52 protein-coding genes and 1 pseudogene (2 of these 53 only partly in view) are annotated in these 56,704 nt (G+C 67.0%); 27 read left to right on the top strand and 26 right to left on the bottom strand.

The window, feature by feature from the left end:
• The 6 genes from FQK05_RS16260 to FQK05_RS16235 form a co-directional block, all read left to right on the top strand.
• Positions 1-206: the 3' end of a cupin domain-containing protein gene (locus FQK05_RS16260; protein ID WP_158968736.1), read on the top strand. 907 nt of this gene lie to the left of the window's left edge; the window shows 206 of its 1,113 coding nt (coding positions 908-1,113); its start codon lies off the left edge, out of view; its stop codon occupies positions 204-206.
• On the top strand, positions 203-604 hold the full coding sequence (locus FQK05_RS16255; protein WP_158968734.1) for a cytidine deaminase: 402 nt from the start codon (positions 203-205) through the stop codon (positions 602-604). Before FQK05_RS16260 ends, FQK05_RS16255 begins: the two co-directional genes overlap by 4 nt.
• A gap of 3 nt (positions 605-607) precedes the next feature.
• The gene (locus FQK05_RS16250) at positions 608-1,915 is read left to right on the top strand and encodes a thymidine phosphorylase (RefSeq protein ID WP_158968732.1); all 1,308 of its coding nucleotides are present in this window, start codon (positions 608-610) and stop codon (positions 1,913-1,915) included.
• Positions 1,915-3,129 (top strand): phosphopentomutase, encoded by a 1,215-nt coding sequence (locus FQK05_RS16245; RefSeq protein WP_158968730.1) that lies wholly within the window; start codon positions 1,915-1,917, stop codon positions 3,127-3,129. Before FQK05_RS16250 ends, FQK05_RS16245 begins: the two co-directional genes overlap by 1 nt.
• Positions 3,130-3,226: 97 nt before the next feature.
• Complete coding sequence (gene upp, locus FQK05_RS16240) at positions 3,227-3,865, top strand: uracil phosphoribosyltransferase (RefSeq protein WP_158968728.1); 639 nt, start codon at positions 3,227-3,229, stop codon at positions 3,863-3,865.
• A 106-nt stretch (positions 3,866-3,971) separates the two neighbouring features.
• A complete protein-coding gene (locus tag FQK05_RS16235; RefSeq protein WP_158968725.1) occupies positions 3,972-5,021 on the top strand; it encodes an SPOR domain-containing protein in 1,050 nt (349 codons plus the stop codon).
• 66 nt (positions 5,022-5,087) lie between these two features.
• Here FQK05_RS16235 and FQK05_RS16230 read toward each other — a convergent pair whose 3' ends face one another.
• Both FQK05_RS16230 and FQK05_RS16225 read right to left on the bottom strand, forming a co-directional pair.
• Positions 5,088-6,122, bottom strand: a complete 1,035-nt coding sequence (locus FQK05_RS16230; protein WP_158968724.1) for a hypothetical protein — start codon at positions 6,120-6,122, stop codon at positions 5,088-5,090.
• 211 nt (positions 6,123-6,333) lie between these two features.
• Positions 6,334-7,959: an AMP-binding protein gene (locus FQK05_RS16225; protein WP_158968722.1), complete on the bottom strand. Its 1,626-nt coding sequence runs from the start codon at positions 7,957-7,959 to the stop codon at positions 6,334-6,336.
• 133 nt (positions 7,960-8,092) lie between these two features.
• Here FQK05_RS16225 and FQK05_RS16220 point away from each other — a divergent pair, with 133 nt between their 5' ends.
• Complete coding sequence (locus FQK05_RS16220; RefSeq protein ID WP_158968720.1) at positions 8,093-8,740, top strand: sulfotransferase family 2 domain-containing protein; 648 nt, start codon at positions 8,093-8,095, stop codon at positions 8,738-8,740.
• Between the two features lie 185 nt (positions 8,741-8,925).
• On the opposite strand, the gene FQK05_RS16215 is transcribed toward FQK05_RS16220, so the two are convergent.
• The 7 genes from FQK05_RS16215 to FQK05_RS16185 form a co-directional block, all read right to left on the bottom strand.
• Positions 8,926-11,124: a 3-hydroxyacyl-CoA dehydrogenase NAD-binding domain-containing protein gene (locus FQK05_RS16215; protein ID WP_158968718.1), complete on the bottom strand. Its 2,199-nt coding sequence runs from the start codon at positions 11,122-11,124 to the stop codon at positions 8,926-8,928.
• Positions 11,125-11,196: 72 nt separating this feature from the next.
• The gene (locus FQK05_RS16210) at positions 11,197-11,667 is read right to left on the bottom strand and encodes a cupin domain-containing protein (protein WP_158968716.1); all 471 of its coding nucleotides are present in this window, start codon (positions 11,665-11,667) and stop codon (positions 11,197-11,199) included.
• Entirely contained in the window at positions 11,667-12,878 is a 1,212-nt protein-coding gene (locus tag FQK05_RS16205; protein ID WP_158968714.1) for an acetyl-CoA C-acetyltransferase, read from the bottom strand. The genes FQK05_RS16210 and FQK05_RS16205 overlap by 1 nt, the downstream gene beginning before the upstream one ends.
• Positions 12,879-12,925: 47 nt before the next feature.
• The gene (locus FQK05_RS16200; protein ID WP_158968712.1) at positions 12,926-13,564 is read right to left on the bottom strand and encodes a glutathione S-transferase family protein; all 639 of its coding nucleotides are present in this window, start codon (positions 13,562-13,564) and stop codon (positions 12,926-12,928) included.
• A 335-nt stretch (positions 13,565-13,899) separates the two neighbouring features.
• Complete coding sequence (locus FQK05_RS16195) at positions 13,900-15,681, bottom strand: acyl-CoA dehydrogenase C-terminal domain-containing protein (protein ID WP_158968710.1); 1,782 nt, start codon at positions 15,679-15,681, stop codon at positions 13,900-13,902.
• 150 nt (positions 15,682-15,831) lie between these two features.
• Positions 15,832-16,242: a MerR family transcriptional regulator gene (locus FQK05_RS16190; protein ID WP_158969243.1), complete on the bottom strand. Its 411-nt coding sequence runs from the start codon at positions 16,240-16,242 to the stop codon at positions 15,832-15,834.
• A gap of 313 nt (positions 16,243-16,555) precedes the next feature.
• Positions 16,556-16,930: a MerR family transcriptional regulator gene (locus tag FQK05_RS16185; RefSeq protein WP_158968708.1), complete on the bottom strand. Its 375-nt coding sequence runs from the start codon at positions 16,928-16,930 to the stop codon at positions 16,556-16,558.
• Positions 16,931-17,131: 201 nt separating this feature from the next.
• On the opposite strand from FQK05_RS16185, the gene FQK05_RS16180 reads away from it, so the two are divergent.
• The 3 genes and pseudogenes from FQK05_RS16180 to FQK05_RS16170 all read left to right on the top strand — a co-directional run bounded on the left by FQK05_RS16180 (position 17,132) and on the right by FQK05_RS16170 (position 19,558).
• Positions 17,132-17,551, top strand: a complete 420-nt coding sequence (locus FQK05_RS16180) for a PaaI family thioesterase (protein WP_158968706.1) — start codon at positions 17,132-17,134, stop codon at positions 17,549-17,551.
• A pseudogene (locus FQK05_RS16175) lies at positions 17,548-18,054 on the top strand (PaaI family thioesterase); the annotation flags it as partial. The gene FQK05_RS16180 and the pseudogene FQK05_RS16175, both read left to right, overlap by 4 nt.
• 85 nt (positions 18,055-18,139) lie before the next feature.
• Positions 18,140-19,558 (top strand): MATE family efflux transporter, encoded by a 1,419-nt coding sequence (locus FQK05_RS16170; protein ID WP_158968702.1) that lies wholly within the window; start codon positions 18,140-18,142, stop codon positions 19,556-19,558.
• A gap of 4 nt (positions 19,559-19,562) precedes the next feature.
• On the opposite strand, the gene FQK05_RS16165 is transcribed toward FQK05_RS16170, so the two are convergent.
• Positions 19,563-20,627 carry a quinone-dependent dihydroorotate dehydrogenase gene (locus tag FQK05_RS16165; protein WP_158968700.1) on the bottom strand — a complete coding sequence of 355 codons (1,065 nt, stop codon included), beginning with the start codon at positions 20,625-20,627 and terminating at the stop codon, positions 19,563-19,565.
• A 1-nt stretch (position 20,628) separates the two neighbouring features.
• A complete protein-coding gene (locus FQK05_RS16160) occupies positions 20,629-20,967 on the bottom strand; it encodes a DUF952 domain-containing protein (RefSeq protein WP_158968698.1) in 339 nt (112 codons plus the stop codon).
• A gap of 127 nt (positions 20,968-21,094) precedes the next feature.
• Here FQK05_RS16160 and FQK05_RS16155 point away from each other — a divergent pair, with 127 nt between their 5' ends.
• From FQK05_RS16155 to selD, 3 genes are all read left to right on the top strand, one after another.
• Positions 21,095-22,651 carry a bifunctional metallophosphatase/5'-nucleotidase gene (locus tag FQK05_RS16155; protein ID WP_199252692.1) on the top strand — a complete coding sequence of 519 codons (1,557 nt, stop codon included), beginning with the start codon at positions 21,095-21,097 and terminating at the stop codon, positions 22,649-22,651.
• Between the two features lie 333 nt (positions 22,652-22,984).
• Positions 22,985-23,650: an SOS response-associated peptidase gene (locus FQK05_RS16150; RefSeq protein WP_158968696.1), complete on the top strand. Its 666-nt coding sequence runs from the start codon at positions 22,985-22,987 to the stop codon at positions 23,648-23,650.
• Positions 23,651-23,716: 66 nt separating this feature from the next.
• On the top strand, positions 23,717-25,885 hold the full coding sequence (gene selD, locus FQK05_RS16145) for a selenide, water dikinase SelD (RefSeq protein ID WP_158968694.1): 2,169 nt from the start codon (positions 23,717-23,719) through the stop codon (positions 25,883-25,885).
• Here the strand turns inward: selD and mnmH are convergent.
• The 3 genes from mnmH to secG all read right to left on the bottom strand — a co-directional run bounded on the left by mnmH (position 25,825) and on the right by secG (position 29,582).
• On the bottom strand, positions 25,825-26,943 hold the full coding sequence (gene mnmH, locus FQK05_RS16140; RefSeq protein WP_158968692.1) for a tRNA 2-selenouridine(34) synthase MnmH: 1,119 nt from the start codon (positions 26,941-26,943) through the stop codon (positions 25,825-25,827). The genes selD and mnmH overlap by 61 nt on opposite strands.
• A 374-nt stretch (positions 26,944-27,317) precedes the next feature.
• Positions 27,318-28,961, bottom strand: coding sequence for a CTP synthase (locus FQK05_RS16135; RefSeq protein ID WP_158968690.1), 1,644 nt, complete (start codon positions 28,959-28,961; stop codon positions 27,318-27,320).
• A 246-nt stretch (positions 28,962-29,207) separates the two neighbouring features.
• The gene (gene secG, locus FQK05_RS16130) at positions 29,208-29,582 is read right to left on the bottom strand and encodes a preprotein translocase subunit SecG (protein WP_158968688.1); all 375 of its coding nucleotides are present in this window, start codon (positions 29,580-29,582) and stop codon (positions 29,208-29,210) included.
• 222 nt (positions 29,583-29,804) lie between these two features.
• Here secG and nthA point away from each other — a divergent pair, with 222 nt between their 5' ends.
• The 6 genes from nthA to FQK05_RS16100 all read left to right on the top strand — a co-directional run bounded on the left by nthA (position 29,805) and on the right by FQK05_RS16100 (position 34,715).
• Positions 29,805-30,452 carry a nitrile hydratase subunit alpha gene (nthA, locus tag FQK05_RS16125; RefSeq protein ID WP_158968686.1) on the top strand — a complete coding sequence of 216 codons (648 nt, stop codon included), beginning with the start codon at positions 29,805-29,807 and terminating at the stop codon, positions 30,450-30,452.
• On the top strand, positions 30,449-31,123 hold the full coding sequence (gene nthB, locus FQK05_RS26165) for a nitrile hydratase subunit beta (RefSeq protein ID WP_158968684.1): 675 nt from the start codon (positions 30,449-30,451) through the stop codon (positions 31,121-31,123). The genes nthA and nthB overlap by 4 nt, the downstream gene beginning before the upstream one ends.
• On the top strand, positions 31,120-31,455 hold the full coding sequence (locus tag FQK05_RS26160) for a nitrile hydratase accessory protein (RefSeq protein WP_158968682.1): 336 nt from the start codon (positions 31,120-31,122) through the stop codon (positions 31,453-31,455). Before nthB ends, FQK05_RS26160 begins: the two co-directional genes overlap by 4 nt.
• Positions 31,456-31,629: 174 nt before the next feature.
• Positions 31,630-32,922, top strand: a complete 1,293-nt coding sequence (locus FQK05_RS16110; RefSeq protein ID WP_158968680.1) for an adenylosuccinate synthase — start codon at positions 31,630-31,632, stop codon at positions 32,920-32,922.
• Positions 32,923-33,020: 98 nt separating this feature from the next.
• The gene (locus FQK05_RS26155; protein ID WP_267902374.1) at positions 33,021-33,230 is read left to right on the top strand and encodes a DUF2842 domain-containing protein; all 210 of its coding nucleotides are present in this window, start codon (positions 33,021-33,023) and stop codon (positions 33,228-33,230) included.
• An 816-nt stretch (positions 33,231-34,046) separates the two neighbouring features.
• The gene (locus FQK05_RS16100) at positions 34,047-34,715 is read left to right on the top strand and encodes a thiamine diphosphokinase (protein WP_233270542.1); all 669 of its coding nucleotides are present in this window, start codon (positions 34,047-34,049) and stop codon (positions 34,713-34,715) included.
• Here the strand turns inward: FQK05_RS16100 and FQK05_RS16095 are convergent.
• The 3 genes from FQK05_RS16095 to FQK05_RS16085 all read right to left on the bottom strand — a co-directional run bounded on the left by FQK05_RS16095 (position 34,675) and on the right by FQK05_RS16085 (position 37,835).
• Entirely contained in the window at positions 34,675-35,622 is a 948-nt protein-coding gene (locus FQK05_RS16095; RefSeq protein ID WP_158968674.1) for a DMT family transporter, read from the bottom strand. The genes FQK05_RS16100 and FQK05_RS16095 overlap by 41 nt on opposite strands.
• A 116-nt stretch (positions 35,623-35,738) precedes the next feature.
• Entirely contained in the window at positions 35,739-37,112 is a 1,374-nt protein-coding gene (locus tag FQK05_RS16090) for an L-serine ammonia-lyase (protein WP_158968672.1), read from the bottom strand.
• 3 nt (positions 37,113-37,115) lie between these two features.
• Positions 37,116-37,835, bottom strand: coding sequence for a glutathione S-transferase family protein (locus FQK05_RS16085; protein WP_158969239.1), 720 nt, complete (start codon positions 37,833-37,835; stop codon positions 37,116-37,118).
• A 153-nt stretch (positions 37,836-37,988) separates the two neighbouring features.
• Between FQK05_RS16085 and rpiA the strand changes: the two genes are divergently transcribed.
• The 6 genes from rpiA (at position 37,989) to FQK05_RS16055 (ending at position 44,366) form a co-directional block, all read left to right on the top strand.
• Positions 37,989-38,768, top strand: a complete 780-nt coding sequence (rpiA, locus tag FQK05_RS16080; RefSeq protein ID WP_158968670.1) for a ribose-5-phosphate isomerase RpiA — start codon at positions 37,989-37,991, stop codon at positions 38,766-38,768.
• Between the two features lie 253 nt (positions 38,769-39,021).
• Positions 39,022-40,017 (top strand): BMP family lipoprotein, encoded by a 996-nt coding sequence (locus FQK05_RS16075; RefSeq protein ID WP_158968668.1) that lies wholly within the window; start codon positions 39,022-39,024, stop codon positions 40,015-40,017.
• 89 nt (positions 40,018-40,106) lie between these two features.
• Positions 40,107-41,669: an ABC transporter ATP-binding protein gene (locus FQK05_RS16070; protein ID WP_158968666.1), complete on the top strand. Its 1,563-nt coding sequence runs from the start codon at positions 40,107-40,109 to the stop codon at positions 41,667-41,669.
• Between the two features lie 2 nt (positions 41,670-41,671).
• Positions 41,672-42,766 carry an ABC transporter permease gene (locus FQK05_RS16065; RefSeq protein ID WP_158968664.1) on the top strand — a complete coding sequence of 365 codons (1,095 nt, stop codon included), beginning with the start codon at positions 41,672-41,674 and terminating at the stop codon, positions 42,764-42,766.
• 1 nt (position 42,767) lies between these two features.
• Positions 42,768-43,397, top strand: a complete 630-nt coding sequence (locus FQK05_RS16060) for a LysE family translocator (RefSeq protein WP_158968662.1) — start codon at positions 42,768-42,770, stop codon at positions 43,395-43,397.
• A gap of 3 nt (positions 43,398-43,400) precedes the next feature.
• Positions 43,401-44,366 carry an ABC transporter permease gene (locus FQK05_RS16055; protein ID WP_158968660.1) on the top strand — a complete coding sequence of 322 codons (966 nt, stop codon included), beginning with the start codon at positions 43,401-43,403 and terminating at the stop codon, positions 44,364-44,366.
• Positions 44,367-44,551: 185 nt separating this feature from the next.
• On the opposite strand, the gene FQK05_RS16050 is transcribed toward FQK05_RS16055, so the two are convergent.
• The 6 genes from FQK05_RS16050 to trpS form a co-directional block, all read right to left on the bottom strand.
• A complete protein-coding gene (locus FQK05_RS16050) occupies positions 44,552-44,962 on the bottom strand; it encodes a GNAT family N-acetyltransferase (protein WP_233270541.1) in 411 nt (136 codons plus the stop codon).
• Positions 44,959-45,672, bottom strand: a complete 714-nt coding sequence (gene tsaB / locus FQK05_RS16045; protein ID WP_158968656.1) for a tRNA (adenosine(37)-N6)-threonylcarbamoyltransferase complex dimerization subunit type 1 TsaB — start codon at positions 45,670-45,672, stop codon at positions 44,959-44,961. Before tsaB ends, FQK05_RS16050 begins: the two co-directional genes overlap by 4 nt.
• Positions 45,665-46,231: a NifU family protein gene (locus FQK05_RS16040; RefSeq protein WP_158968654.1), complete on the bottom strand. Its 567-nt coding sequence runs from the start codon at positions 46,229-46,231 to the stop codon at positions 45,665-45,667. The genes tsaB and FQK05_RS16040 overlap by 8 nt, the downstream gene beginning before the upstream one ends.
• A gap of 217 nt (positions 46,232-46,448) precedes the next feature.
• Complete coding sequence (locus tag FQK05_RS16035; protein WP_158968652.1) at positions 46,449-46,904, bottom strand: universal stress protein; 456 nt, start codon at positions 46,902-46,904, stop codon at positions 46,449-46,451.
• Positions 46,905-47,056: 152 nt separating this feature from the next.
• Positions 47,057-47,920, bottom strand: coding sequence for a branched-chain amino acid aminotransferase (locus tag FQK05_RS16030; RefSeq protein ID WP_158968650.1), 864 nt, complete (start codon positions 47,918-47,920; stop codon positions 47,057-47,059).
• Positions 47,921-48,168: 248 nt separating this feature from the next.
• Entirely contained in the window at positions 48,169-49,248 is a 1,080-nt protein-coding gene (trpS, locus tag FQK05_RS16025; RefSeq protein ID WP_158968648.1) for a tryptophan--tRNA ligase, read from the bottom strand.
• Between the two features lie 148 nt (positions 49,249-49,396).
• Here trpS and FQK05_RS16020 point away from each other — a divergent pair, with 148 nt between their 5' ends.
• Positions 49,397-50,092 carry a rhomboid family intramembrane serine protease gene (locus FQK05_RS16020; RefSeq protein ID WP_158968646.1) on the top strand — a complete coding sequence of 232 codons (696 nt, stop codon included), beginning with the start codon at positions 49,397-49,399 and terminating at the stop codon, positions 50,090-50,092.
• Positions 50,093-50,249: 157 nt separating this feature from the next.
• On the opposite strand, the gene murJ is transcribed toward FQK05_RS16020, so the two are convergent.
• The 3 genes from murJ to FQK05_RS16005 form a co-directional block, all read right to left on the bottom strand.
• Complete coding sequence (gene murJ, locus FQK05_RS16015; RefSeq protein WP_158968644.1) at positions 50,250-51,845, bottom strand: murein biosynthesis integral membrane protein MurJ; 1,596 nt, start codon at positions 51,843-51,845, stop codon at positions 50,250-50,252.
• 40 nt (positions 51,846-51,885) lie between these two features.
• Positions 51,886-54,696, bottom strand: a complete 2,811-nt coding sequence (locus tag FQK05_RS16010; RefSeq protein ID WP_158969237.1) for a [protein-PII] uridylyltransferase — start codon at positions 54,694-54,696, stop codon at positions 51,886-51,888.
• Between the two features lie 88 nt (positions 54,697-54,784).
• Positions 54,785-55,975 carry a penicillin-binding protein activator gene (locus FQK05_RS16005; protein ID WP_158968642.1) on the bottom strand — a complete coding sequence of 397 codons (1,191 nt, stop codon included), beginning with the start codon at positions 55,973-55,975 and terminating at the stop codon, positions 54,785-54,787.
• Between the two features lie 75 nt (positions 55,976-56,050).
• Here FQK05_RS16005 and rsmI point away from each other — a divergent pair, with 75 nt between their 5' ends.
• Positions 56,051-56,704, top strand: partial view of a 16S rRNA (cytidine(1402)-2'-O)-methyltransferase gene (rsmI, locus tag FQK05_RS16000; protein WP_158968640.1) — the 5' portion only. It continues 216 nt past the right edge of the window; the window shows 654 of its 870 coding nt (coding positions 1-654); the start codon lies at positions 56,051-56,053; its stop codon lies beyond the right edge, outside the window.

The raw sequence follows: 56,704 nt of genomic DNA, 5'->3' as shown, positions 1-56,704 counted from the left end.
TCCTGTTCACCTACGTGATGGAAGGCGGCGTGACGCTCGAGGGCGAGGGGCGCGATCCCTTCCGGCTGGAAAAGGGCGATGCCTTCGTCATCCCGCCCGCCATGGGCACGCGCCTGTCGGAGCCCACGGCCGATCTTGAACTGCTGGAGGTTTCTCTCCCGGGGACCTTCGCCACCGAAACCGTCCCAGAACCGGAGCTTGCATGACCGACCTCTCCATGCGCGACGCCGCCCTGGCGGTCTATGAAAACGCCTATGCGCCCTATTCCAGGTTCAAGGTCGGGGCCGCGATCCGGACAGAGGACGGGACAGTCTTTCAGGGCTGCAACGTGGAAAACGTGGCCTACCCCGAAGGCACCTGTGCCGAGGCCGGCGCCATCGCCGCCATGGCCGCGGCAGGCGCGCGCAAGATCGTCGAGGTCTATGTCGTGGCCGACGCGCCCCTGCCGGTCCCGCCCTGCGGCGGCTGCCGTCAGAAATTGGCGGAATTTTCCGACGGTGACGTGCCGGTGACCATGTCGACCCTGTCGGGGATGGAGGACAAGACCACCGTCGCGCAACTGCTGCCCGGTGCCTTCGATGCCGGCCACATGGCCAATACCTGACCCATGGATGCCCGCACGATCATCGCCGGCCTGCGCAAGGGAGAGACCCCGCATCGTGGCGCCATGAGCTGGATGGCGAAAAGCCTGGCCGACGGCACCGTCAGCGACGCACAGGCCGGCGCCTTTGCCATGGCCGTCTGCCTGCAGGGCCTGAACGCCGAATTCCGGGCCGAACTCACACTGGCCATGCGCGACACCGGACAGGTCCTGACGTGGAACGTGGACGGGCCGGTGGTGGACAAGCATTCCACCGGCGGTGTGGGCGACTGTGTCTCCTTCGTACTGGCGCCCGCGCTGGCGGCCTGCGGGGCCTATGCGCCGCTGATCTCGGGCCGTGGCCTGGGGCATACCGGCGGGACACTGGACAAGCTGGAAGCGATCCCGGGCGTGCGCACGCAGGTCCCGCCGGAAAAGCTGCAGCAGATCGTGGGGCAGGTGGGATGTGCCATCGTCGGTGCAACGGGCGACATCGCCCCTGCCGACCGGCGGCTTTACGCGATCCGCGACGTTACCTCGACCGTCGACAGCCTGGACCTGATCACCGCGTCCATCCTGTCGAAGAAACTGGCGGCCGCGCCGCAGGCCCTGATCCTCGACGTCAAGGTCGGCTCCGGCGCGCTGATGAAGTCCGAAGCGGAAGCGAAGGCACTGGCCACCGCGCTGGTCGAAACCGCCAATGCCGCCGGTTGCCCCTGCCGGGCCATAATCTCGGACATGAACCAGCCGCTGGCCCCCGTGGCCGGCAACGCGCTGGAGATCGTGGCCGCGATGGAGGTGCTGACAGGCGAAGGGATGGATTCGCCCCTGGCAAGGATTGCGGCCCTTCTGGGCGGGGCGCTTCTGACGCAGACCGGGCTGGCCGACACGGCCGAGGCGGGGCAGACCAAAATCCTGGCCACGCTGTCGGATGGCAGTGCCGCCGAACGCTTCGCCCAGATGATCGGCGCGCTGGGCGGTCCGTCGGATTTCATCGAAAGCTGGCGCCATGGCCTGCCGGAGGCGGACCATATCCGCGAGGTGAAGGCTCCCGCGGATGGCTACATCGCCGCCATCGATGGCGAGGCGCTGGGCCTTGCCGTCGTGGGGCTGGGCGGCGGGCGTCAGGTCGAAACCGACCCGATTGACCCGGCCGTGGGCCTGACCGGCATCGCGCGGCTGGGTACGAAGGTCGAGGCCGGCGCGCCCCTGGCCACGATCCACGCCAGCCGCGACGACGCCGCCGACCGGGCCGCCGCGGCCGTCGGCGCGGCCTTCGTGATTGCCGACAAGCCGGTCGAGGTTCCGCCGCTTGTCCACGCGACGGTCGGTTGATGGGCCGGGCCTTCCTTGTGGTCATGGACTCCGTCGGGATCGGCGGCGCGCCGGACGCAGGGGCCTATTTCAACGGGGACATTCCCGACACCGGTGCCAACACGGTCGGCCACATCGCCGCCGCCTGCGCGACCGGAAGGGCGGAAGAGGGGCGCAGCGGGCCGTTGTGCCTGCCCACGCTGGATGCGCTGGGGCTGGGGGCGGCGGTGCGCGCGGCGTCCGGATTCGACGCGCCGGGTCTGACCGCTGCACCGACCGGCTTTTGGGCCGCGGGGACCGAACACGGGGCAGGGAAGGACACGCCATCCGGCCACTGGGAACTGGCGGGCCTGCCGGTGACCTGGGACTGGCATTTCTTTCCCGAAACCGTGCCAGCCTTCCCGGCCGACCTGTCCGCCGCCGTGGCGCTGGCTGCGGGGACCGAAGGCATCCTTGGCGATTGCCACGCCTCGGGGACCGATATCATCGCGCGGCTGGGGCCTGACCACATGCGGACGGGCTGGCCGATCTGCTATACCTCGGCCGACAGTGTCTTTCAGATCGCAGCGCACGAGGAGACCTTCGGCCTTGAACGCCTGTTGACGCTTTGCGAAGCGGTGGCGCCGCTGTTGCACGACATGAAGGTCGGCCGCGTGATCGCCCGGCCCTTCGTTGGGTCGCCCGGACATGGATTCACCCGCACCGGCAACCGCCGCGACTATGCGCTGACGCCGCCGGGGCCTCTTCTGACAAATGTTGCCCACGACGCGGGCCGCAAGGTTCACGGCATCGGCAAGATTGGCGATATCCTGGCCTGGCAGGGGATCGACGATGTCCGCAAGGGGCCGGACGCCGACCTGATGGGCCATCTGCACGACCTGATCGGCAGGGCCGAAGACGGCAGCCTGACCTTCGCCAACTTCGTCGAGTTCGACAGTCTTCATGGCCACCGCCGCGATGTATCGGGCTATGCGCGCGCGTTGGAATGGTTCGACGCGGGGCTGGCGCCGGCGCTGGGCCGGCTGCGGGACGGGGACCTGCTGATCCTGACCGCGGACCACGGCAACGATCCGACGTGGCCCGGCACCGACCATACCCGCGAACGGGTGCCGGTGCTGGCGGCGGGAATCGGGGCGGGCAGTGCGGGGCTTGTCGACTTCGCCGACGTCGCGGCGACGGTCGCGGCGCATCTAGATCTGCCGCCTGTCGGCCCTGGCCGCAGCTTTTTGCCCTGATTCCGGTCTGCGGCGTCTTGCAGGACAGCCGTCCCTGGCCGAATACTGGGGGCCAGCCAGAACGCCAATGCACAAGAAAAGCCCGGAGACCGCGCCCATGCCCAAACCCGCCCCGGTGACCGTCGTCGAACACCCGCTTGTCCTGCACAAGCTGTCGCTGATGCGGGACAAGCGCACGCCAACCTCGGAATTCCGGCAACTGCTGCGCGAGATCACGCTGCTCCTGGCCTACGAGATCACGCGCGAGCTGCCGATCACCTCGACCCTGGTCGAGACGCCGATGATGGACATGGATGCGCCGACGCTGGCGGGCAAGAAACTGGCGGTCGTGTCGATTCTGCGGGCCGGCAACGGCATGCTGGACGGCGTTCTGGAACTGATCCCGGCGGCCCGGGTGGGCTTCGTGGGCCTCTACCGGGACGAGGAGACGCTGCAGCCGGTCCAGTACTATTTCAAGGTGCCCGACGGGCTGGAAGACCGGCTGGTCATCGTGGTCGACCCGATGCTGGCCACGGGCAATTCCTCGGTCGCGGCAATCGACCTGCTGAAGGAGGCCGGGGCCTCGGACATCCGGTTCCTGTGCCTGCTGGCCGCCCCCGAAGGGGTGGAGCGGATGCAGACCGCGCATCCGGACGTCCAGATCGTGACGGCGGCTGTCGACCAGGGCCTGAACGAGAACGGCTATATCATGCCGGGCCTGGGCGACGCGGGCGACCGCATGTTCGGAACGAAGTAGGGCCGGTTTTCCGGAAACTTGAACGGTTTGGCGGTTCCGCCCGGGGCCGCGACGCTTTACTAGCACCCTGTTTTGGGCATTTTCTGCCAATTTTCGCGAGGGTTTGATGCGTTTCGTCCGGTTTCCTGTTACCTGCCTGGCCATTGTTGCGGCCGGCGTCCTCGCCAGCGCGACCGCGTCGGCGGCGCAATCCTTGCGCAACCTGCCGCCGCCCGCAGAATATCCGCCGAATTCCTATACCGGTAGCCAGTACGTCGACAGCCGCGGCTGCGTCTATATCCGCGCGGGTTTTGCCGGGGCGGTCACCTGGGTGCCGCGGGTGATGCGCAACCGGCAGCAGCTGTGCGGATATCAGCAGACGCAGGTCGCCGGCACGACGCCGACCAAGCCGCTGCCCGACAACGGGCCGCAGATCAATCTGGGATCGCAGACCGCCACTGCACCGGTCGCGGCCCCGCGGTCCGCACCGGTCCCGGCGCCGGTGCCCGCGGTCCGGGCGCCTGCGCCGACGACGACGGTGGCGGCGACCCAACCGGCATCATCATCTTCGCGCCCTGTCCGCGTGGTCGCGGCCCCTGTGTCTGCCCCGGTGCCCGGTCGCGCGTCCAGGGTCATCGTGGAGCGGCCCGGCGCCCCGGCCGAGACGGTTCGTGTCGCGGTGCCGCCGGCGCCGATGGGAGCGGCCTCTGCCCCGATCCTGTCGGGACGGGTGGTCAGTGTCGATGGCCGGCTGTCGGTCAGCCCGAACACCCGCGTCGTGGAACGCCATATCTGGGAAAAGCGTCAGAACACGACCGGCATGACCACGCCCCGCGGCTATGTCCCGGTCTGGGACGATGATCGCCTGAACCCGCACCGTGCCGAACGCACGCTGGTGCCGGCGCAACCATCGAACACGTTCACGACGCCGCGGGGTTTCGTGTCGGTCTGGGACGACGGACGGCTGAACACGCAACGGGGCCCGCGGACCCAGTCCCAGGTCGCGGCGACCGACCAGATCTGGAGCCGGACCGTGCCCCGTACGCTGAAACCCGTAACCGCGGATCCGGTGGTCATCACGGTCCAGACCCGGCCGCAGCCCGGCATACCCCGCGGCGCCCGGGTCAAGCCCTGGAACGACGCGCCCTGGGTGCCGGATGGCGGCAGCAACCGTTAGAGCAGACGTCAGGGTGTTTGGGACAGGGTCCGACGGGACGCGGCCCATGCGACCCGATACCGGGCCTCAGCCCGTGGGGCAGAGGCCCTGCAGCTGCACCCAGTCCTGGTCTTCCAGCACAGGCCGCACCTCTGCCGTGCCGGAGGCCGCGATATCCGGCAGCGGCCTGCCGCTTGCAGCCTCGGCCGCGAGAAAGGGCCCCGGCGGGATCTGGGCCGCGGCGAAGGCTTGCGCCAGCGCCGCTGGATCGGGCGTTTCGGGGGCGGAGGTCAGCAACGTCTCGGCATAGCGGTCGAGCGCGCGGGCGGGCAAGGTGCCCCGGGTCAGAAGAGACAGGACCCCCAGCGGCCCGGCCTTGCGCAGGACCAGGTCCAGCGGATCTTCTTCATTGGCCAGCACGCGTTCGCGCAGGATGTAACCGGCGGCGACGGCAGGGTCTTCGCTGGGGGCCACCAGTTGGCTGTCCAGTGCGACCAGTCCGCCGGGCAGGTGCAGGCTGGGCTGCGGGCTGTCGGTCAGCAGGACGATTTGGCGCGCCCCGGTGCGGGTGGCCAGCAGGGCCAGCGCCTTCGTGCCGTCCCGCGCCGGCGCGCCCGTGTTGCGCAATGTCCCGGCGCAGAGAGGCCCGGTCAGGCGCGCGACCCGGCGCAGCAATTCCTGCCCGACCTCGATCCGGGTCACCGCCGGCACCACGGCCAGCGCATGGCGGCGCAGCCCGACCGGCGCCCAGGCCAGCAGCGTCAGGCCCAGCACGGCGGCGATCCCGGTCACGACGGCGGTGCGGACACGGCCACGGCGGGGACGAGTGCGGTGGATGGCGCTGCGGATGCGGTCCAGTGCATCGATCATCACGCTTTCGCTGCCCTCGAACTCCAGCGTCTCGTCCGGGTCGCCGTCCGGTCCGTAGATGGCTGGCAGCACCCCCGGATTGCGCCGTTCAAGGGCGGCCAGCGACCAGTGCGCCAGCACCCGGTCGCGCATGTCGGTGATGGTCAGCGTCGCCTCGCCCAGGGACACAACGACCTCGCGCCGCTGGGACCTGGGTCCCGCACGCCAGAGACCGGTGGCCTCCAGTCGCTCGTATCGCTTCAGCGCCGTCATGAAGTGTTCGCTGCTCTATTCTTCTTTTCGGCACAAGATAACAGTCGCCGGGACCGGCGGCAATTCGCTGCGTCGGGCCCGACCGTCGGGCAGACGGCCCGACGGACCAGCCGGCCGGATCCTGCAAGGATCCGGCCCCCAGCCCGGCAGGCTCCTGCGGGTTCTGCCGTCCGACCCGGGGGCGCGGCGCGGTGGTCCGTCCGGCAGACCGTCAGAGCGTCGCCGCAACCTTGCGCAGCTCGAACTTCTGGATCTTGCCGGTCGAGGTCTTGGGCAATTCCTGGAAGACCACCGCCTTGGGCGTCTTGAAGCCCGCCAGCGTCTGCCGGGTAAAGGCGATCAGCCCGGCCTCGTCCGCCTCGGCCCCGGCCTTCAGCTCGACGAAGGCACAAGGCACCTCGCCCCATTTCTCGTCCGGCTTCGCCACAACGGCGGCCAGCAGCACGTCCGGGTGCGCCATCAGCACGCCTTCCACCTCGACCGAGGAGATGTTCTCGCCCCCCGAGATGATGATATCCTTGGCCCGGTCGGCGATCTGGATATAGCCGTCGGGATGCTGCACCGCGATATCGCCCGAATGGAAATACCCGCCGGCAAAGGCCTCGGACGTGGCTTCGGGGTTCTTCAGGTACCCCTTCATGACGGCATTGCCGCGGATCATGATTTCGCCCTGGTGGCGGCTGTCCATCGGGACCTGTGCCATCTCGGCATCCATGACGGTGACATGTTCGAACTGGGGCATGGCGACACCCTGGCGTGCCTTGATCTTCGCCCGGTCGTCGCCTTCCAAGTGGGCCCACTGGTGGCCCCACATGCATTCGGTCGCGGGACCGTAGCATTCGGTCAGACCGTAGACCTGGGTCACGTGAAAGCCCATCGGCTCGATCTTGGCAAGCGTCGCCGGGGCAGGGGGCGCGCCGGCGGTGAAGACCTCGACCACGTGGTCGAAGCTGCGGCGTTCCTCCTCCGGCGCGTTGACCAGCATGTTCAGCACGATGGGCGCGCCGCCGAAATGGGTCACGCCCTCGTCCGCGATGGCGTTGAACACGGCCGGGGCCGTGATGTCGCGGCAGCAGACCAGGGTCCCGCCGACCATCGGCATCAGCCAGGTGTGGCACCAGCCGTTGCAGTGGAACAGCGGTACGATGGTCAGATAGGTCGGCCGCAACTGCATCCGCCAGCTGATCACCTGGCCGATGGCGTTCAGATAGGCGCCGCGATGGTGATAGACCACGCCCTTGGGCCGGCCGGTGGTGCCCGAGGTATAGTTCAGCGCGATGGATTCCCATTCGTCCTTGGGCAGGATCCAGTCGAAATCGTGCCGCGCATTGCCGATGACGGTCTCGTAGGCCGGATAGCGCCCGGACGGGAGGAAGCCCGCCTGTTCGTCGGGCACCTCGATCACCAGCGGGCCGTCGCCTTCCATCGCCTCGATCGCGGCCTCGGCCAGGGCCAGGAACTGGGTGTCGACCAGCACCACCTTGGCGCCGCCATGTTCCAGGATATAGGTCACCGTGCCGACATCGAGGCGGGTGTTGATCGTGTTCAGGATCGCGCCTGTGGCGGGCACGGCAAAATGAGCCTCGGCCTGGGCGGGGATGTTGGGCAGGATCGTGGCAACCACATCACCGGGTTCCACGCCCATCGCGGCCAACGCGGACGCGGCCCGGGTGCAGCGGTCATAATATTCGGCATAGGTCTTGCGGTGCGTGCCATAGACCACGGCGGTCTCGGCCGCGAAGACATGCGCGGCCCGCTGCAGACCGGACAGCGGCGTCAGCGGAACATAGTTTGCAGGGTTGCGCTCAAGTCCGGTCTCGTCTGCCAGCCAGCCCATGAGGGATCCTCCATGCCATAAGAAAAAACGGGTCGGCGCGACTATGCGACGGGGCGCGGGCAATGAGAAGTGCATACCATTGCATATCCTGCAGCCGCTGGCGGCCGCATGTCGCAGGGGCTAGGGTCGGGGCATGATCGTCTCGCCCGGCCGCGGCTATGTCTTCGTCCACATCCCGAAAACCGCCGGCACCGCGATGGCGCTGGCGCTGGAGGCACGCGCGATGAAGGACGACATCCTGGTCGGCGACACGCCGAAGGCGCGCCGGCGCAAGCGGCGGCTGAAAGGGCTGGCGACCACGGGCCGCCTGTGGAAGCACAGCCGCCTGTCCGATATCGGCGGCCTGCTGAAACCGGGAGAGCTGGAGCGCCTCTTCGCCTTCACGCTGGTCCGCAATCCCTGGGACCGGACCGTCAGCTATTACCACTGGCTGAAGGGACAGACCTTCACGCACGAGGCCGTGCGGCTGGCACAGCAACTGGATTTCGAAGCCTTCGTCCTGCATCCGCACACGCGCGCCACGCTGGCCGGATCGCCCGCGGTCGCCTACATGCGCCGCATCGACGGGTCAGAACAATGCGCGGCCTACATAAGGATCGAACATCTGGAGGAGGACGCAGCCCCCCTCTGGGCTCATCTGGGCTTCCGCCTGGATCTGCCCCGGGCCAATGCCTCGGACCGGCACGCCGACTACCGGGCCTACTACTCCGACGCAGCCGCGGCCGCCATCGCATCGGCCTGCGCCACCGACATCGCCCGCTTCGGCTACACCTTCGACTGACCGGGCGCGCCTGCCACTTCTTTGGTCTTCAAATACCTCGGGGAACCGGTCCCGCAGGGACCGGTGGGGCAGAGCCCCCGGCAACATCGACACCGGGGGCTCCGCCAGAACGTCAGCGTAGGGCGGGGCTCACCCCGCGGCCACGCCACGTCGTTCGAAAAGGCGGGGTAAAACCCACCCTGCGGTCAGGCCGCGTCCTTCATCCCGAAACGGCCATAGAAGGTCTCGCCCTTCTCCGCCATCTCGCGCAGCAGGGGCGGGCAGGCGAAGCGCTCGCCATAGGCTGCCGTCAGCTCGTCGCAGCGCCTGGCCGCGAAGTCGGCGCCGACGATGTCCAGCCACGAGAACGGGCCGCCCGACCAGGGCGCGAAGCCCCAGCCCAGGATCGCGCCCACGTCGCCTTCGCGGATGTCCATCAGGACGCCTTCTTCCAGCGCGCGGACCGCTTCCAGGACCTGGCTGAACATCAGCCGGTGCTGGACGTCACGCAGTTCGGGCTGGTCCTCGGCTTCGGGGAACCTGTCCTGGATGCCCTTCCAGTAATCCAGCCGTTTGCCCTTTTCGTCGTAGTTGAAGAACCCGGCCTTGGCCTTGCGGCCCAGGCGGCCCAGATCCTCCATCCAGAACAGCAGGTCGTCGACCGGCGACGCCGGATAGGCGTTCCCCATCGCGGCCTTGGTCGCGCGCGCGATCTTGGCGCCCAGCTCGATCGAGGTCTCGTCGGTCAGCTGCAGCGGCCCCACGGGGAAACCCAGCTGCGCCGCCGCGTGGTCGATCAGCTGCGGAGCGACCCCTTCCGTCACCATCCGGGCGCCTTCGTTCACGTAAGGGATGATGCAACGGTTGGCATAGAAGAACCGTTCGTCGTTGACCACGATCGGCGTCTTGCGGATCTGGCGCACGTAATCCAGCGCCTTGGCCACGGCCCGGTCGCCGGTTTCCTTGCCCTTGATGATCTCGACCAGCGCCATGCGTTCGACGGGTGAAAAGAAGTGGATGCCGATGAACTGCTCCGGCCGCACCGACGCCTTGGCCAGGCCCGTGATCGGCAGGGTCGAGGTATTGGAGGCAAAGATGCAGTCCTCCGGAATGATCGCCTCGACCTTCTTCGTCATCTCGGCCTTGACGCCCGGATCCTCGAACACGGCCTCGATGATCAGGTCGCAGCCCTTAAGCGCGTCCAGGTCCGGCGTGGCCGTGATCTTGGACAGAAGCGCCGCCTTCTTCTCTTCGGTGGCCTTGCCGCGCTGGATGCCCTTGTCCATGTAGCTTTCGGCATAGCCCTTGCCGCGGTCGGCCGCTTCCTGGTCGCGGTCGATCAGGATCACGTCGATCCCCGCCTGGGCCGACACCAGCGCGATGCCTGCGCCCATCATGCCTGCGCCCAGCACGCCCAGCGTCTTGACCCGCTGGTCCGCCACGCCGGCGGGACGCACGGCGCCCTTTTCCAGCGCTTCCTTGTTCAGGAAGAGCGAGCGCACCATCGCCCCCGACGACGGGTTCATCAGCACATTGGTGAACCAGCGCGCCTCGATCCGGAGCGCGGTGTCGAAATCGACCAGCGCGCCTTCATAGACGGCCGACAGCAGCGCCTTCGGTGCCGGATAGGCCCCTTGGGTCTGTCCGTGCACCATGGCCGAGGCGCCGACGAAGGTCATGAAACCTGCCGGTTGATAGGGCGCACCGCCGGGCATCTTGTAGCCCTTGGCGTCCCACGGCTTCACCAGGTCCGCATCCTTGGCGGACAGGACCCAGGCCTTGGCATCGGCCATCGGATCGTCCGAAACTTCGTCGATCAGACCGGCCTTCTTGGCCTTGTCGGGCGCCAGCATCTTGGACTGCAGCAGGTATTCCGATGCGCCCATGACCCCGAACTTGCGGATCAGGCGGGTGGTGCCGCCGGCCCCGGGAAAGAGGCCCACCAGGACCTCCGGCAGGCCGATCCGGGCCTTGGGGTTGTTGGCGGCAAAGATCCTGTGGCAGGCCAGCGGCAGTTCGTATCCGATGCCGGCCGCCGTTCCGGGCAGGACGGCCGCAATCGGTTTGCCGCCCTTCTTGGACTTGGGGTCCATGCCGGCCAGTTCGATCTTCCGCAGCACCTTGTGCATGTTCATGATCGCGTCGAACAGGCCCTGGGCCGGGTTGTCGCCGGCCAGTTCCCGGGCGCGGCCCAGCTGGTTCAGGTCCATGCCGCCGGCAAAGCTGCCGTCCTTGCCGGAGGTGATGACGATGCCCTTCACGGCGTCGTCGGCCAGCGCGTCGTCGACACAGGCGCTCAGCTCTTCCAGGCCGTCGAAGCTCATCACGTTCATCGACTTGCCGGGAACGTCCCAGGTGATCACGGCGACGCCATCGTCGCCTTTCTGCATGGTAAAATCGGTCATTTGCTCTCTCCCTTTCATGGGAAACTCAAACTGTAACCGGGTCCGGACAGGCCCCGGCGATAATCTGTGATGTCAGTTCGGATTCTCGAACGGGCTGCCGTCCTTCCGCGCGTAACTGCCTTTGCCGTCGATATTCGCCACCATCATGTCGATGTCGGAGTAATAGACAGTCTCGGTCGGGGTGTTGGTGCCGACGACGAAGAAGCTTGCCGGCGCCTCCGACCGGTTGACCAGGCAATGCCCGTCCTCGACCCCGGCCGGAAAGCCCGCGCAATCGCCCGGACGCATCGGCGTTTCGCCACCGTCCATGATCAGCACCAACTCGCCCGTCAGCACGATCAGGAATTCGTCTTGCTCCATGTGCCAATGGCGCAAGGACGACTGGACCCCGGGTGCCAGCGTGACGATATTGGCGCCGAACTGGGTGATACCAGAGGCTGCACCGACGCCCAGAACTGTCCGGCCCTCAAACCCCTCGGCAAAGCGCGCGGGGTAGGAGGAGCCCGTCCTGGGTTCGATCCGGCTGAGATCGAGTTTGCCCATCAGACGCGCTCGATGATCGTGGCCGCACCCATGCCCGAAGCGACGCAGAGCGTGGCCAGGCCGGTTTCTTTGTCGGTCCGCTCCAGTTCGTCCAGCAGCGTGCCGATGATCATTGCGCCGGTGGCGCCCAGCGGGTGCCCCATTGCGATGGCACCGCCGTTCACGTTGACCCTGTCATGGTCGACATCGAAGGCCTGCATGAAGCGCAGCACGACCGACGAAAACGCCTCGTTCACCTCGAAAAGGTCGATGTCCCCGATGGCCATGCCGCTATCCGCCAGGATCTTCTGGGTGGCGGGGACGGGGCCCGTCAGCATGATCGTGGGATCGGTGCCGATCTTGCAGGTGGCCTTGATCCGCGCGCGGGGCTTCAGCCCATAGGCCTCGCCGAATTCCTTGTTGCCGATCAGCACGGCGGCCGAACCGTCGACGATGCCCGACGAATTGCCGGCATGGTGCACGTGGTTGATCTTTTCCAGGTGCGGGTATTTCAGCAGGGCGACCTTGTCGAAGCCCGGCATCTGCTCGCCCATCATCTGGAAGGACGGGTTGAGCGCTCCCAGGCTCTGCATGTCGGTGCCGGGGCGCATGTATTCGTCACGCGTCAGGATCGGCAGGCCGTTCTGGTCCTTGATGGCGACGACGGATTTCTCGAACCGGTTGTCGTCCCAGGCGGCTTTGGCGCGCCTCTGGCTTTCGACCGCCAGCGCGTCGACCTGGTCGCGGGTGAACCCGTATTCGGTCGCGATGATGTCGGCCGAAATGCCCTGCGGCACGAAATAGGTCTTCATGGCGACCGTGGGATCGACGGCAATGGCCGCCCCGTCCGACCCCATGGCGACACGGCCCATCATCTCGACCCCGCCGGCGATGTACGCCTGGCCCGCGCCGCCCTTGACCTGGTTCGCGGCCAGGTTCACGGCTTCCATGCCGGACGCACAGAAGCGGTTGATCGCCAGACCCGGGATCCGTTCGTCCAGGTCCGAGGCCAGCACGGCGGTCCGTGCCAGGCAGCCGCCCTGTTCCATGACCTGGGTGACATTGCCCCAGATCACGTCCTCGACGGCGTGGCCGTCCAGGTTGTTGCGCTCCTTGATGGCGTTCAGGATCTGTGCCGACAGGCGCAGCGCCGTCACCTCGTGCAGCGCGCCGTCCTTGCGACCCTTGCCCCGCGGCGAGCGGATGGCGTCGTAGATATAGGCATCGGTCATGGAGTCCGTCCTCTCTCTCGTTGTCGCCGCGGGGAACGCGGCGGTCGTCAGGCCCGATCCGACGGATTGCCGGGCATCAGGTCATATGGGTGCTTCCAGCCGGGCAGGGCCGAGATACGGTCCAGCCAGGCGTCGATATTGGGGAAATCCTTGCGGTCGAAAGCGAAGGGTTCGGGGTAGTACAGGTAACAGCAGCAGGACAGGTCGGCCGCGGTAATCCCGTCGCCCACGATCCAGTCGCGCCCCTCCAGGTGTTTTTCCAGGATCGCATAGGCGCCCGCATTGCGCCCCTGCAGGAAACCGATCACGTCCTTCGACCGGTTCGCCTCGGGCAGGAAGTTCATGATGAAACGGGTGGGCCCGATCATGGCAGAAAACTTGTTGTTGTCCCACAGCACCCAGCGCAGGATCTCGCGTTCTTGGGCCTTGTCCCTGCCGCCGAACTTGCCCGTCTTCTCTGCGATGTAATCCAGGATCACGCCGGACTGTGTCAACGTCAGGTCGCCGTCGACCAGCACCGGGCATTCGCCCATCTCGTTGACGGCCTCACGGTACTCGGGCGACCGCGTTTCGCCCTTGAAGAAATCGACATAGACGGGCTCCCATTCAAGCCCGGCCAGGGCCAGCCCTAGGGCCACCTTGTAGGAATGTCCGCTTTCGCCGAAACAGTAGAGCTTGATGGTCATGTACTGGCCTCCTCAGGCGCAAGGATCCGATGTCGGATCGGAGTATTTTCAAAGAGAAGAAACCCCAAAGTGCCTGTCCTGGTAACCCCACATTAACGTTAACGGTGTTTCACTGGCGCCGCGGTACAGGCGGGAGCGCCGATGACCGCAAGAGGAGAAGCCCCGCCGCCCGCGCCAGTGCCGCCTAGCGAGATCGCGCTTCGGCGGCGGGGTGGACGGCCCCGAAAAAGCTTCGCGGCTTCTTCTCTTTCCAAATACCTCCCGCCGGAGGCATCCGCCGGGCCGCGGACGAGGACCGGTCAGGAACATGTCCCGACCGATCGTGCCTGACCATTTCAGAAGTTGGCCGCGTCCAGCGCCATGACTGTGTCGGCACCGGTCTGGATCCGGGCCAGGTGCAGCGCGGTGGCCGGCAACTGGCGCGCCATGTAGTAGCGGCCGGTTGCGATCTTGGTCTCGTAGAACGCGGTGTCGCCGGTGCCGGCATCCAGGGCAGCCTTGGCCGCCTTGGCGATCTGGGCCCACATCAGGCCCAGGCAGACATGGCCGAACATGTGCATGAAGTCATAGGACCCCGACAGCGCGTTGTTCGGGTTGGTCATGCCGTTCTGCATGAAGTACATGCCGGCCGACTGCAGGTCCTTCGACGCCGCCTTCAGCGGGTCCAGGAACGCCTTGTCATAGGACTCGTCGCTGCCGGCATTGTCCTTGATGAAGCTTTTCACCAGGTCGAAGAACGCCATCACGTGCTTGCCTCCGTCCGAGGCCAGCTTGCGGCCCACGAGGTCCAGCGCCTGGATGCCGTTTGCGCCCTCGTAGATCATCGCGATGCGGGCGTCGCGGGTATATTGCGACATGCCCCATTCCTCGATGTAGCCGTGGCCGCCATAGACCTGCTGGGCCTTCACGGTCATGTCGTAGCCCTGGTCGGTCAGGAAGCCCTTGATCACCGGCGTCAGGAGCGAGATCAGTCCGTCCGCGTCCTTGTCGCCCGTGCGCACCGCCTTGTCGATCATCGTGGCACCCCAGAGCACGAAGGCACGCGCGCCCTCGGCAAAGCTCTTTTGGTCCATCAGCGCGCGGCGGACGTCCGGGTGGACGATGATCGGATCGGCCGGGCCGTCCGGGTTCTTGGCGCCGGTCACGTCGCGGCCCTGCAGCCGGTCCTTGGCGTAGTCGACGGCGTTCTGATAGGCGGCATCCGCTTGCGACAGGCCCTGCATGCCGACGCCCAGGCGGGCCTCGTTCATCATGGTGAACATGGCGCGCATGCCCTTGTGGGCCTCGCCCAGAAGCCAGCCGGTCGCGCCGTCATAGTTCATGACGCAGGTGGCATTGCCGTGGATGCCCATCTTCTCTTCGATCTTGCCGCAGCTCACGCCGTTGCGGGCGCCAAGCGAGCCGTCCTCGTTCACGAGGAACTTCGGCACGATGAAGAGAGACACGCCCTTGATGCCTTCGGGGCCGCCGGGAATCTTGGCCAGCACCAGGTGGATGATGTTGTCGGCCAGGTCGTGTTCGCCGGCCGAGATGAAGATCTTCTGGCCGGTGATCTTGTAGGACCCGTCACCCTGCGGCTCGGCCTTGGTACGCATCATGCCCAGATCGGTGCCGCAATGCGGTTCCGTCAGGTTCATGGTGCCGGTCCAGTCGCAGGACACCATCTTGGGCAGGTAGGTCTGCTTCTGTTCGTCCGAGCCATGCGCCAGGATGGCCGAGGCCGCGCCATGGGTCAGACCCTGGTACATGGTGAAGGCCTGGTTGGCGGCCGAGAAATATTCGCCGATGGCAGAGCTGACCACGTGGGGCAGGTTCTGACCGCCGAATTCTTCCGGGAAATCGATGCCGGACCAGCCCCCTTCCTTCATCTGCTCGAAGGCTGCCTTGAACCCTTCGGGCGTTCGGACCACGCCGTTTTCCAGGGTGCAGCCTTCGACATCGCCCACGGTGTTCAGCGGCTGCATCACTTCGGATGCCAGCTTGCCGGCCTCTTCCAGGATGGCGGCGGTGAAATCGGGCTCAAGATCGGCATAGCCGGGAATGTCCGAGGCCGAGATCTTCAGCACATCGTGCAGAAGGAACTGGGTGTCCTTGGTGGGGGCGGTATAGCGGGGCATGCGGTCACTCCTCCGTGACTTGCGGGCGAGTTCCGGCGGGTCAGCACAACCGTGCCGGATTTCAAGACAGAGATTCTGTCGCGCGGGGGCCGGGCCCCGCACTGACGTCATTCAGGGGGCCGTGGGATCACGGCCCGCGTTTCGGTCGGGTCACGAGACGTCCGGGTCCCGGGCGTCGCTGTCGTCGGTCTGGCGGGCGCTGAGCGTCGCGATCATGCGTTCGCCCCATGCCAGTTGTTCCTTCAGGTCGGCAATGGTGCGATTAAGGTCGTCCCGCTGGCGTTCCATGTCCGCCAGCCGTTCCAGGCCGATCCGGTGGGTCCGCGACAGCTGGGTCAGCTGCTGGTCGCCCATGTGATAGAGTTCCAGCAGCTGCCGGATCTCTTCCAGGCGGAAACCAAACCGCTTGCCGCGCAGGATCAGCTTGAGCCGGGCACGGTCGCGGCGGGTGAACAGCCGCTTCTGGCCTTTGCGGATCGGGAACAGCAGTTCCTTCGCTTCATAGAAACGCAGGGTGCGCGGGGTGACCTCGAAGGCATCGCTCATTTCGCGGATGGTCATCAGGTCGCCGGGCGTGTCGTCGTTGCCATCGTCGAAGGACGAACCGTCATGACCAGCGGCCACGCCGGCGGCGTTCCGGCGGTCGTCCCCGTCGTCGGAAAAGAACCCGGGGATGGAGGTCAGCTCGCTCATGGTCCGTTCGGAATCTGCGTTGCCGGTGTTGCCCGCAGCCGATCCGGCGTGGGCGTCTTGGTGTGCATAGTTTCTATCGGTCATCAATTTCGCGAATCTGTTCTTCGTTCTGGCGGCAGTCAAACACAGCTTTGACGTTTACGTAACTTGTACGTTGCGTCAACTTCGGGCATCGTGAAGATCAGCTGTCGGAAAGCGTCCTGGCGATTTCGGCCCGGGTTTCGCCCAGTTCGGCGATGGCCTCGACCAGTTGCTGGCGCTGTTCGTCCAGGGCCACAAGCTGACGGTCGGCCATTTCAAGGAAGGCTTCGGCCTGGGCCTTGTTTCCCTGCTTCTCGTAGATTTCCAGCCACTGCCGGATCTCTTCCAGCTGGAAGCCGAACCTGCGGCCCCGCAGGATCAGCTTCATCCGGACCCGGTCGCGGGCGCCATAAAAGCGCGAGCGGCCCTCGCGGTCGGGGCTCAGAAGCTCGATATATTCGTAATACCGCAGGGTGCGCGGCGTCACGTCGAACTCGGCGCACATTTCCTTGAATGTCAGGCGTGTATCCGACATGTCTGCCCCCTCCGGTCTTCGCGGGGAACCTATGCGCTTGCGGCGGGCTGTGCAACATCGCCGGCGCAAGGGATGCGGGCCGAAGGGCACGGGGCCTTCCCTTCCTGACGGTATGGGGGGCCGGCCTTGCCGCCGTGACATCCGGCTTGCATAAAGCAGGGGACAGGAATGCCCAGGCCGGCCGCGAAGGGACACGGGACCATGGACAAGGACCAGTTCGCCAAGAGCTATATCGACGCCATTGCCCATTGCCGGGACATGAACATGCGGTTCATCGAGATCGGCGAAGGCTGGGCCGAAATGGCCTTGCCCTACGATCCCCGCCTGATCGGCGACCCAAGGACCGGCGTGATCCATGGCGGCGCGCTGACGGCCCTGATGGACAGCTGCTGCGGCGCGGCCGTGCTGTGCCACCCGGCCGGCGGCGGCGGCACGGCGACCATCGGTCTGCGCATCGACCACCTGCGGGGCGCCGCCCCGGGGCAGGAAATCACGGTCAAGGCCACCTGCTATCACGCGACCCGCAGCGTCGCCTTCGTGCGAGCCCTGGCCTATGACGACGACCGCGAGACGCCGTTGGCCACCGCCACCGGCACCTTCACTGTGGAGCCCGCGAAATGAATGCCAAGCGCCCCGAACCCGTTCAGGTGGTCAAGCAGCGCCGGGATGCCGCACTGTCGGCGCTGGTCGAAGGCGTGCCCTATGCCGGTTACCTGGGCATCACCTTCGACCGCCGCGGCGACGAACTGACCGGTGTCCTGCATTTCCGGGACGGGCTGATCGGCAACCCCTGGCTGCCGGCGCTGCATGGCGGGGCCACGGCGGCCTTTCTGGAGGTCACGGCGATGATCTCGCTTAGCTGGACGCATCTTTGGGCGGATGTGGAAAGCGGCGCCATCGACCTGGCGCAGTTGCAGGCGGGCGACCTGCCGCGGCTGCCCAAGACCATCGACATGACGGTCGACTACCTGCGGTCGGGTCTTCCCCGGGATGCCTATGCAAGGGCGCGGATCGACCGGCTGGGCCGGCGCTATGCGTCGGTTCATGTCGAAGCCTGGCAGGACAACCGCGAACGGCTGTTCGCGCAGGCCACGGGCCATTTCCTGATGCCTGAGCGGACCGACAGCGGCGTCAGCCCGGACGTGCCGCGGCCGAACCTCTTTGCCAAGCTGGCGGAAGAGGCGCCGAATACGGGGCGTCAGACCTCGGATGACTGACAAATTCTTGGACGGGCAGGTCCCGTCGGGCGCGGCCTCGCTGGCTGCTGAAGCCTCGACCATCGAGGAGGCGCCGGGCGGCGGTCGGATCACCGGGCCGGGCGACATCACCCACCGGCGGGTGCTGAAGATCGCGCTGCCCATCGTCATCTCGAATGCCACCGTGCCGATCCTGGGCACTGTCGACACCGGCGTCGTGGGGCAGATGGGGCTGGCCGCGCCCATCGGCGCCGTGGGGATCGGCGCGATCATCCTGACCACGATCTACTGGATCTTCGGCTTCTTGCGGATGGGCACGGTCGGGCTGACCGGCCAGGCCCTGGGCGCCGGCGACAAGGGTGAGGTCGCGGCACTTCTGACCCGGGCCCTGCTGATCGGTGCCACAGCCGGGCTGGCGCTGATCCTGCTGCAGGGGCCGCTGTTCTGGCTTGCGCTGAAGATGTCGCCATCGTCGCCCGAGGTCGAGGCCCTGGCGCGGTCCTACATGGGGATCCGGATCTGGTCCTCGCCCGCGGCAATCGCGATCTACGGCATCACAGGCTGGCTGATCGCACAGGAACGCACGCGCGAGGTGCTGGTGATCCAGGTCTGGATGAACGGCATGAACATGGGTCTGGACCTGTGGTTCGTGCTGGGCCTGGGCTGGGGTGTCAACGGGGTGGCCTTTGCCACATTCCTGTCGGAATGGACCGGGCTGGCCCTGGGCCTGTGGTTCTGCCGCGGGGCCTTCAACGTGCCCGACTGGCGCAACTGGCCTGTGGTCTTTGCTGCCGCACGGCTGAAGCACATGCTGTCGGTCAACACCGACATCCTGATCCGGTCGCTGCTGCTCGAGGCGACCTTCGTGTCGTTCCTCTTCGTCACCGGCGGCATGGGCGACGTTGTGCTGGCGGCCAACCAGGTGCTGCTGCAATTCCTGATGACCACCGCCTTCGCCATGGACGGCTTTGCCTTTGCGGCAGAGGCGCTGGTGGGCCAGGCGCTTGGCGCACGGCAGCGGGCGACGCTGCGCCGCGCGGCGGTGGTGACCAGCATCTGGGGCTTCGGGATCGGCGTTGTGCTGATGATCACCTATGCCCTGGCGGGCGGGCCGGTGATCGACATCCTGACCACGTCCCAGCCGGTCCGCGATACGGCCCGGGAATACCTGGTCTACATGGTGCTGGCGCCGGTGCTGGGGACGGCGGCGTGGATGTTCGACGGCATTTTCATCGGCGCGACCCGCACCCGCGACATGCGCAACATGATGGTGATCAGCCTGGCCATCTACGCGATCTCCGCAGCGATCCTTGTCCCACTCATGGGCGCGCACGGGCTCTGGATCTCGTTGCTGATTTCCTTCGTGGCGCGTGGCATCACGCTGGCCTTGCGCTATCCCGCGCTGGAGGCGGAGGCCGAACGCCCCGCCTGAGGCCTTACAGCCAGAGGTTCCGGTCCACGCCCCGCGCCTGCGTCAGGGATGAAAAGCCGTCCCGCTCCAGCAGCTTGTCCAGTCCCTCGACGATGCGGGGGATCAGCGACATGCCTTCGAAGACCATGGCGGTATAGACCTGAACGGCGGTCGCCCCGGCGCGGATCTTGGCATAGGCGTCTTCGGCCGACCGGACGCCGCCGACACCGATCAGCGGGATCCTGCCCCCGGTTTCGGCATGCAGCATCGCCAGGACCCGGGTGGACTTGTCGAAAAGCGGCGCGCCGGAAATCCCGCCGGCCTCGGCCGCCTGCGGGCTTTTCAGCCCTTCGCGCGACAGGGTCGTGTTGGTGGCGATGATCCCGTCCAGCTTCTGTTCCAGGGCGACGTCGGCGATATCGCCGATCTCGTCCAGGGTCAGGTCGGGAGAGATCTTCAGGAAGACCGGGATATGGACGGGCAGGGCGGCGCGGGCATCCATCACCCGCGTCAGCAGCGCAGACAGGGCCGCCTTGCCCTGCAGGTCGCGCAGCCTTTCGGTATTGGGCGACGACACGTTGACGGTCGCGAAGTCGACATGCCGGCCGCAGGTCGCCAGGACCCGGGCGAAATCGCCGGCGCGGTCTTCGCTGTCCTTGTTGGCGCCCAGGTTGAGGCCGACGATGCCCCAGTGCTTGCGCCGGCGGGCCAGCCGTGCGGCGACGATGGCCATGCCGTCGTTGTTGAAGCCGAAGCGGTTGATCGCGGCCTGATCTTCGGTCAGGCGGAACAGCCGCGGCTTCGGATTGCCGGGCTGCGGGCGGGGCGTGACCGCGCCCACCTCGACAAAGCCGAAACCGGCCTGGCCCAGTGGCGCCAGCGCCACGGCATTCTTGTCGAAGCCCGCGGCCAGTCCGACCGGGTTCGGCAGGTCAAGCCCTGCCAGCTTCACCTGAAGCCGGGGCGTGGTCAGCTTGCCAGGCAGGCGCACCAGCCGGAGGCGAAGCGCCTTCAGCGCCAGCCCATGCGCCGTTTCGGGATCGAGTTTGTGCAGGGTCTTCAGCCCGAACCGTTCGACACCCGTGCTCATGTCAGGCCATCTCGGCCGGGAAGACGTGGCGGCCGGCTTCCAGCGGCACGGGGCGGCACCAGGCCACGTCCTCGCGCTTCAGTGGTGCGTAAAGATGGGGGAACAGCGCATCCCCGCGCGAGGTTTCCCACTTCAGCTTGTCGCCGAAGGGGCGGACCTTGCAGGCCAGCAGCACCAAGCCGTCTTCGCCCGCGAAATGCTTGGCGGCGGTCCCGGCGACCTGTTCGGCCGTGGAAAAGTGGATGTACCCGTCTTCCAGGTCCACGGGGGCGCCCAGCGTCTCGCCTGCGCGGTCAAAGGCCGCCCATTCGTCGGCCCGGAAAATCTTGTAGATCAGCATGCGCGTCAGATGCCGCGTTGCGGCGCAGTGCGCAAGCGGATTCCCGTGCCCGTGACGTAGCAAGACACTTTGACAACCTGCGCGCGGCATCGCAGCATCGCGGGATCAATCATCAGGGAGCACTTTCATGTTGACCCGGTTTTTCCTGTCCGCTGCCGCACTGGCGCTGTCTGCCGGCGCCGCGGCTGCCGAGTACAATTTGACGATCCTGCATACCAACGATTTCCATTCGCGGTTCGAGCCGATCAGCAAGTACGACAGCGGCTGTTCGGCCGAGGACAACACCGAAGGCAAGTGTTTCGGCGGGTCAGCCCGGCTGGTTACCGCGATCACAGACGCACGGGCGCGGGCCGGGAATTCCATCCTGGTCGACGGCGGCGACCAGTTCCAGGGCACGCTGTTCTATACCTATTACAAGGGCAAGCTGGCCGCCGAGATGATGAACAAGGAAGGCTATGACGCGATGACCGTGGGCAACCACGAATTCGACGATGGCCCCGAGGTTCTGGCCGGGTTCATGTCCGCGGTCGACTTCCCGGTCCTGATGTCGAACGCGGATGTCAGCAACGAACCGGCGCTGGCCGGCAAGCTGATGAAGTCCACGATCATCGAAAAGGGCGGCCAGAAGATCGGCCTGATCGGCCTGACGCCCGAGGATACCGACGAACTGGCCAGCCCCGGCCCGAACATCACCTTCAGCGATCCCGTCGCCGCCGTGCAGGGCGAGGTCGACAAGCTGACCGCCGAAGGCGTGAACAAGATCATCGTGCTGTCGCACTCGGGCTACAACGTCGACAAGGAAGTCGCGGCCGGCACCACCGGCGTCGACGTGATCGTGGGTGGCCACGACAATTCGCTCTTGGGGGACATGGACGGCGCCAAGGGGCCGTACCCGACCATGGTCGGCGACACCGCCATCGTGCAGGCCTATGCCTATGGCAAATACCTGGGCGAGCTGAACGTGACCTTTGACGACGACGGCAAGATCATCTCGGCTTCGGGTCAGCCGCTTCTGATGGATGCCGCCGTGACCGAGGACGCGCCCACCGTCGACCGCATCGCCGAGGCCGCCAAGCCGTTGGACGAAATCCGCAGCAAGGTCGTGGCCGAAACGGCCGCGCCCATCGATGGCGAACGCGGGTCATGCCGGGCGGCGGAATGCACCATGGGCAACCTTGTTGCCGACGCTATGCTGGACCGGGTGAAGGACCAGGGGGTCGAAATCGCGTTCACCAATGGCGGCGGGCTGCGGGCGTCCATCGATGCGGGCCCCGTCACCATGGGCGAGGTGCTGACCGTGCTGCCGTTCCAGAACACGCTGTCGACCTTCCAGGTCACCGGTGCGACGCTGGTGGCAGCCCTGGAAAACGGCGTCAGCCAGTATGAAGACGGCGCCGGCCGCTTTGCGCAGGTCGCGGGCATGAGCTATGCCTTCGATCCCACGGCCGAGGTCGGCAGCCGTATCAGCGACGTGATGGTCGGCGGCGCCCCTATCGAGATGGACAAGCTTTATGGCGTGGTGTCGAACAACTATGTCCGCGGCGGCGGCGACGGCTACAAGATGTTCGTCGATGCCCAGAACGCCTATGACTTCGGACCCGACCTGGCGGATGTGACGGCGGAGTACCTGGCCGCCAACGGGCCGTACACGCCCTATATCGACGGTCGGATCGTCAAGAAATAACCCATCCGGTCCTTCGGATCTGCAGCACCCCGCGCCCGACGGCGCGGGGTGTTCGCGTTTCGGGGGCAGGTGCCGTCAGCCGGGGCATTCGGCCACCGGACGTAACGGGCCAGTCCAACCGGCCGCGGACGGCAGGGAAAGCCAGCGGGTGGGCCGAGGAAGCTGTGGGCCGGCCGGTCCACAGGTCGCCTGCAGCGGCTTGATGCAAGCCATCCACCACGGCCCGGATCGGGCGGATCCATAGGCCGCGCCGGCGCCAGGGCAAATCACGATCCCGAGCTTGTTTGTCCGGCAGTCTGGCATAATGGGGGGAATCCCTGTTAACCTAACGGTATGTGTGGTCGTTTTGCCGTAACCCTGCCTCCGGATGCCATGGCGCAACTGTTCGAGGCCAGCCCCGCCAACGACCTGCCGGATGTTCCGAATTATAATGTCTGTCCGACAGTCAATGTCCACGTCGTGACCGGCGGCGCCTCGGGGCGGCGTCTTATGCCGATGCGCTGGGGCTTCATCCCGCACTGGTACAAGTCGCCGACCGACGGGCCGCTGCTGATCAACGCCCGGGCCGAGACGGTGGCCGAGAAACCCGCCTTTCGCCTGGCCTGCCGCGAGCGGCGCTGCCTGATCCTGGCCGCCGGCTTCTATGAATGGACCAGGACGCCGGAAGGCGTGCGGCTGCCCTGGTATATCTCGCGCAAGGACGGCGCGCCGATGATCTTTGCCGGCATATGGCAGGACTGGGGGCGGGACGATCCGAGACCCACCTGCGCCATTGTCACAACGGCCGCGAATACCGACCTGTCCGGGATTCACGAGCGTATGCCCATGATCGTGGAACAGGCGGACTGGCCGATGTGGCTGGGCGAGGCCGGGCGCGGCGCCGCACGGCTGATGCACCCCGGAAAGGCCGGTCTGCTGGACTGGTGGCGGGTCGATCCCGCGGTCAACTCGAACCGTGCGGCGGGGGCCCAGCTGATCGAGCGCCTGGTCGAGGACTAGGCGGCCTTCGGCCCCAACCCGCAATCGTGCATTGCCGGCGCCGCGGCGGCCGCTAGAACAGGCGCCATGAAACAGGCGCCGCTTCCCCAGACCCGCGATGTCGTCCTTGTCGGCGGCGGGCATACCCATGCGCTGGTGCTTCGGATGTGGGGCATGGCCCCCTTGCCCGGGGCCCGGCTGACGCTGATCAATCCCGGCCCCACCGCGCCCTATTCCGGGATGCTGCCGGGCCATGTCGCCGGCCATTATCGCCGGGACGAGCTGGACATCGACCTTGTCCGGCTGGCGCGTTTCGCCGGCGCCCGCCTGATCGTGGGTGCGGCGGACGGGATCGACCTTGCCGCGCGCACAGTCTCGGTCCCCGGCCGGCCGCCGGTGAGCTTCGACCTTTGTTCCGTCGACGTAGGCATCACCTCGGCGATGCCCGACCTGGCCGGTTTCGCCGATCATGCCGTGCCCGCCAAGCCGCTTGGTCCCTTCGCGGAACGCTGGGCGGCGTACCTGTCAGACACCGACCCGGCCCGCGTGGCGGTTCTGGGCGGCGGTGTCGCCGGGGCCGAACTGGCGCTGGCCATGGCCCATGCCCTGAAGTCGGCCGGCCGGACCGCCACCCTGACCCTGATCGACAGCGCCACGCCCCTGTCCGTTCTGGGAGAGACGGCGCGCCGGATCCTGCTGGACGAACTGGAGAAGGCCGGGGTCGAGATCCTGCCCGACAGCCCCGTCACCCGGATCGCGGCCGGTGCCCTGCACCTGGCCGATGGCCGCGTCGTGCAGGCCGATTTCATCACCGGCTCGGCCGGGGCACGGCCGTATCCATGGATGGCGGCCACGGGGCTGGAGGTGACGGACGGTTTCCTGACCGTGGGCAAGACGCTGCAGACCAGCGATCCCCAGATCTTCGCCACCGGCGACTGTGCACATATGGGCCATGCCCCGCGGCCCAAGGCCGGGGTCTATGCGGTGCGGCAGGCGCCGGTGCTGCTGGCGAACCTGAAGGCGCTGCTGACGGGCGGATCGCTGAAGATCTACAAACCGCAGGACGACTACCTGAAACTGATCTCGCTGGGCGACAGGCGGGCGCTGGGCGAGAAATGGGGCCGCACCTTTCACGGCCGGGCGATCTGGGCCTGGAAGAACCGGATCGACCAGAAATTCATGGACAGGTTCCGGGACCTGCCCAGGATGCTCGCCCCGAAACTGCCGCGCGAACGGGCCCTGGGCGTGGAGGCGGCGCTGGGCGAACGTCCGCTCTGCGGCGGCTGCGGATCCAAGGTCGGCCGGCGTGCCCTTCAGGCCGCCCTTGGTCCGGCACGGCTGGCGGGACGGGACGATATCGTGACCCTGCCGGGTGACGATGCGGCGCTTTTGCAGATGGGCCAGACCCGGCAGGTGATCAGTGCCGACCACTTGCGCGCCCTGGTCGAGGATCCGTACATGATGGCCCGCATCGCCGCGCATCACGCGCTTGGCGATGTCTGGGCAATGGGCGCTGCCCCCCAGGCGGCGCTGGCCACGATCATCCTGCCGCGCCTGTCGGACACGCTCCAGGCTCGCACCCTGGCCGAGATCATGAGCGCCGCCCGCGCCGTCATGGCCGAGGCAGGGGCCGAGATCGTGGGCGGCCACACCACCGTGGGCGACGAGCTGACCATCGGCTTCACTGTCACGGGCCTTGCCGCCAAGGGCCCGATCACGCTGGCGGGTGGCAAGCCGGGCGATGCACTGATCCTGACGAAGCCGCTGGGCTCTGGCACCCTGATGGCGGCAGAGATGGAAGGCGCGGCCCGCGGCGCCGATGTCTTGGCCGCGTGGCAGCTCATGTGCCAGGGGCAGGGCGCCGCGGCGCGGCTGCTGGCCGGGGCGCATGCGATGACCGATGTCACGGGCTTCGGCTTCGCCGGTCACCTCCTGAACATCTGCGAGGCCAGCGGGACGGGGGCCCAGATCGTTTTGGATGCCGTTCCGCTGATGGCAGGGGCCGAGGTGCTGACGGAACAGGGCGTCCGGTCCACGATTTTCGACGAAAACCGCGCCCTGGCGCCCGAACTGGCGCAGCTGCCGGACAGGGGCCGGGCGGCGCTGCTCTTCGATCCGCAGACCTCGGGCGGGCTGCTCGCCGCCGTGCCGGCCGTCGTCGCGGACGAGCTGGTGGCCAGACTGCGGGCCGAAGGCTATTCCGCGGCGCGGGTTGGGCGGCTGGTCGAGGGCCCGCCGCTTCTGTCGGTGGTCTGAGGCGTCAGGTCGATCGTCTCCAGCGCCGCCTCGATCCCCGCGGCGGCGGTCTCCAGCCCCGCATCGTCCAGCGTTTCGGCGGCCACGGTCGCCGCGACCCGCGCGCCGACGGCCTTGCGCGACTTGTCATAGGCCGGGTCATAGTGCTGGACGACCATAGCTTCGGAAAAGGCGCGCTTCTCGCCCGCGTCGATCAGCTTCAGCCAGCCTTCGACGATCGCATGCCCGCGGTGCTCGACCAGGGGCAGCAGCGTTTCATGCAACCGCGGCGCGTCGGACAGGATGTCGTCATAGGCGCGCGCCAGATAGGCGGCGCGCTGGTCCAGCGGGGCCGTCACCTCGATCCGCGGGGCGGTGCACATCGCGGCCCAGAGCTTCGGCGGGATGATCCGCGCGCCGATCTTGCTCGATTCGGCCTCGACCAGGACCGGTCGGGTCGGGTCCATACCTGTCAGCGCGGCGGCGAGGCCGGATTCGAACCATTTCTGGTCGGGCTGGCCGCCCATGTCGCCCAGAACCGACCCGCGGTGATTGGCAAGGCCCTCCAGGTCCACCACCTGCACGCCGCGGGCCTGCAACCGGTGGAGCAGGTCGGTCTTGGCGGTGCCGGTATAGCCGTCCAGCGCCACGAGCCTGTGGGGCAGGGGCCGGGTGTAAAGCATCGCGTGGACCAGCCGTCGATAAGTCTTGTAGCCGCCCTGAACGGCTTCGGACCGCCAGCCGATCTCCTTCAGCGTCCAGGCAAAGGTGCCTGAGCGCTGACCGCCCCGCCAGCAATAGACCAGCGGGCGCCAGCTGCCGCCATGGATGCTCAGAGTTTCCTCGACATGGCGCGCGATGTTGCGAAAGACTAGCGCGGCGCCGAGTTTCCGGGCCTTGAACGGGCTTTCCTGCTTGTACATCGTGCCGACCCGCGCGCGTTCCTCGTTGTCCAGGACAGGCAGGTTGATCGCGCCGGGCACGTGGTCTTCGGCGAATTCGGCAGGGCTGCGCACGTCGATCACGGAGTCATAGCCGTGGTTCAGAAGGGCAGAAAGGGAGTCGAAGGTCAGGGCCATGTGCGTAAATAGCGGAAACAGAGGGGGCGGTGAAGGCCGTCGTGTCTCCGGGGATGGTGGGTGCGGAGCACGCACCCTACGGGCCGGGATATCGCGTGGCGGCGGGCTGGGGGGCGCTGCCCCCGTCCGAGCCTGCGGCCCGGACTCCCCCGGAGGTATTTGGGAAAAGAGAAGAAAAGGGAAGGCGCCCCTGGCTTCTTCTCTTTCCAAATACTCCCGCCGGAGGCATCCGACAGGTACGACCAGGCTCTGCCGGCAGGTGTTCGGGGTAGGGTGCGTGGTTTCCACGCACCATTGCCGGTCTGAAGGTGCGTGTGGACCACGCACCCAACCGGAGACATTCGCGGCGGATGCGCCCGCCGCGGGACGGCATGTCAGACCAGGCGAGAGGTCTCTTTCGCGGCGCGGACGAAATCGGCGAACAGGGGATGCGGCGCGAAGGGCTTGGACTTCAGTTCCGGGTGGAACTGCACGCCCACGAACCACGGGTGATCCGACCATTCCACGATCTCGGGCAGGCGGCCGTCCGGGCTCATGCCCGAGAACTTCAGGCCCACGCTTTCCAGCGCCTCGCGGTAGCGGTTGTCGACCTCGTAGCGGTGACGATGGCGTTCCTCGATCCGGGTCGAATTGTAGATCTGCGCCACGCGGCTGCCTTCCGACAGGATCGCGTCATAGGCGCCCAGACGCATCGTGCCGCCCTTGTCGTCGTCGACCTTGCGCGCCACCGTGTGGTTGCCCTGCACCCATTCCTTCAGGTGATAGACGACCGGCTCGAACCGTTTCTCGCCCGACTCGTGGTCGAATTCCTCGGACCCCGCGTTCTTGACGCCAGCCAGGTTCCGCGCCGCCTCGATCACCGCCATCTGCATGCCGAGGCAGATGCCCAGATAGGGCACGTTGTGTTCGCGGGCGAACTGGGCCGCGCGGATCTTGCCTTCGGTTCCGCGTTCGCCGAAGCCGCCGGGGACCAGGATCGCGTTGTAGCCCGACAGGTGCGCCGCCGGATCCTCGCGTTCGAAGAGCTCGGCATCGACCCATTCGGTCTTCACCCGGACCCGGTTGGCGATGCCGCCATGGGTCAGCGCCTCGGCGATGGACTTGTAGGCGTCTTCCAGCTGCGTGTACTTGCCGACGACGGCGACGGTGATCTCGCCCTCCGGGTTGCGGATCCGGTCGGCCACGTCGCGCCAGCGGTCCAGCCGCGGCCGCGGTGCCGGATTGATCCCGAAGGCATCCAGAACCGCCTGGTCCAGCCCTTCGCGGTGATAGGCCAGGGGCGCCTCGTAGATCGAAGCGAGGTCCCGCGCGGTGATCACCGAATCCGGACGCACGTTGCAGAACAGCGCCAGCTTTTCGCGTTCCTTCTGCGGGATCGGCATTTCCGACCGGCAGACCAGGATGTCCGGCGCGATGCCGATGGCGCGCAGTTCCTTGACCGAGTGCTGGGTGGGCTTGGTCTTCAGCTCGCCCGAGGCGCGGACGTAGGGCAGCAGCGTCAGGTGCATGAAGATGCACTGGCCCCGCGGCATGTCCTGGCTGAACTGGCGGATCGCCTCGAAGAAGGGCAGGCCCTCGATATCGCCGACGGTGCCGCCGATCTCGCACAGCATGAAGTCGACCTCGTCCTCGCCGATGTGGATGAAGTCCTTGATCTCGTTGGTGACGTGCGGGATCACCTGGATCGTCTTGCCCAGGTAGTCGCCGCGGCGCTCCTTCTCCAGCACGTTGGAATAGATCCGGCCGGAGGACACGGAGTCCGTCTTCCGCGCGGCCACGCCGGTGAAGCGTTCGTAGTGGCCCAGGTCCAGGTCCGTCTCGGCGCCGTCGTCGGTCACGAAGACCTCGCCATGTTCGAAGGGGCTCATCGTGCCGGGATCGACGTTGAGGTAGGGGTCCAGCTTGCGCAGCCGGACGGAAAACCCGCGGGCCTGAAGCAGACTGCCCAGGGCGGCCGAGGCCAGCCCCTTGCCAAGCGAGGACACCACACCACCGGTGATGAAGATGAAACGCGCCATGTCGGTCGGAGACCTCCCGTGATGAGCGCCCGAAGGCGTGCGATTCGCATGAATGCCCGGCGAAAAAATCCGCTGGTCACGGGACTCCATCAGTAACCTATTCGGAGCCCGAGCGCAAGAGAAACGCAAGATGATGTTGGTCGGAAACGGCGTCGGTCAAGACCTAGTGCCGTGCCGGGACAATGACGGCAGCAGCGCGCAGGGGCGTCGCTGCCGGCGGGACAGTTCGGAATGCGGCGCGCCGGATCAGTCGGCGCGCGGGACCGACGAGCCGGTGTTTTCGGGCGTCGGGGGCAGCAGGTCGGACCCGGACGGCAGGCCGGGGACGGCCGGTGCCTCGAAGGGGGTCGGGTCCTCGGGGCCGATCACGTCCATGACCGAACCCTGCGATGCCTTTTCGGCGGCCAGGATCGTCAGCGTCAGCGAGGTGCAGAGGAAGGCGATCGCCAGCCCCCAGGTCACCTTGCCAAGCGCGGTCGCCGCGGCCCGGCCGGTCATCACACCGCCGCCGCCACCGCCGGATCCCATGCCCAGCCCGCCCCCTTCGGAGCGCTGCAGCAGCACCACGCCGACCAGCCCGAGGGCCAGCAGCAGGTGAACGATGAGGACGACGTTTTCCATCTGGACGATCCGCGGCAGTTCTGGCCCATCTGCCCGGATGCTTCCCTCAACAGGGGACGCACCCCGGTCGGGGCGTGTTCGATGATCGGCCGGTATGTAGGCAAGATCGCCCGGGGGCGCAAGGCAAGATAGGGTCAAGAACCCGTGGCGATTGCCCGCGCGGGGCGCTAGCTGTTTCAACGAGACTGGACAGGTGGGCGCGCCGCGCGCATGGTCCGGTTCATGCCACACGATCATCACCACGACCATCGTCATGGGGCCGAGGACCACGCCCACGCCCTGTTGCCGCCGGACCCTGCGCTGCGGGTCAAGGCGCTGGAAACCATCCTGACCGCGAAGGGAGTCATCGACCCGGCGGCGCTGGACGTTATCATAGACACCTATGAAACGAAGATCGGCCCCCGCAACGGGGCCGAGGTCGTCGCCCGTGCCTGGGCTGATCCGGATTTTCATGCCCGCCTGATGGAGGACGCGACGCCGGTCGTGGCCGACCTGGGCTTCTTCGGTCGGCAGGGCGAACATATCGTGGCGGTCGAGAACACGGCCGAGGTCCACAACATGGTGGTCTGCACATTGTGCAGTTGCTACCCGTGGCCGCTGCTGGGGATTCCGCCGGCCTGGTACAAGTCCGATGCCTATAGGTCCCGCGCCGTGCGCGAGCCGCGGAAGGTCCTGGCGGATTTCGGCGTGACCCTGCCCGAAGGCAAGGCCGTGCGGGTCTGGGATTCGACGGCCGAGATCCGGTATCTGGTCATCCCCGAACGCCCCGCAGGCACTGAGGGCTGGGACGTCGAACGCCTGGCGGCGCTGGTCACCCGCGACAGCATGATCGGTACGGGCCTCGCCCGCGTGCCGGAGGATGCCGCATGACCAAGGTCCACGACATGGGCGGGCGCTTCTTCGACGGGCCGGTGCTGCCCGAGCCGGAGGATGCCGATCACTACCCCGAGGCCTGGCAGGCACGCGCCATGGCGCTGACCGTGGCGGCTGGGGCCTGCGGCAAGTGGAATATCGACATGTCGCGGAAAGCGCGCGAGTCGGTGGTGCCGAAGGATTACATGGCCTTCACCTATTACGAGAAATGGCTGGCCGGGCTGGCCGATATCGCGGTGGAAACCGGTGTCGTGACCCGCGCGGAACTGGCGGCGGGCGCGTCCGACGGCCCGCTGGAGGGCGCGCGCCGCCTGACGCCGGACACGGTGCCGGGGGCGTTGGCCAAGGGGGCGCCTGCCGACCGGCCCAGCACTGTCCCGGTCCGCTTTGCGGTGGGCGAGAGGGTGAAGGCGCTGCGGCTGGCGGGGAACCGGCTGGTGCCGGGCGGACATACGCGCCTGCCGGACTATGCCGCGGGGGCCACGGGGCGCATCCTGCGGCTGCACGGCTCCCATGTCCTGCCGGATTCCAACGCCCATGGCCTGGGCGAGGCGCCGGAGCCGCTTTACGCCGTGGCCTTCCCGGCGGCGGAACTTTGGGTGAACCCGGAACATCCCGGCGACGAGGTCATCATCGACATGTGGCAAAGCTATCTGGAGCCGGCATGACCGGCCAGATGACGGACAGGCCGGAACCCGTATTCGCAGCGCCCTGGCACGCGCAGGTCTTTGCGCTGACGGTGCACCTGAACGAAAGCGGCCTGTTCGCCTGGCCCGACTGGGCCGAACGGTTCGGCGCCGGGCTGAAGGCGCGGGGGCTGGCGAAGGAACTGGACGGGGGCGAGGATTACTTCTCGGTCTGGCTGGAGGTTCTGGAAGGCTACCTTGCGGAGCTGGGGCAGGCGGAGCCGGCCGAGGTAGAGAGATTCCGCGCGGCGTGGGAGGCCGCGTACCTGGCGACGCCCCATGGCGAGCCGGTACACCTGCAGGCCAGCGCCTGATCCAAAGGCGCGCCTACGGCGCACACGATGCCGGCGCGTCCCTTCGGGACACGCCGGCAGGGCAGGCATGACCTTTCGGCAGATGCATGGGGGCCATGCGCGGCGAAAAGCAGCTTTCGGGAACGCAACGACAAGCGTATAGGGGGCCCCGGACCAAAACCGGGGAGTACCGAAATGGCCAATGTCGTCGTCGTCGGCGCCCAATGGGGCGACGAAGGTAAGGGCAAGATCGTCGACTGGCTGAGCGAGCGAGCCGACGTGATCGCGCGCTTCCAGGGCGGGCACAATGCCGGCCACACGCTTGTCATCGATGGCGAGGTCTACAAGCTTCACGCGCTGCCGTCCGGTGTCGTCCGCGCAGGCAAGCTGTCGATCATCGGCAACGGTGTCGTGCTGGACCCCTGGCATCTGGTGGGCGAGATCGCGAATATCCGGTCACAGGGCGTCTCCATCACGCCCGAAACGCTGATGATCGCCGAGAATACGCCGTTGATCCTGCCGTTCCACGGCGAACTGGACCGCGCGCGCGAGGCGCAGAATTCGGTCGCCAAGATCGGCACCACCGGTCGCGGCATCGGGCCCTGCTATGAAGACAAGGTCGGCCGTCGGGTGATCCGGGTCGCGGACCTGGCCGATGATGCCACGCTGCGGCTGCGGGTCGACCGGGCTCTGGTCCACCACAACGCGCTGCGGGCGGGCCTGGGGCTGGAACCCATCGACGCCGAGGCGCTGATCGCCGACCTGAAGGCCATCGCGCCCGAGATCCTGCAATACGCGGCCCCGGTCTGGAAGGTGCTGAACGAGCATCGCCGCGCCGGCAAGCGGATCCTGTTCGAAGGCGCGCAAGGTGCGCTGCTGGACATCGATTTCGGCACCTATCCCTATGTCACCTCGTCCAACGTCATCGCAGGGCAGGCGGCCACGGGCACGGGCCTTGGACCGGATGCCATCGACTTCGTCCTGGGGATCGTGAAGGCCTATACGACCCGCGTCGGCGAAGGCCCGTTCCCGACCGAGTTGCTGGACGACGACGGCGAACGCCTGGGCACCCGTGGCCACGAATTCGGCACCACCACCGGCCGCAAGCGCCGCTGCGGCTGGTTCGATGCCTGCCTGGTGCGGCAGACCTGCCAGACCTCGGGCGTCAGCGGTATCGCCCTGACCAAGCTGGACGTGCTGGACGGGTTCGAGACGCTGAAGATCTGCGTGGGTTATGAACTGAACGGCGAACGCTACGACTATCTGCCGACGGCGGCGGATCAGCAGGCGCATTGCACGCCCATCTATGAAGAGATGGAAGGCTGGTCGGAATCGACCGAAGGCGCGCGCAGCTGGGCGGACCTGCCGGCCAACGCGATCAAATACGTGCGCCGCGTGGAAGAGCTGATCGGCTGCCCGGTGGCGATGCTGTCGACCTCGCCCGAGCGCGAGGACACGATCCTGGTCACCGACCCCTTCGCCGACTGATGGCAGAAGATCCGAAACCCGCGTCCAAAGCTGCGCCCGACGCCCAGCCCCAGTCCGACGCCACGTCCGACGCCACGTCCGATGCCAAGTCCGGGGGCCTGTCCTACAAGGCCCGCCGGCGCTGGTCGATGCTGATCCTGGTGGTGGGCCTTCCGGCCTATATCGTGGTCGCGGTCACGATCATGAATCTGCTGAACCGCCCGCCGATCTGGGTGGAATTCCTGGTCTATGCGGCGCTGGGTGTCGCCTGGGCCTTTCCCTTGCGGTTCGTTTTCCGGGGTGTCGGACGGGAAGACCCGGACGCCTGATCTGCGGGCCGGTCCATGCCGGAAGGGTCCAGCCCGTCCGTTGTGGGCAGGCGGTTCCGGTCCTTGCAGGTCGACAGACCCAGGGCGACCGGATGCCCGACCTCCTGCGGATGCCGGGACCTTTTGAAGGCTGCCCCCAGGACGCCGCGCAACCGGCCCAGCGGATTGGGGCAGTTGAAGATCCGCAGACATGTCCCTTGCGCAATTGTCCGGGCGGTCCGGACCAAGGTCGCCGCCAGACCTACCTTGGCCGTTCCCGGATGCGGCCGGCCGGCCTGAGCGTTGGGCTGCCCTGACGGTTGCGTTACATCCCCTGACGTGGCCACCCATCCTGCCGTCGCGCCGTCCCGAACCAGAGCGGCGGCAAGGTCTGCGCGGTACATCTCGACCTTTGGCGCGGCCGGGCGGGGGCGCCGGGCATGGTCCCCGCCGTCACTGGTTGCGGCACGTGCCGCGCGCAGGTGCGTATAGGTGGCCCTGCCAGACCCGGCATCCGTCCGGCACAGCCGGGCTTCCGCGGCGGTCATCAGGCGGGCGACCTCGGCTTCGGCACGGTCCGGTTCGCTGTGGACGCTGCCGGCAGCGGAGCGCGGTCGGGCCACCCGGTCGACGGTACATGAAAACAGACCGCAGGGGGCCCGCAGCCCGCTGGCAGAGTTGACCATGACGGTTCGCCCCCTCTATGCGCATTCGACGCGTCAACGGGACCGGGGTCCCGGAAGTGGGGCGATTCTGTATTGATATGTCTAGCAATTGATGAACGACGGGACGCGCGCTGTGGATAAGACAGGGGACAAAACCGGCAGGACGGCCATCGTGACGTCCCGCGATCCGGTCACGCTGATCGGGGGCGGTTCGGTGTCGGACGACGATATCGCGCTGGCGCTAGCGCGGGCGCCGTTGCTGGTGGCGGCCGATGGCGGCGCGGGGCCGGCGCTGGCGGCGGGCCATGTCCCGCATGCGGTGATCGGCGACTTCGATTCGCTGTCGCCGGACCTTCTGGCGCAGATCCCGGAAGACCGCCGTTTCCACATTGCCGAACAGGACAGCACCGATTTTGACAAGGCCCTGCGCAGCACGCAGACGCCGCTGGTGCTGGCCGTGGGCTTTCTTGGCCGGCGGCTGGACCATCAACTGGCAGCCCTGAACGTTCTGGTCCGCCACGCCGACCGCGCCTGTATCCTGATCGGCCGCTCCGAGATCGTCCTGCACCTGCCACCGAAGTTCGGGATCGCGCTGGATGCGGGCGATCCTGTGTCGCTTTTCCCGATGCAGCCGGTGACCGGGCGGTCGACCGGTCTTGACTGGCCCATCGACGGGCTGCATTTCGCGCCCGGCGCGCGGATCGGGACGTCGAACCGTGCGAGCGGCGGAACTGTGGACATCGCGATGGACGGGCCGGGCATGGTGGCCATGTTCCCGCGCGCGGCACTGGATGCCGCGATCAGATCGCTTGGGCCTGTTCCCCTGGCAACAGGTCGCTGAGCCGTGCCGATTCGGCCGCGCGGGCCTTGGCGCGCTCGACCAGCATGATGTACAGGCCCGCGGTCACAGTGATGACTATGCCAAAGGTGGCTTGTGCATTGGGGAAGTCGCCGAAGATCATCCAGCCGATGGCGGCGGCAATCGGGATCTCGATGTATTGCAGGGCCGCAAGCATCGCGGAGGGCGCAAAGCGCAGGGACCAGGTCATCAGAAGATGCGCGCTGGTGCCGACGACCCCCAGGCCCAGCAGCAGCATCCAGTCGGCGCGCGTGGGGGACACGATTTCCAGCGGGCCAAGTCCCGCGGCTTCGCCCAGAAGAAGGACTGGCAGGGTGCCCGCAAAGGCCATCACACCGGTCACGGCCTGCAGGCCGACCGGGTCGGTCCGCGCGGCGATCTTGCGGGTGGTCAGCACGAAGAACGAAAACGTCACCGCCACACCCAGCGGCAGAAGCGCCGGCCAGCCGATGTCGTTAAAGCTGGGCTGGATCACCAGAAGCGTACCACCGAAACCGGCCAGGCAGGCCGACAGGCGCTGGGGCCCGATTTCTTCCCCCAGAAGCAGCTTGCCAAGAACCAGCAGAACGAAGGGCATGACGAAACAGATGGCGATGCAGTCGGCCAGAGGCAGGTAGCGCAGCGCGGTGAACATCAGAGCGATCCCGGCCATCTGGAACAGCGTGCGCAGGATGGCCAGGCGCAGGACCTCGCCACGCAGGCGCCAGGCACTCCCCAAGGTCCAGACCAGCGGGATCAGGAAAAGCGCCTGAAGCCCGAAGCGCACCAGCACAACTTGCCCAATCGGAACCGTCTGACCCACCAGCTTGGCCAGCGTCTCGCCGAAGGGGGCGATCAGGCAGAAGGCCAGCATCAGGGCAAGACCGAGTGTCGGTCGATCACTTGCCATGCGCGGCACGCTAGGCGAGTCACTTCCGAGGTGCAAGCAATGGTTGATTTTAATATTTTGAAAACGACCGAAGAGGTATCTCTAGGTTCGGCTTCGTTCCGGAATCGTTCGGCGCGTCAGCAGTTCGGCACGTTCACGGCCAACCCGCCAAGGGCGGTTTCCTTGTACTTCTCGCTCATGTCGGCGCCGGTCTGGCGCATGGTCTCGATACAGGCATCCAACGGCACGAGGTGGGTGCCATTGCCGCGCAGGGCCAGGCCTGCGGCGGCGACCGCCTTGATCGCGCCCAGGCCGTTGCGTTCGATGCAGGGCACCTGCACCAGCCCGCGGACCGGGTCGCAGGTCATGCCAAGGTGATGCTCCAGCGCGATTTCGGCCGCGTTCTCGATCTGGGCGGGCGTGCCGCCCAGCACCGCCGCCAGCCCGGCCGCGGCCATGGCCGAAGCGCTGCCGACTTCTGCCTGGCACCCTGCCTCGGCGCCCGAGATCGACGCGTTGTACTTGATCAGGCCGCCGATGGCGGCTGCGGTCAGCAGGAAGTCCTCGATCCGGGCGGATGTCGCGCCTGGGATGTGGTCCAGATAGTAGCGGATCACCGCCGGCATCACGCCGGCCGCCCCGTTCGTCGGTGCCGTGACGACCTGCCCGCCGGCGGCATTTTCCTCGTTCACTGCCATGGCATAGGTGGCGATCCAGTCGTTCACGGTGTGGGGCGGGGCAAGGTTCTGGCCGCGTTCGGCCAGCAATGCCTCGTGGATCGCCTTGGCCCGGCGCGAGACGTTCAGGCCCCCCGGCAGCCGCCCATCCACGGACAGGCCGCGGTCGATGCAGTCGGCCATCACCTCCCAGATCCGGGCGGTGCCGCGGGTCATGGCATCGCGGCCGATGCGGACCGTCTCGTTCTCGCGCTTCATCTGGGCGATGGTCTTGCCCGAGGACGCGGACATTTCCAGCATCTGGGCCGCGGACTGGAAGGGGAAGGGGATCGCGGGGCCTTCTTCTGTGGCTTTGCCGGCGGCCAGCTCCTCCTCTGTCATCACGAAGCCGCCGCCGATGGAATAGTAGACCTGGCTTAGCGTCACGTCGCCCTGCGCGTCGGTGGCCATCAGCATCATGCCGTTGGCATGGCCCGGCAGCTTGCGGTCATAGTCGAAGATCAGGTCGGTTTCCGGGTCGAAGCGCAGCCTGCCCAGACCTTCGGGATGCACGTCATGATCGGCCCGGATCGAGGCCAGCGCCGCCTCGGCTTCGGCCGCGTCATAAGTTTCGGGGCGGAAGCCCGCCAGCCCCAGGATCGTCGCCCGGTCGGTGGCATGGCCCACGCCGGTAAAGGCGAGCGATCCGTGCAGCGACGCCCGCAGGCCCGAGAACCGGAAGGGCGAGGCGCGCATCAGGTCCAGGAACCGGGCCGCGGCCACCATAGGCCCCATCGTATGCGAGGAGGACGGGCCGACGCCCACCTTGAACATGTCTAGGACCGAAACGAACATGGGTTAGAGAGCCACTCCTTCGGGCGGAACAGGGTAGGCGGGGCAGGTGAAGGGCGTGGGGCCAAGCCCCTCTGCCCCTTGGGCGGCGTTGGTGGCGGGACGCGTTTCCAGCCCGGCGCAGATCGCATGCAGGGACGGAAAGACGTCCAGCCGGAACCAGCTGCGGTTCATGTCGGTGGGATAGAGCGCCAGCCAGCGCAGCAGGCAGGCGAGGTAGAACGTCAGGACTGACGGCGCATCGGCGCGGCACCACCCTGGAGCGGCGCTGGCCATGGTTTCGATCAGCGCCAGGTGCTGCGCGATCCGGCCGGTCAGCCGGGCGCGCAGGATGGGGATATCTGCGTCCGCGACATAGCGGCCAGGATAGAACAGGATCCGCATGTCGGCATGCAGTGTGTTCGACACGAAGAAGAGCCATGACAGGAAGGCGGGCCGGTCCGGACCTTTGGGGTCCGGCGCCAGCGCGCCATGGGCGTCGGCCAGATGCAGAAGGATGGCCGCGGTTTCGAAGACCGGGCCTTCGGCGCATTCCAGCGCCGGGATCTGCCCGGCCGGGTTCAGCCGCAGATGGGCCGGCGCCTTCTGGGCCTGCCGGCCGCGGTCGACCAGCACCGTTTGGTACGGCGCGCCCAGTTCCTCCAGCGCCAGACGCACGATCAACGAGGCGTTGTCGGGTGCATAATGCAGGCGATAGGGCGCGGGGGCTGGGGGTATCGGGTCCATCATAGGATCGACCCTAGCCGCCCGCCAAGGCGTTGCCGCGTTCGAAGACGACATAACGACCGGGGTGCTGCGACATTTCCGGGCGGTACAACCCTCTCGCCGCAACGGTGGCCCGCCGGTATGATGTATCGAACAGGTGTGTGGAGGCCGGACATGTTCGGAGAGCTGTCGCCCATCGACAGGGCCAAGTTCGCGGCCGCAAGCCGGGCGGCGGACCTGGTCGAGGACGGCATGCGCGTGGGTCTGGGCACCGGCAGCACGGCCGCCTGGCTGATCCATTGCCTGGGCGAACGGGTGCAGGAAGAAGGCCTGCAGTTCCAGGGGGTTCCGACCTCTCGCCAGACGGCCGCGCTGGCCGTTGCGGCGGGGATCCCGCTGACGACGCTGGACGGGCCGCGCTGGCTGGACCTGACCATCGACGGGGCCGACGAATTCGACAGGCAGATGAACCTGATCAAGGGCGGCGGCGGTGCACTCTTGCAGGAAAAAATCGTCGCCACCGCGTCGGAACGGATGGTCGTGATCGCTGATATCGCCAAGGAGGTCGACACCCTGGGCGCCTTTCCGCTGGCGGTCGAGGTCATCCCCTTCGGCCGGGCCATGACCCAGGCCCTGATCGAGGAGATCCTGGTCGGCGTCGACGTCCTGGGCCGCGAGGTCACCACGCGGATGCACGACGGTCGGCCCTACCGGACGGAAGGGGGCAATTTCATCCTGGACCTGCATCTGGGCCGGATCGGCAATGCGCGGCAGCTGGCGTTGCTGCTGAACCAGGTGCCGGGCTTGGTGGAGAACGGGCTGTTCATCGACATCTGCGACCAGGTGGTCATCGGTTTCGGCGACGGTCGCGTGGAAGTGCGCGACGTCCACAGCGGCGGGGTGGAGATCGGCCGCGTCGAGATCGCGGAGACCGGCAACCTGTTCATCGACTGACACCCGCCGCCGGCGTCCGCGTTTCCGTTTCGCCGGCGCTTTGGGCACTTGCCTGCATGGCGGCACGGAAGCCTTTCGTGCCGCTGCAAAAACCCGTTGACCCTGCCGCGCGCCTTCGTCCTTACTGTGGTCCATCGCCTGAGACCTGTCCGCAACCGCGGGCCGACGGGCCTCGATTGCGCGGGTCGCCGCGCCAGGCCGGCCGAACCGCGGAAAGCGGGCGTCTTGAACCTTTTGGCTTGGGAGAGCCCGCATGACCTTTCAGAAATCCCTTCTTGGCGCCAGCGCCGCAATTGCACTGACCGCAGGCGCCGCCCTGGCCGAACCGGCCATGATCTACGATCTGGGCGGCAAGTTCGACAAAAGCTTTAACGAAGCCGCCTTCGCCGGCGTCACCCGCTGGGTCGACGAAACCGGCGGCGAGTTTCTCGAGATCGAGCTTCAGTCCGAAGCGCAGCGCGAACAGGCGCTCCGCCGCTTCGCGGAACGCGGCGCGAACCCGATCGTGATGGCAGGCTTCGGCTTCGCCGATCCGCTCAGCCAGGTCGCGCCCGATTATCCCGACACCAAATTCGCGATTATCGACATGGTCGTCGATGCGCCGAACGTACGCTCGATCGTCTTCAACGAACACGAAGGGTCCTACCTCGTCGGTATGCTGGCTGCCGAGGCCTCGAAATCCGGGACCGTCGGCTTCATCGGCGGCATGGACGTGCCGCTGATCCGCAAGTTCGCCTGCGGCTACGCCCAGGGCGTCAAGGCCGCGAACCCGGATGCCACCATCATCGCCAACATGACCGGCACCACGCCCGCCGCCTGGAACGACCCGGTGAAGGGTTCGGAACTGACCAAGGCTCAGATCAGCCAGGGCGCCGACGTGGTCTATGCCGCGGCCGGCGGCACGGGCGTCGGTGTCCTGCAGACCGCCGCGGACGAGGACATCCTGTCGATCGGCGTCGATTCCAACCAGAACTACCTGCATCCCGGCAAGGTCCTGACCTCGATGACCAAGCGCGTCGACAATGCGGTCTACGATGTCTTCAGCCAGGGCCCGGACATGGAAACCGGGATCTTCGTCATGGGTCTTGCCAACGACGGCGTGGGCTATGCGCTGGACGAATACAATGAGGCGCTGATCACGCCGGAAATGAAGGCGGCGGTCGACGAAGCTTCGGCCGCCATCGCCGACGGCTCGCTGAAGGTGCATGACTACACCTCCGACGACAGCTGCCCGGATCTGCAGTTCTGATGCAGGACCGATCCGGTCCCCCAACTACACAGCGGCCGGGCGTTAGCCCGGCCCGCACCGCGCAGGCGCCGAAGGCGGCTGCGCGGGACATGTCGTCGGCGCAGCCGGCTATTGAATTAATAGGAATTTCCAAGGCCTTCGGCCCGGTGCAGGCGAACAGGGACATATCGATCCGGGTCGCTCCCGGAACGATCCACGGTATCATTGGCGAAAACGGCGCCGGAAAATCGACGCTGATGTCGATCCTTTATGGCTTTTACCGCGCCGACAGGGGCGAGATCTTCATCAACGGCCGGAAGACCGACATCAGCGACAGCCAGGCCGCCATCGCCGCCGGCATCGGCATGGTCTTCCAGCACTTCAAGCTGGTGGAGAATTTCACCGTTCTCGAAAACGTCATCCTGGGCGCAGAGGATGGCGCGCTGCTGCGGCCGTCGCTGGCCAAGGCACGCAAGGAACTGGCAGCGCTGTCGTCCGAATACGGTCTGGACGTGGATCCCGACGCCGTGATCGAACGGATCGGCGTGGGCTTCCAGCAGCGGGTCGAGATCCTGAAGGCGCTCTATCGCAGGGCCGATATCCTGATCCTGGACGAACCCACGGGGGTGTTGACCCCGGCCGAGGCCGACCAGCTGTTCCGCATCCTTCACCGCCTGAAGGAGGAGGGGAAGACGATCATCCTGATCACCCACAAGCTGCGCGAGATCATGGAGGCGACCGACACCGTTTCGGTCATGCGCCGGGGCGAGATGGTGGCGACCCGCAAGACCGCCGAGACCGGACCGGAGGAGTTGGCCGAGCTGATGGTCGGCCGCAAGGTCCTGCTGCGCGTCGACAAGACCCCGGCCCGGCCGGGGGCCGAGGTGCTGGCGATCCACGACCTGAAGGTCACGGACCCGGCCGGCGTCCTGCGTCTGAAGGGCATCGACCTGACCCTGCGCGCGGGCGAGATCCTGGGCCTGGCTGGCGTTGCCGGCAACGGGCAGTCGGAACTTCTGGAAGTACTGGGCGGCATGTTGCCCGCCCTGGGCACCGTCACCGGGTCGATCCGGATGCAGGGCAGGGACCTGGCGCTGACGGGTGCTGCCGGCGACGGCAAGGCCCGCCGCGCCGCCCAAATTGGCCACGTCCCCGAGGACCGCCAGCGCGCGGGCCTGGTCATGGATTTCTTCGCCTGGGAGAACATCGCCTTCGGCTACCATGCCGATACGGCCTACCAGCGCTCGGGTCTCTTCATGGACAATGGCGCACTGCGGCGCGAGGCCGCCGACAAGATGGACCGCTACGATGTCCGCCCGCCTGATCCCTGGCTCAAGGCCAAGAATTTCTCGGGCGGTAACCAGCAGAAGATCGTTCTGGCGCGGGAAATCGAACGCAAACCCGCGCTGCTGCTGGTCGGCCAGCCCACCCGCGGGGTGGACATCGGCGCCATCGAGTTCATCCACAAGGAAATCGTGGCCCTGAGAGATGCCGGTGCGGCGATCCTGCTGGTCAGCGTGGAATTGGACGAGATCCTGTCGCTCTCGGACCGGATCGCGGTGATGTTCGACGGACGGATCATGGGCGAACGCCTGCCCGACGAAACCGATGAAAAAGAGCTGGGCCTGCTGATGGCCGGCATGGACGCACGCGCCAGCGGGGAGGCCGCGTAAACATGGAAAAGATGCCCGCCTGGGCCGACGTCATCCTGATTCCGCTGATCAGCCTTGTCCTTGCGGCCTTCATCTCGGCCCTTGTCATTCTCTTCATCGGTCAAAGTCCGGCCGAGGCGCTGAAGCTCATGGTCACGGGCGCGCTGGGGTCGACCTATGGCTGGGGTTACACGCTCTATTATGCCACCAACTTCATCTTCACCGGCCTCGCGGTGACGGTGGCGTTCCATGCACGGCTCTTCAATATCGGCGGCGAGGGACAGGCGATGCTCGGGGGGCTGGGTGTGGCCATTGCCTGTCTTTACGTGCCCTGGCCGCACTGGAGCATCGCGCTTGTCGCCGCGTCGATCAGCGGCGCGGTATTCGGGGCGGCCTGGGCCGCGATCCCCGCCTGGCTGCAGGCCAAGCGCGGCAGCCATATCGTGATTACCACGATCATGTTCAACTTCATCGCCTCGGCGGTGCTGAATTACGTGCTGGTCAACGTGATGCGCCCCAAGGGCTCGATGGACCCGGCGACCGAGCGCTTTTCCCAGACCATCCACCTGCCGACACTGCACGAGATCCTTCTGCCCTTCGGCATTCCGTTCTCGAAGGCGCCGCCCGCCAATATCAGCTTCATCGTTGCCATCCTGGCCTGCCTGGCCGTCTGGGCGCTGATCTGGCGCACGCGGCTTGGCTACGAGATCCGGGCCTATGGCCATACCGAGACCGGCGCCGTCTATGCCGGGATTTCGCCGGTGAAGATCACCGTGATCACGATGCTGATCTCGGGCGGGCTTGCGGGCCTCATGGGCATCAACAACGTGATGGGCGAGGCCGAACGGCTGGTCCTGAACGCGACCGAGGGCGCGGGCTTTATCGGGATCGCCGTGGCCCTGATGGGCCGCGGTCATCCGGCGGGCGTGTTCCTGGCCGCGATCCTCTTCGGCTTCCTCTACCAGGGCGGAACCGAACTGGCGCTCTGGACCTCGATCCCGCGTGAGCTGATCGTGGTGATCCAGGCGCTGGTGATCCTCTTTACCGGGGCGCTCGACAACATGGTGCGGACGCCCCTGCAACAGATCTTCATGGCCCTGCGCCGGAAGGAGAGCTGAGATGTTCGCCCACAACCTTCCGGGCATCCTTGCCGCCTATTCGATCCTGCTGGTGGCGGTCCTGTCGCCGGGTCCTGCGGTTGCGATGCTCTTGGGCATCGGCCTGTCGCGCGGGCGCGGGTCGGCCGTTCTGACCGCCTTCGGCATCGCGGCCGGGTCTTCGACCATCGGTGCACTGACCTTTGCCGGCATGGGGGTCCTGATGCAGGAGGCCGCCTGGGCCGTTACTGTCCTGCGGCTGATCGGATCCGCCTACCTAGCCTGGCTGGCCTGGGGCGCCTTCCGCAAGGCCATTCACCCGCCCCGGATCGAACCCATGGCGATGCCGCCGCTGGCGCCGCTGCGGGCCTTCGTCACCGGCTATCTTCTGCAGATCACCAATCCCAAGGCCGTGGTCTTCTGGATCGCCATCGCTTCGGTCGGCGCGACGGAAGGGGCGCCGCTGGCCGTTACCGCACTGTTCCTGGCGGGGGCCGGACTGATGTCGCTGGCGGGCCACATGAGCTATGCGATCCTTCTGTCCTCGCAGCCGATCCGTGCGGTCTATGCAAGGGCCCGGCGGCGGATTGAGGCGGTGCTGGGCGTCTGCTTCACCTTCTTCGCCGTGAAACTGGCCCTGTCGCGGAGCTGAGGCATGGATTTCGACGTTCTTCTTCAGGTCCTCGATTCTACCGTCCGCCTGGCCACGCCCCTGCTGCTGGCCTGTCTGGCGGGGCTCTACTCAGAACGCGCGGGCATCTTCGACATCGGCCTGGAGGGCAAGATGCTGGCCGCGGCCTTCCTGTCGGCGGCGGTGGCCTATGTCTCCGGCAATGTCTGGCTGGGGCTGCTGGCGGGGATCGGTGCCTCGCTGGCGCTGGCGGCGCTGCACGGGCTGGCGTCGATCACCTTCCGGGGCGATCAACTGATTTCAGGCGTGGCGATCAACTTCCTGGCCTCGGGCCTGACGGGGCTGATCGCGCAGGACTGGTTCCGGCAGGGCGGGCGCACGCCGTCCCTGCCGAACGAGGCGCGGTTTACCGGGCTCGACCTGCCATTCGTCCAGACGCTGGAGCCGGTCCCCGTGATCGGTCCGATCTATGCGGAACTGATCTCGGGCCATTCGATCCTGGTCTACCTGGCCTTCCTGGCGGTTCCGGCGACGTGGTGGATCCTGTACCGGACCCGCTTCGGCCTGCGCCTGCGGGCCGTGGGCGAGAACCCGGCAGCGGTCGATACGGCCGGTATCTCGGTCGTGGGCCTGCGGTTTGCGGCGGTGGCGATCTGTGGCGTGCTGTGCGGTGTGGCGGGGGCCTACATGGCCACTGCGCTGCAGGCAGGTTTCGTGCGCGAGATGACGGCGGGCCGTGGCTATATCGCGCTGGCGGCGCTGATCTTCGCGAAGTGGCGGCCGTGGTATGCCCTTTGGGCCTGTCTGCTGTTCGGCCTGCTTCAGGCCGTGGCGCTGCGGTATCAGAACATCAACCTGGGCGGAGTCGTCATCCCGGTGCAGGTAATGGACGCGCTGCCCTATGTCCTGACCGTGGTGATCCTGGCCGGTTTCGTCGGCAAGGCCATCCCGCCGCGGGCAGGGGGCGAGCCCTACGTGAAGGAACGATAGGGGCTTCTGCGGCCGCGCCAGTTGCGGACTGCGCCGGGCCTGTTCGCGCCTTGGCGTGAGGATTGACGATCATGCAAGAAGGGGAAGGCCGCCCTCTGCGGAAACGGCGGGGGCGGGCCGGTCGCTGCCCGGCCTATGGCCGGGTGGGCCCTTTGCCGCGATGGGAGAGTGCGAAGGGCTGGTCGTCAGAGCGCCCGAGTCATCACCAGCGCATCCACGCGGCTGCCATCCGACCTGTGATAATATCCCTTGCGCCGCCCGGCCTCGGCATAGGCGCAGGCGGCATAGAGCGCACGTGCAGCATCGTTGTCCGCCGCGACCTCCAGAAAGGCCTGAGTGGCACCCCGGGCCATGGCCAAGGCCTGCCATTCGTCCATCAATGTCCGGGCCAGCCCCTGCCGTTGCAGGGCGGGGTCGGTGGCGATGGTCAGAAGCTCTGCCTCGCCCGCGATGACGCGGGCCAGTACAAAGGCGCGGTCGTCGCCGGCAGCGAAGGTGCCGGGGCCGTCGAGAAGGTCGGCGAACTCGGCCTCGGTCCAGGGGCGGGACCGGGTGAACGCCGCCGCATGCAGCCGGGCCATGGCGGCGGGGGTCATCCGTCGATCAGAACGGGGGGCACGTCGCTGGACGGTGCCGCATCTGCCGGCCGCAGGTAAAGCGGGGCGGGGGGCGTGCCCGTCTGGCCCAGCGCAAGTTTCGCCGCGGCGATGCGGGCGATGATCTCGGCCCCGCCGTCGGATGGAACGGTGCCATCGGTGCCGGTGAACACGCCCTGTCCGGTGGCGGTCAGCGCTTTCGCGATCTCTGTCGCATGGGCGCCGCGAATCCGGTCTGCGGAGGGGGCAGGGATGTCGGACCAGGCGGCATATCCGTTTGCGCCGGGCTCCGGCGTGCCGGCTGGCCGGCCGCTGGTGAAGAACTGGGTATAAAGGCCCGCGCGCTGCGATTGCAGGACGACCAGTTCCGGGTCCGTGTCGCGGGGGCTGTCGGGACCGCGCAGCACCTCGAACAGGCTGACGCTGATGGCGGGAATGCCCAGGCCCATGGCCAGCCCGCGCGCGGCCGAGACGGAAATGCGGACGCCGGTGAAGTTGCCGGGCCCCACGCCCACGCCGATGGCGTCGAGATCCACCCAGGTCAGGCCGTGGATCGCCATCAGCTCGTCCAGGAGCGGCATCAGCCGTTCGGCCTGGCCGCGGGTCATTGGTTCGTGCACCCGGGCGCGAATTTCGCCACGGTCAAGCAAAGCGGCCGCGCAATGCGCGGCCGATGTGTCGAAAGCCAGGATCGTCGAACGGTCAGGCAAGGACGGGTCGGACCTCTGTCACTTCGGGGATGTAGTGACGCAGCAGGTTCTCGATCCCCATCTTCAGCGTCAGCGTGGACGAGGGGCAGCCGGCACACGCGCCCTGCATGTGCAGGTACACGACGCCGCGGTCAAAGCCGTGAAAGGTGATGTCGCCGCCGTCCTGCGCCACGGCAGGCCGCACACGGGTGTCCAGCAGTTCCTTGATCTGGCCCACGATTTCCGTGTCCTCGCCGCTGTGGGCGGCATGTCCGGAGGCGGCGGTAGGCGCCTCGCCCTCCAGCACCGGGGCGCCGGACTGGTAGTGCTCCATCACCGCGCCCAGAATGGCGGGCTTGATGTGATCCCAGTCGACGCTGTCGGCCTTGGTCACGGTCACGAAGTCGTTGCCGAAGAACACGCCGGTCACGCCCGAGACATCGAAGATGCGGGACGCCAGCGGCGATTTGCCGGCGGTTTCGGCAGAGGGGAAGTCGGCGGTGCCGGCGTCGAGAACCGTCTGGCCTGGCAGGAATTTCAGCGTGGCCGGATTCGGAGTCGCTTCCGTCTGGATGAACATCAGGGCATCTCCCACATGGTTTACGCCGATATGCGGGCTGGGGGCGGCCAAGTCAAGATTTAGAACGGTTTTAAGATGGCGCCGTCTGTGGTTTCGCGGCACCGGACGGGGCAGGGAAGGCGTTTCCCAAATGCCTTGTCACAGACCACTCGGCCCGTGCCCAAGCCGCTTTCAAAGCGGCTTTGCGCCAGTGGAGACCCGAAGGATTGTCCTGACCTCAGGTAATCTCTTCCAGCTTTTCCTTGGACAGGTTGCCGGGGACGATCGTGATCGGGATCGGCAGGTCACCGGCGGACCGCGACAGCTGTGCCACCAGTGGGCCCGGGCCCTTGCCTTCGGCCCCGGCGCCCAGGACCAGGACGCCGATCATCGGATCGGCCTCGACTTGGGCCAGGATCTGGTCCACCGCCTCGCCTTCGCGGATCACCAGTTCGGGGTCGACGTTCTGACGGTCCCGCATCCACTTTGCGAAGACCTCGAAATGAACCTCGATCCGTTCGCGCGCCTCGGCCCGCATCAGATCGGCCACGCCGATCCAGTGGTTGAATTCGTCCGGCGGGATCACCGACAGGATCGTCACGCCGCCGCCGGTCTTTGCGGCCCGCATGGCGGCAAACCGCATCGCGTTCAGACATTCGCGGCTGTCATCGAGCACGACCAGGAATTTTCGCATTGCGCCCTCCCGCTGCCGACAGTCACCGCCGGCCCGCGACGGGCGGGCCCGGACGGACTGCCGGGAACCCGATCATGACAAGAGTGGCGGGCAAAGACAATCGGCCCTGCTGCGTCCCCGTTGCCGGAGGCGCCACCGGGCCTTCGCGTCGGTCAGCGCTGCGACGCGGCCCAGTCCCAGTACATCTCGCGTACGCGGGCGGTGACGGGGCCTGCCTGATAGGAAATGTCGTCGAAGGCCGTGACCGGGGTCACCTTGGACATGTTGCCAGACAGGAAGATTTCGTCCGCGGCCTCGAAATCCTCGTATTTCAGGACGGTCTCGTGCACCTTCATGCCTTCGGCGCGCATGTTGGTCATGTGGCGCGTGCGGGTGATGCCGGCCAGGAAGGTGCCGTTGGCGATGGGGGTGAAGACCTCGCCGTCCTTGACCATGAAGACATTGGCAGAGGCGGTTTCCGCCACGTTGCCGGTGGCATCGGTGACCAGCGCATTGCCGAACCCCTTGCGGCGGGCTTCCGCCAGCATCCGGGCATTGTTGGGGTAGAGGCAGCCGGCCTTGGCATTGACCACGTTGTCGGCCAGCACCGGGCGGCGGAACGAGGTCCGCGTCAGGGTCGAGCTGGCCGCGGCGGGGGCCATCGGGATCTCTTCCAGGACGATGGCGAAGCCGGTTTCCGACGCGTCGGGCACCAGGGCGGTGTCATCCCCGTCGATGCCCCAGTAGATCGGCCGGATATAGACCGCGGCACCGGCGGGATAGCTCTCCAGGCCTTCCTTCACGATCTCGACCATGCGGGCCGCGTCTTCCGTTGGGGTCAGCATCAATGCCTCGGCAGACCGGTTCAGACGGGCGCAGTGCAGGTCCAGGTCCGGGGTCATGCCATCGAACAGTCGTGCCCCGTCAAAAACCGTGGAGCCGAGCCACGTGCCATGATCGGCTGCCCGCATGATCGCCGGATTGCCGTCATGCCAGGTGCCTTCGAAATAGGTCCGGATATTTGTGCCAACTGCCATGTTTCGCCCTGTCGATTGTGTTCGCGCGGGGCCAGCCTATCGGCCGGGGCCCGGACGGTCCAGCTTGGTTCCGCGCCGCGGCGTGACAGTTCCGCGACGGGATGTGCCGCGCCCGTTCTTTGCACGGGACAGCCCACCCCCCTGTCGGATCACGTAGGATCGTGCCGCCCACCCACGGTGCTCCCGCGGCGGGAGACACTGTCCGCCCCATGCGCAGGGCGGACGCCAGCCGGCGGTGTGCCGGCCGGTCAGACGACCGGGGGCACCATGCCGACGATGTCGTAGGTCTTTTTCAGGATCGGCGCCGTGATCTCGCGCGCGCGTTCTGCGCCACGGGACAGGATGCGGTCGATTTCGGCCTGGTCGTTCATCAGACGCGCCATCTCGGTCGAAATGGGCGACAGCCTTGCGACCGCCAGGTCCGCCAGCGCCGGCTTGAAGGCGCCGAACTGCTGGCCGGCATATTCCGCCACCACCGCTTCGGCCGTCATGTCGGCCAGGGCTGCGTAAATGTTGACCAGGTTCCGCGCTTCGGGCCGGTCGGCCAGGCCATCCAGCGTCTCGGGCAGGGGGTCTGGGTCGGTCTTGGCCTTGCGGATCTTCTGCGCAATGGCATCGGCATCGTCGGTCAGGTTGATGCGGCTCATGTCCGAGGGGTCGGATTTCGACATCTTCTTGGACCCGTCCCGCAGCGACATGACACGGGTGGCCGCACCTTCGATCACCGGCTCGGTGATGGGGAAGAAATCGACGCCATAGTCATGGTTGAACTTGATCGCCACGTCGCGGGTCAGTTCCAGATGCTGTTTCTGATCCTCGCCCACCGGCACATGGGTGGCGTGATAGATCAGGATGTCGGCCGCCATCAGCGCCGGGTAGGCAAACAGGCCCAGCGAGACATTCTGGGTATTCTTGCCGGCCTTGTCCTTGAACTGGGTCATCCGCTGCATCCAGCCCATGCGGGCGACGCAGTTGAAGATCCAGGCCAGCTGGGCGTGTTCGGGGACCTGGCTCTGGTTGATCAGGATCGACTGTTCCGGGTCGATCCCCGAGGCAATGAAGCCCGCGCAAAGTTCGCGGGTATTCTTCCGCAGGTCGGCCGGGTTCTGCCAGACCGTGATCGCGTGCAGGTCGACCATGCAATAGACGGTCTGGTAGGCCTCGCCCTGCATTTCGGCAAAGCGCTTCAGCGCGCCCAGGTAGTTGCCAAGGGTCAGACCGCCCGAAGGCTGGATGCCGGAAAACACGCGCGGCGTGAAGTTGGCATTGGGCCTGGTTGCGGGCTTGATTGCGGAATTGGCGTCGGGATTGGCAGCGGTGTCGGTCATGTCGGGTCCGGATGCTTTGCGGGTCAAGGTGGCGGAACCGGTCTGGCGCTCTGGCCAATCGGGCGCGCTTCGCTTACCCATGCCGGCGGTGGGCGTCAAGCGATGCAGGCGGGGCGGCCCTTTGTGCGCAGGCATTGGGAGTGCAAGGATGCATAACGACCACGACCACGATCCGGGCCCGGCCGTGATGCCGCTGCCGCCCGCGGTGGCGGCGCTGTTCATCGTGCTGATCGGGATCGAGGGCGCGTTCTTCCTGGGCAGCCAGGGCCTGATCGGCGGACCCGCTGCCATCGGCTGGCGGCTGATGTCGGTGCAGCGCTTCGGCTTTTCCGGCGACATCCTGTGGTGGATGATCGACACGGGCCGCTGGCCGGTCGAGCACCTGATCCGCTTTGTCACCTATCCCTTCGTGTCCGCGGCCTTCAGCCAGGCGCTGTTGGCCGGCGTGATGTTCCTGGCCATGGGCAAGATGGTGGCCGAGGCCTTCGGCAGCGTGAAGATGCTGGCGATCTTCGTCGTTTCCGGCGCGGTGGGCGCGCTGGCCTATGGGCTGCTGTCGGGGGATTCCTACCCGCTGCTGGGGGCCTTTCCGCCGGTCTACGGCCTGATCGGCGGGTTTACCTACCTGCTGTGGCGGTCGCTGGCCTCGGTTGGTGCGAACCAGACGCGGGCCTTCACGCTGATCGCGATGCTGATGGGCGTGCAGCTGCTGTTCGGCCTGTTCTTCGAGATCGGGAACGGCTGGATTGCCGACCTGGCGGCCTTTGCCACCGGTTTTGCCATGTCCGTGATACTGGCGCCGGGCGGCTGGCGCGCCTTCGTCGCGCGGATCCGGCGGGACTAGGGTCCTGACCCCAGGCCTAGGCGTCGGGCGCGTCGCGGGCGAAGCAATCGCGCCCTCGACAGGAATGGCGGCTCAAGCCTGCGGTCTCTGCTGACCCGCACCGGGCGCGATCCGGTGCGTGCGGGCTGTGGCTGGCGGTTCAAGCGTCTGGACGGGATCAGTGACCGCGGCGCATGGCCGAACGGATTTCCGACAGGCGCAGGGCATTGGTCACATGGGCGGCGACGAAATAGGTGACGATGCCAAGCGCCACCAGCCCTGCCAGCGCCAGATAGCGCCAGCCCCCCATGACCAGCGCCGGGCCCAGTAGCCAGGCGCCGGCCACCAGCACCACGGCCATGATCGCCGACGACAGGCAGATGCGCCAGATCCGGCGGCGGAAACGGTCGTCGATCTGCGCGACCTCGCCCATCGGGCGGCTGCCGCGCATCAGAAGCCAGACCATGACCCAGGCCGAGATGGTCGAGGCGATGACCGCCGCGACCCAGCCGATCAGCAGGCTGCCGGCGATGGCGATCACCGCGTTCACGACCATGGCGACGACCGCATAGCGGAACGGCGTCTTGGTGTCCTGACGGGCGAAGAACAGGGGCTGAAAGACCTTTTGCAGCACGAAGGCCGGAAGGCCCAGACCGTACAGCGCCACCGCCAGTGCCGTGGCCTGCGTATCTTCCGCCGTGAAGGATCCGCGCTGATAGAGGACCGAGACCAGCGCCGTCGGCATCGCCACCAGCGCCGCCGCGGCGGGCAGGGTCAGCGCCAGAGAGATCTCGTTCGCGCGGTTGAAGGTCCAGCGGGCGCCGCCATCGTCCTTCGCCGCCAGACGGCGCGACAGGTCCGGCAGCAGCACGACGGCCACCGCGATCCCCACGACGCCCAGGGGAAGCTGGTAAAGCCGGTCGGCATAGCCGATCCAGGCGATGGCCCCGTCGCTGAAGGACGCGACCTGCCGGCCGACCAGCAGGTTGATCTGCAGCACGCCGCCCGCCAGCATCGCGGGCGCCGCGACCTTGGCCAGGTGGATCAGGTCGGGCGTGATCTTCGGGAAATGCACACGGATCCGGAAGCCGGCCCTGGCCGCTGCGAACCAGACCAGCGCCAGCTGTCCGACACCGCCCACCAGAACGCCCCAGGACAGAAGCGTGCCGGTATTGGCGCGGGCCAGATCCTCGCCCGCCAGCGATCCAAAGGCCAGGTCCTGCGGAAAGGCGCCGAGCTGCGCCAGGAACAGCGTCGCGACAAGGATCACGTTCAGCAGCACCGGTGCGGCCGCTGCGGCGGCAAAGCGGCCGATCGTGTTCAGGACCCCCGAACACAGCGCCGCCAGCGAGATGAAGAGGATGTAGCCGAAGGAAATCCGGCCATAAAGCACCGTCAGGTCGAAGCGGTCGTCGCCCAGAAAGCCCGAGGCCATGGCGAAGACCAGCGCCGGCATGAAGACCGAGGCCACCAGCGTGAACAGGATCAGGATCGACCCCAGTGCCGAGAACGCGTCGGAGGCGAAGCGGACCGGGTCGGTGCCCTTTTCGACCTTTTCCGAAAAGATCGGCACGAACGCGGTGTTGAAGGCGCCTTCTGCGAAGAAGCGGCGGAACATGTTGGGCAGCGAGAAGGCGATCCAGAACGCCTCGGCAACCGGGCCCGCGCCCAGGACCGATGCGATCATAACGTCGCGGGCAAAGCCCAGAACCCGGCTGGCCATGGTCCAGCCGCCCACGGTGAAAAAGCCCCTGATCAGGCGTATCGGTTTCAAGTCTGTGCCCTATCTGGCGGAACGCCTGGCGAAGGTTGGGTTATTCGGAGGCCCGTTTCGCGCCTTCCTCGATCGCCTCGCGCAGGCGGGCTTCAAGGAAGCGCTGCTTGCTGCGGGAATGGTATTTCAGGCCGAACATGTCCTTCACATAGAACGTGTCGACGACCTGTTCGCCATAGGTCGCGATCACCGCATTGGCGATATAGACGTTGGACATTGTCAGCGTGCGCGCCAGATCATAAAGCAGCCCCGGCCGGTCGCGGCTGTTGACCTCGATCAGGGTATAGATGTCCGAGGCGTCGTTGTTGAAGCTGATATTGGTCGGCACCTTGAAGGCCTTCTCCCGCTTCTTCAGCTTGTCGCGGGGTTCCAGCGCGCGGGACGCCACAACCTCGCCGCCCAGGGTCTTGCGCATCATCTGTTCCAGCCGCGGCAGGCGGTCGGCATCATAGGGCCGGCCGGTTGCGTCCTGGATCCAGAAGGCGGCGGTGACATAGCCGTCCTTGGTCGTGTAGCTGCGGGCATCGACGACATTCGCACCGACCAGCGCCAGCGAGCCGGCAAGCCGCGCGAAGATCCCGGGGTGGTCGACCATGGCGAAACAGGCCCGCGTCGCGTCGCGGTCGCCGTCGGGATAAAGGTGGATCTGGATTGCCGACGGATCGTTCTTGGCCGCCAGTTGCCGCAGCATCCGGGCAAAGACGACATGGGCCGTGACATGCAGGCCCTGCCAGTAGGGGGCGTAGTGGCGGCGCGTCTCTTCCCGCAGGTCGGCCTTGGGCCAGTCGGGCAGGGCGGCGCGCAGGGCCTTCTTGGCTTCCACGCCGCGGTTGGCACGGGTGAATTCCTCCATCCCGTCTTCCAGCGCGCGGCGCGTCTGGCGGTAGAGCGCGCGCAGAAGCGCGGCCTTCCAGTTGTTCCAGGTGTTCGGACCCACGCCACGGATGTCGCAGGCGGTCAGCACCGTCAGCAGGTCCAGCCGGCGCACGGATCCCACCATCTTGGCAAAGTCGCGCACCGTCCGCGGGTCGGCGATGTCGCGCTTCTGCGCGGTGTCGGACATCAGCAGGTGATAGCGCACCAGCCACTCGACGGTTTCGCTTTCCTCGCGGTCCAGGCCCAGCCGCGGCGCCACGGTCCGCGCGATCCGCGCGCCCAGGATCGAGTGATCCTCGGCCCGGCCCTTGCCGATGTCGTGGCACAGAAGGGCGACGTACAGGACCTTGCGGTTCACGCCGTCCTTCAGGATCTCGGTCGCGACGGGCAGGCTTTCGACCAGGTCGCCCTTTTCCATCATCGCCAGCTGGGCGATGCACTGGATCGTGTGCTCGTCCACCGTATAGCTGTGATACATGTTGAACTGCATCATCGCGACGATGGGTTCGAATTCCGGGATGAAGGCGGACAGCACGCCCAGTTCGTTCATCCGCCGCAGCGCACGTTCGGGATTGCCATGCTTCAGCAGCAGGCCCAGGAAGATCTTCTGCGCCTCGGGATCGTTGCGCATCGCGTTGTCGATCAGATGCAGGTTCGCCGTCACCAGACGCATCGCGTCCGGATGGATCAGCATGCCGGTGCGCAGGCCTTCCTCGAACAGACGCAGGATGTTCAGCTTGTCGTTCAGGAACTTGTCCGGGTCCGCGATGCCCAGGCGGTTGTGGATGACGACATAGCCGTCCTTCACCTGCGGCGGCCGGTTAAAGAACCGTTCCAGCAGCGGCTGCTGCTTCACGTTCTCGCCTTCCAGCTTGGCCAGGAAGATCCGGGTCAGGTCGCCCACCGCCGTGGCCTGGCGGAAATAGTCCTGCATGAAGATCTCGACCGCGCGACGGCCGCGCAGGTCGGTATAGCCCATGCGCGCCGCCACTTCGACCTGCATGTCGAAGGTCAACTGTTCGACGGCGCGGCCGGCGGCCAGATGCATGTGCCCCCGAACGGCCCACAGGAATTTCTCCGCCTTCACGAAGGTCTCGTATTCCTCGCGCCGGAAGACGCCCAGGGGGACCAGTTCGGCGGCCGCGCGGACACCGTGGATGTATTTCGCGATCCAGTAGAGCGACTGCAGGTCGCGAAGACCGCCCTTGCCCTCCTTCACGTTGGGTTCGACCATGTAGCGTTCGCCTTGCCGTTGGTGGCGGGCGTCGCGTTCCTCCAGCTTGGCCTCGGTGAACTCGCGCTCGGTGCCGGCAAAGAGATTGGTGCGCAGCTTCTCTTCCAACTCTTCCGCCAAGGCCTGGTTGCCGGTCAGGAAGCGCATTTCCAGCATCGCGGTGCGGATCGTGAAATCCTCGGCGCCCAGCTTCATGCAGTCGCGGATGGTGCGGCTGGAATGGCCGACCTTCATCTTCAGGTCCCACAGCAGGTACAGCATCGCCTCGATCACCGCCTCGTCGGCGGGGGTGATGCGGCCCTTGGTCAGGAACAGAAGGTCGACGTCGGAAAAGGGCGCCATCTCGCCCCTGCCATAGCCGCCCACGGCGATCAGGGCCAATGCGTCCTTCTTGGCCCGGGGCGGCAGGGGCGCGATCCAGGTCCGGGCGATTTCCAGCGCGGCGGTGACCAGCGTGTCGGTCAGATAGGTATAGGACCGGCCCATCTCGCCTGCGGCGCGGGGGCGGGCGGTGAAGGCCGCGGCGATGGCCGCGCGGCCGTCCTTCATCGCCGTGCGCAGAAGCGGCAGCACCGCGGCGCGGATCTCTGTATCGTCCCCGCCACGGGTCTGGATTGCGGCTGCGGCGGCGCGGATCGCGGCCCGCAGGGCCTCGCCATCGACGATCTCGTCCGTGGGAAGGATCAGCGCGGGCGGACCCGCAACCGTGGCTGGCGACGGCCCGGTCGAGGACGCGACCAGCGGGCCCGGAAGACGGCTGGCAGACGGCAGCGTGTCACCGGGCACCGCGGGGCGGACCGATTGAGGAAGCGGGGTACGGGGCGTGTTGTTAGGAGCCAAAGGCCGAGAAACTCTGTGGTGCGGGGTCGATTACAACTACAGATTTGTTCCGCACGGTTGCAACCGCAAGTCCACGTTCGTTGGTGCCGTCCGGCATCAGGCGGAAGATGCCGCCCGTCCCCTGGAAGCCGCGAGACTGGGTCAGCGCGGCCCCGGACAGCGCGTTGCGGTTGCCGCTGGCGACCAGCGCGCCGATGGCCGCGATCCCGTCATAGCCCAGCCCGCCCACGGGGTGTGGCGCCGCGCCATAGGCCGCCTGGTAACGCGACTGGAAGGCGGCCGTCTTGGCCGGATCGGGAATGGCGAACCAGGACCCTTCGACACCGCGATAGCCCAGCGTGGCCGGCGGCACGTCCCAGCGGGTCAGGCCGATATATTGCGGATTGGGCGAGAGGATCCCGGCATCGGGCAGCATTTCCGCGTAAAGCGGCAGGGCGCCTTGGGTATTCGAGGTGAAGAAGATCGCGTTGGGCGCGCCCGTGGCGACCTCGGCCTTGATGCCTTCGACGCTGGCGACGACGGATTCCTGCGACGGGGAATAGGAGACCTCGCCCACCTGGCGGGCACCGCCGGTGCTGCTGATCGCGCTCTGGACGGCGGCATAGCCCAGCTGGCCCGGTACGTCCTGGCTGTGGACCACCAGCATGTTGCCCTTGCCGTTGCGCGCGGCGTAGCGAACCATCCGGTTGGCGGTGTTCTCGAAGGTCGGGCCCAGGATGAAGACGTTGCCTTCCGAGTGCGCGACCGAAGTGTTGTTCGAGAAGGACAGGATGTTCACGCCCGACCCGGCGGTGGCGGCGGCCACGGCGGCGGTGGATTCCTGGAACAGCGGACCCAGGATGATCTTGGCGCCGTCGTTCACGGCCTGGGTGGCCAGCTGCGCGGCCCGGGCCGGATCGCCGGCCGTGTCATAGACGCGCAGGTCGATCTGGGCGCCCTGCAGGTCCCCCAGCGCCATGCGCGCCGAATTCTCCAGGCTTTGCCCGATCACGGAAATGCCGCGTTCGCTGGATCCCTTGGGCACCAGAAGGGCCACGGGCACCGGCGCGTTCGGGTCGATCGAGGGGCCGCCGGCCATGTTGCCGACCATCGGCATGTCGCAGGACGCCAGCCCGAACGTCCCGATGGCGGCCACGACGGCGAGGGCTGCCTTGCGGGTGCGGTTGAAAACGGCAAACATGGGGCAGATACTCCTCGTCCTGCGGGTTAGGGCTCGCGGGCGGGATCATAGAGGGCATGGGTGCCGGGTCCAGTCTTGAATCACCAGATCGTAAACTTGCCGGCGGGGCTCTACCTCGTTGCCACACCTATCGGAACCGCGCGTGACATCACGCTGCGGGCGCTGGACGTTCTGGCCTCGGCGGCCGTGCTTGCGGCCGAGGATACGCGGACGCTGCGGCGGCTGATGGACATCCACGGCGTTCCGCTGAACGGTCGGCGGATCGTGGCCTATCACGACCATTCCGGGGCTGAGACGCGCGCCCGCCTGCTGGCCGAGATCGCCGCCGGCGCCTCGGTCGCCTATGCATCAGAGGCGGGGATGCCCCTGATTGCCGATCCCGGCTATGATCTGGTGACCGACATGGCGGCCGCGGGCCTGACCGTGACGGCGGTGCCCGGCGCGTCTGCTGCGCTGACGGCCCTGTCGCTGGCGGGTCTGCCGACCGACGCCTTCCTGTTTGCAGGCTTCCTGCCATCTTCCGCCGGCGCCCGGCAAAGCCGGTTGGAAACCCTGGCTGGCGTGCCGGCGACGCTGGTCTTCTACGAGGCGCCGCACCGGATCGAGGCGGCGCTGACCGCCATGGCCGATACATTGGGCCCGGACCGCCAGGCGGCCTTGTGCCGGGAACTGACCAAGAAGTTCGAACAGGTCCGCCGCGGCACCTTGCAGGAGCTGGCGGCGGGCGTG

It is taken from the genome of Chachezhania sediminis, assembly GCF_009765275.1.
GTDB lineage: Bacteria > Pseudomonadota > Alphaproteobacteria > Rhodobacterales > Rhodobacteraceae > Chachezhania > Chachezhania sediminis.
This window is presented reverse-complemented; position numbering and strand designations above follow the sequence as displayed.

Coding starts and splice junctions, on each gene's coding strand:
- FQK05_RS16170 (WP_158968702.1), top strand. CDS start 18,140: ATGACTGACAAATTCTTGGACGGGCAGGTCCCGTCGGGCGCGGCCTCG.
- FQK05_RS16225 (WP_158968722.1), bottom strand. CDS start 7,959: ATGGGCTGGCTGGCAGACGAGACCGGACTTGAGCGCAACCCTGCAAAC.
- FQK05_RS16190 (WP_158969243.1), bottom strand. CDS start 16,242: ATGACCATCCGCGAAATGAGCGATGCCTTCGAGGTCACCCCGCGCACC.
- FQK05_RS16165 (WP_158968700.1), bottom strand. CDS start 20,627: ATGAGCACGGGTGTCGAACGGTTCGGGCTGAAGACCCTGCACAAACTC.
- FQK05_RS16150 (WP_158968696.1), top strand. CDS start 22,985: ATGTGTGGTCGTTTTGCCGTAACCCTGCCTCCGGATGCCATGGCGCAA.
- FQK05_RS16020 (WP_158968646.1), top strand. CDS start 49,397: ATGCATAACGACCACGACCACGATCCGGGCCCGGCCGTGATGCCGCTG.
- nthB (WP_158968684.1), top strand. CDS start 30,449: ATGACCAAGGTCCACGACATGGGCGGGCGCTTCTTCGACGGGCCGGTG.
- FQK05_RS16245 (WP_158968730.1), top strand. CDS start 1,915: ATGGGCCGGGCCTTCCTTGTGGTCATGGACTCCGTCGGGATCGGCGGC.
- FQK05_RS16075 (WP_158968668.1), top strand. CDS start 39,022: ATGACCTTTCAGAAATCCCTTCTTGGCGCCAGCGCCGCAATTGCACTG.
- FQK05_RS16195 (WP_158968710.1), bottom strand. CDS start 15,681: ATGCCCCGCTATACCGCCCCCACCAAGGACACCCAGTTCCTTCTGCAC.
- selD (WP_158968694.1), top strand. CDS start 23,717: ATGAAACAGGCGCCGCTTCCCCAGACCCGCGATGTCGTCCTTGTCGGC.
- FQK05_RS16235 (WP_158968725.1), top strand. CDS start 3,972: ATGCGTTTCGTCCGGTTTCCTGTTACCTGCCTGGCCATTGTTGCGGCC.
- FQK05_RS16050 (WP_233270541.1), bottom strand. CDS start 44,962: ATGACCCCCGCCGCCATGGCCCGGCTGCATGCGGCGGCGTTCACCCGG.
- FQK05_RS16070 (WP_158968666.1), top strand. CDS start 40,107: ATGTCGTCGGCGCAGCCGGCTATTGAATTAATAGGAATTTCCAAGGCC.
- FQK05_RS16135 (WP_158968690.1), bottom strand. CDS start 28,961: ATGGCGCGTTTCATCTTCATCACCGGTGGTGTGGTGTCCTCGCTTGGC.
- trpS (WP_158968648.1), bottom strand. CDS start 49,248: ATGACCGACACCGCTGCCAATCCCGACGCCAATTCCGCAATCAAGCCC.
- FQK05_RS26160 (WP_158968682.1), top strand. CDS start 31,120: ATGACCGGCCAGATGACGGACAGGCCGGAACCCGTATTCGCAGCGCCC.
- FQK05_RS16185 (WP_158968708.1), bottom strand. CDS start 16,930: ATGTCGGATACACGCCTGACATTCAAGGAAATGTGCGCCGAGTTCGAC.
- upp (WP_158968728.1), top strand. CDS start 3,227: ATGCCCAAACCCGCCCCGGTGACCGTCGTCGAACACCCGCTTGTCCTG.
- rpiA (WP_158968670.1), top strand. CDS start 37,989: ATGTTCGGAGAGCTGTCGCCCATCGACAGGGCCAAGTTCGCGGCCGCA.
- FQK05_RS16200 (WP_158968712.1), bottom strand. CDS start 13,564: ATGACCATCAAGCTCTACTGTTTCGGCGAAAGCGGACATTCCTACAAG.
- FQK05_RS16095 (WP_158968674.1), bottom strand. CDS start 35,622: ATGGCAAGTGATCGACCGACACTCGGTCTTGCCCTGATGCTGGCCTTC.
- nthA (WP_158968686.1), top strand. CDS start 29,805: ATGCCACACGATCATCACCACGACCATCGTCATGGGGCCGAGGACCAC.
- FQK05_RS16055 (WP_158968660.1), top strand. CDS start 43,401: ATGGATTTCGACGTTCTTCTTCAGGTCCTCGATTCTACCGTCCGCCTG.
- FQK05_RS16060 (WP_158968662.1), top strand. CDS start 42,768: ATGTTCGCCCACAACCTTCCGGGCATCCTTGCCGCCTATTCGATCCTG.
- FQK05_RS16040 (WP_158968654.1), bottom strand. CDS start 46,231: ATGTTCATCCAGACGGAAGCGACTCCGAATCCGGCCACGCTGAAATTC.
- FQK05_RS16210 (WP_158968716.1), bottom strand. CDS start 11,667: ATGGGCAAACTCGATCTCAGCCGGATCGAACCCAGGACGGGCTCCTCC.
- FQK05_RS16215 (WP_158968718.1), bottom strand. CDS start 11,124: ATGACCGATTTTACCATGCAGAAAGGCGACGATGGCGTCGCCGTGATC.
- FQK05_RS16030 (WP_158968650.1), bottom strand. CDS start 47,920: ATGGCAGTTGGCACAAATATCCGGACCTATTTCGAAGGCACCTGGCAT.
- FQK05_RS16160 (WP_158968698.1), bottom strand. CDS start 20,967: ATGCTGATCTACAAGATTTTCCGGGCCGACGAATGGGCGGCCTTTGAC.
- secG (WP_158968688.1), bottom strand. CDS start 29,582: ATGGAAAACGTCGTCCTCATCGTTCACCTGCTGCTGGCCCTCGGGCTG.
- FQK05_RS16110 (WP_158968680.1), top strand. CDS start 31,630: ATGGCCAATGTCGTCGTCGTCGGCGCCCAATGGGGCGACGAAGGTAAG.
- FQK05_RS16065 (WP_158968664.1), top strand. CDS start 41,672: ATGGAAAAGATGCCCGCCTGGGCCGACGTCATCCTGATTCCGCTGATC.
- FQK05_RS16005 (WP_158968642.1), bottom strand. CDS start 55,975: ATGTTTGCCGTTTTCAACCGCACCCGCAAGGCAGCCCTCGCCGTCGTG.
- FQK05_RS16230 (WP_158968724.1), bottom strand. CDS start 6,122: ATGACGGCGCTGAAGCGATACGAGCGACTGGAGGCCACCGGTCTCTGG.
- FQK05_RS16155 (WP_199252692.1), top strand. CDS start 21,095: ATGTTGACCCGGTTTTTCCTGTCCGCTGCCGCACTGGCGCTGTCTGCC.
- FQK05_RS16205 (WP_158968714.1), bottom strand. CDS start 12,878: ATGACCGATGCCTATATCTACGACGCCATCCGCTCGCCGCGGGGCAAG.
- FQK05_RS16085 (WP_158969239.1), bottom strand. CDS start 37,835: ATGGACCCGATACCCCCAGCCCCCGCGCCCTATCGCCTGCATTATGCA.
- FQK05_RS16180 (WP_158968706.1), top strand. CDS start 17,132: ATGGACAAGGACCAGTTCGCCAAGAGCTATATCGACGCCATTGCCCAT.
- FQK05_RS16090 (WP_158968672.1), bottom strand. CDS start 37,112: ATGTTCGTTTCGGTCCTAGACATGTTCAAGGTGGGCGTCGGCCCGTCC.
- FQK05_RS16220 (WP_158968720.1), top strand. CDS start 8,093: ATGATCGTCTCGCCCGGCCGCGGCTATGTCTTCGTCCACATCCCGAAA.
- FQK05_RS16250 (WP_158968732.1), top strand. CDS start 608: ATGGATGCCCGCACGATCATCGCCGGCCTGCGCAAGGGAGAGACCCCG.
- FQK05_RS16255 (WP_158968734.1), top strand. CDS start 203: ATGACCGACCTCTCCATGCGCGACGCCGCCCTGGCGGTCTATGAAAAC.
- mnmH (WP_158968692.1), bottom strand. CDS start 26,943: ATGGCCCTGACCTTCGACTCCCTTTCTGCCCTTCTGAACCACGGCTAT.
- FQK05_RS16035 (WP_158968652.1), bottom strand. CDS start 46,904: ATGCGAAAATTCCTGGTCGTGCTCGATGACAGCCGCGAATGTCTGAAC.